This is a genomic window from Bradyrhizobium sp. USDA 4503 (assembly GCF_054055815.1).
Genome location: NZ_JBSRXS010000001.1, coordinates 8,330,371 through 8,388,041, shown reverse-complemented (window position 1 = coordinate 8,388,041; position 57,671 = coordinate 8,330,371). Strand labels below are relative to the sequence as shown.

The 57,671-nt window shown below is 59.8% G+C and carries 44 protein-coding genes and 3 pseudogenes (2 of these 47 only partly in view); 10 read left to right on the top strand and 37 right to left on the bottom strand.

The annotated features are described in order from the left end of the window. The 5 genes from ACVMIH_RS39455 to ACVMIH_RS39435 all read right to left on the bottom strand — a co-directional run. Positions 1-520 carry the start of a relaxase/mobilization nuclease domain-containing protein gene (locus ACVMIH_RS39455; RefSeq protein ID WP_456866011.1) on the bottom strand. The gene continues 1,244 nt to the left of window position 1, outside the view, so only the first 520 of its 1,764 coding nucleotides appear in the window; it begins with the start codon at positions 518-520; its stop codon lies off the left edge, out of view. Positions 521-1,056: 536 nt separating this feature from the next. Beyond that, entirely contained in the window at positions 1,057-1,500 is a 444-nt protein-coding gene (locus ACVMIH_RS39450; RefSeq protein WP_456866008.1) for a transposase, read from the bottom strand. Between the two features lie 424 nt (positions 1,501-1,924). Next, positions 1,925-2,452 (bottom strand): lytic transglycosylase domain-containing protein, encoded by a 528-nt coding sequence (locus ACVMIH_RS39445; RefSeq protein ID WP_456866005.1) that lies wholly within the window; start codon positions 2,450-2,452, stop codon positions 1,925-1,927. A 359-nt stretch (positions 2,453-2,811) separates the two neighbouring features. After that, a complete protein-coding gene (locus ACVMIH_RS39440) occupies positions 2,812-3,324 on the bottom strand; it encodes a S26 family signal peptidase (protein ID WP_456866002.1) in 513 nt (170 codons plus the stop codon). Further along, a complete protein-coding gene (locus ACVMIH_RS39435) occupies positions 3,321-3,785 on the bottom strand; it encodes a DUF2840 domain-containing protein (protein ID WP_456865999.1) in 465 nt (154 codons plus the stop codon). The genes ACVMIH_RS39440 and ACVMIH_RS39435 overlap by 4 nt, the downstream gene beginning before the upstream one ends. A gap of 158 nt (positions 3,786-3,943) precedes the next feature. On the opposite strand from ACVMIH_RS39435, the gene ACVMIH_RS39430 reads away from it, so the two are divergent. Next, entirely contained in the window at positions 3,944-4,300 is a 357-nt protein-coding gene (locus ACVMIH_RS39430) for a transposase (protein ID WP_456865996.1), read from the top strand. Positions 4,301-4,375: 75 nt separating this feature from the next. On the opposite strand, the gene ACVMIH_RS39425 is transcribed toward ACVMIH_RS39430, so the two are convergent. After that, a complete protein-coding gene (locus tag ACVMIH_RS39425; protein WP_083992262.1) occupies positions 4,376-4,654 on the bottom strand; it encodes a helix-turn-helix transcriptional regulator in 279 nt (92 codons plus the stop codon). 166 nt (positions 4,655-4,820) lie between these two features. Beyond that, positions 4,821-4,967 (bottom strand): hypothetical protein, encoded by a 147-nt coding sequence (locus ACVMIH_RS39420; RefSeq protein ID WP_456865994.1) that lies wholly within the window; start codon positions 4,965-4,967, stop codon positions 4,821-4,823. A 599-nt stretch (positions 4,968-5,566) separates the two neighbouring features. Between ACVMIH_RS39420 and ACVMIH_RS39415 the strand changes: the two genes are divergently transcribed. The 3 genes and pseudogenes from ACVMIH_RS39415 to ACVMIH_RS39405 all read left to right on the top strand — a co-directional run. Next, positions 5,567-5,902, top strand: coding sequence for a helix-turn-helix domain-containing protein (locus tag ACVMIH_RS39415; RefSeq protein WP_456828429.1), 336 nt, complete (start codon positions 5,567-5,569; stop codon positions 5,900-5,902). Beyond that, on the top strand, positions 5,895-7,142 hold the full coding sequence (locus ACVMIH_RS39410; protein ID WP_456865991.1) for a type II toxin-antitoxin system HipA family toxin: 1,248 nt from the start codon (positions 5,895-5,897) through the stop codon (positions 7,140-7,142). Before ACVMIH_RS39415 ends, ACVMIH_RS39410 begins: the two co-directional genes overlap by 8 nt. A 489-nt stretch (positions 7,143-7,631) precedes the next feature. Continuing rightward, a pseudogene (locus tag ACVMIH_RS39405) lies at positions 7,632-8,039 on the top strand (IS701 family transposase); the annotation flags it as partial. Between the two features lie 690 nt (positions 8,040-8,729). Here the strand turns inward: ACVMIH_RS39405 and ACVMIH_RS39400 are convergent. From ACVMIH_RS39400 to ACVMIH_RS39390, 3 genes are all read right to left on the bottom strand, one after another. Then, a complete protein-coding gene (locus ACVMIH_RS39400; protein WP_456865989.1) occupies positions 8,730-10,691 on the bottom strand; it encodes a putative bifunctional diguanylate cyclase/phosphodiesterase in 1,962 nt (653 codons plus the stop codon). Between the two features lie 770 nt (positions 10,692-11,461). Continuing rightward, positions 11,462-11,728, bottom strand: coding sequence for a DUF3551 domain-containing protein (locus ACVMIH_RS39395; protein WP_456865986.1), 267 nt, complete (start codon positions 11,726-11,728; stop codon positions 11,462-11,464). 225 nt (positions 11,729-11,953) lie between these two features. After that, positions 11,954-12,154 (bottom strand): hypothetical protein, encoded by a 201-nt coding sequence (locus ACVMIH_RS39390; protein ID WP_456828428.1) that lies wholly within the window; start codon positions 12,152-12,154, stop codon positions 11,954-11,956. 573 nt (positions 12,155-12,727) lie between these two features. Here ACVMIH_RS39390 and ACVMIH_RS39385 point away from each other — a divergent pair. Next, positions 12,728-13,390, top strand: coding sequence for an effector protein NopP (locus ACVMIH_RS39385; RefSeq protein WP_456865984.1), 663 nt, complete (start codon positions 12,728-12,730; stop codon positions 13,388-13,390). Between the two features lie 1,689 nt (positions 13,391-15,079). Beyond that, positions 15,080-16,399: a DUF3422 family protein gene (locus ACVMIH_RS39380; protein ID WP_456865982.1), complete on the top strand. Its 1,320-nt coding sequence runs from the start codon at positions 15,080-15,082 to the stop codon at positions 16,397-16,399. A gap of 143 nt (positions 16,400-16,542) precedes the next feature. On the opposite strand, the gene ACVMIH_RS39375 is transcribed toward ACVMIH_RS39380, so the two are convergent. The 5 genes from ACVMIH_RS39375 to ACVMIH_RS39355 all read right to left on the bottom strand — a co-directional run bounded on the left by ACVMIH_RS39375 (position 16,543) and on the right by ACVMIH_RS39355 (position 22,047). Then, a complete protein-coding gene (locus ACVMIH_RS39375) occupies positions 16,543-16,866 on the bottom strand; it encodes a DUF736 domain-containing protein (protein ID WP_050421550.1) in 324 nt (107 codons plus the stop codon). A gap of 932 nt (positions 16,867-17,798) precedes the next feature. Then, entirely contained in the window at positions 17,799-18,722 is a 924-nt protein-coding gene (locus tag ACVMIH_RS39370) for a DUF2493 domain-containing protein (protein WP_456866686.1), read from the bottom strand. Positions 18,723-19,099: 377 nt separating this feature from the next. Further along, a complete protein-coding gene (locus ACVMIH_RS39365; protein ID WP_456865980.1) occupies positions 19,100-20,161 on the bottom strand; it encodes a DUF7146 domain-containing protein in 1,062 nt (353 codons plus the stop codon). Then, complete coding sequence (locus tag ACVMIH_RS39360) at positions 20,161-20,355, bottom strand: hypothetical protein (RefSeq protein ID WP_456865978.1); 195 nt, start codon at positions 20,353-20,355, stop codon at positions 20,161-20,163. Before ACVMIH_RS39360 ends, ACVMIH_RS39365 begins: the two co-directional genes overlap by 1 nt. 498 nt (positions 20,356-20,853) lie before the next feature. Beyond that, positions 20,854-22,047: a DUF932 domain-containing protein gene (locus ACVMIH_RS39355; RefSeq protein WP_456865975.1), complete on the bottom strand. Its 1,194-nt coding sequence runs from the start codon at positions 22,045-22,047 to the stop codon at positions 20,854-20,856. A 1,705-nt stretch (positions 22,048-23,752) separates the two neighbouring features. Here ACVMIH_RS39355 and ACVMIH_RS39350 point away from each other — a divergent pair. Beyond that, a complete protein-coding gene (locus ACVMIH_RS39350) occupies positions 23,753-24,052 on the top strand; it encodes a hypothetical protein (RefSeq protein WP_456865973.1) in 300 nt (99 codons plus the stop codon). A 182-nt stretch (positions 24,053-24,234) separates the two neighbouring features. Here the strand turns inward: ACVMIH_RS39350 and ACVMIH_RS39345 are convergent, their stop codons facing one another. The 7 genes from ACVMIH_RS39345 to ACVMIH_RS39315 form a co-directional block, all read right to left on the bottom strand. After that, a complete protein-coding gene (locus ACVMIH_RS39345; protein WP_456865970.1) occupies positions 24,235-25,569 on the bottom strand; it encodes a glutamine synthetase family protein in 1,335 nt (444 codons plus the stop codon). Then, entirely contained in the window at positions 25,566-26,855 is a 1,290-nt protein-coding gene (locus tag ACVMIH_RS39340; protein WP_456865967.1) for an ATP-grasp domain-containing protein, read from the bottom strand. The genes ACVMIH_RS39345 and ACVMIH_RS39340 overlap by 4 nt, the downstream gene beginning before the upstream one ends. Next, complete coding sequence (locus ACVMIH_RS39335; protein WP_456865965.1) at positions 26,852-27,874, bottom strand: EamA family transporter; 1,023 nt, start codon at positions 27,872-27,874, stop codon at positions 26,852-26,854. The genes ACVMIH_RS39340 and ACVMIH_RS39335 overlap by 4 nt, the downstream gene beginning before the upstream one ends. Beyond that, positions 27,871-28,353: a gamma-glutamyl-gamma-aminobutyrate hydrolase family protein gene (locus ACVMIH_RS39330; protein WP_456866683.1), complete on the bottom strand. Its 483-nt coding sequence runs from the start codon at positions 28,351-28,353 to the stop codon at positions 27,871-27,873. The genes ACVMIH_RS39335 and ACVMIH_RS39330 overlap by 4 nt, the downstream gene beginning before the upstream one ends. After that, entirely contained in the window at positions 28,253-28,630 is a 378-nt protein-coding gene (locus ACVMIH_RS39325) for a gamma-glutamyl-gamma-aminobutyrate hydrolase family protein (RefSeq protein WP_456866680.1), read from the bottom strand. Before ACVMIH_RS39325 ends, ACVMIH_RS39330 begins: the two co-directional genes overlap by 101 nt. A gap of 68 nt (positions 28,631-28,698) precedes the next feature. Continuing rightward, positions 28,699-29,757 (bottom strand): dhydrorhizobitoxine desaturase, encoded by a 1,059-nt coding sequence (gene rtxC, locus ACVMIH_RS39320; protein WP_456865962.1) that lies wholly within the window; start codon positions 29,755-29,757, stop codon positions 28,699-28,701. Between the two features lie 31 nt (positions 29,758-29,788). Beyond that, complete coding sequence (locus ACVMIH_RS39315) at positions 29,789-32,200, bottom strand: 2-aminoethylphosphonate--pyruvate transaminase (protein ID WP_456865959.1); 2,412 nt, start codon at positions 32,198-32,200, stop codon at positions 29,789-29,791. A 1,032-nt stretch (positions 32,201-33,232) separates the two neighbouring features. Between ACVMIH_RS39315 and ACVMIH_RS39310 the strand changes: the two genes are divergently transcribed. Then, a complete protein-coding gene (locus ACVMIH_RS39310) occupies positions 33,233-33,424 on the top strand; it encodes a hypothetical protein (protein ID WP_456865957.1) in 192 nt (63 codons plus the stop codon). 509 nt (positions 33,425-33,933) lie between these two features. On the opposite strand, the gene ACVMIH_RS39305 is transcribed toward ACVMIH_RS39310, so the two are convergent. The 11 genes from ACVMIH_RS39305 to noeE all read right to left on the bottom strand — a co-directional run bounded on the left by ACVMIH_RS39305 (position 33,934) and on the right by noeE (position 48,267). Beyond that, positions 33,934-34,227, bottom strand: coding sequence for a hypothetical protein (locus ACVMIH_RS39305; protein ID WP_456865955.1), 294 nt, complete (start codon positions 34,225-34,227; stop codon positions 33,934-33,936). A 665-nt stretch (positions 34,228-34,892) separates the two neighbouring features. Then, entirely contained in the window at positions 34,893-36,422 is a 1,530-nt protein-coding gene (locus ACVMIH_RS39300) for a S10 family peptidase (protein ID WP_456865952.1), read from the bottom strand. A gap of 664 nt (positions 36,423-37,086) precedes the next feature. Next, on the bottom strand, positions 37,087-37,479 hold the full coding sequence (gene queD / locus ACVMIH_RS39295) for a 6-carboxytetrahydropterin synthase QueD (protein ID WP_456865949.1): 393 nt from the start codon (positions 37,477-37,479) through the stop codon (positions 37,087-37,089). Continuing rightward, on the bottom strand, positions 37,466-38,737 hold the full coding sequence (locus tag ACVMIH_RS39290) for an MFS transporter (RefSeq protein ID WP_456865946.1): 1,272 nt from the start codon (positions 38,735-38,737) through the stop codon (positions 37,466-37,468). The genes queD and ACVMIH_RS39290 overlap by 14 nt, the downstream gene beginning before the upstream one ends. A gap of 63 nt (positions 38,738-38,800) precedes the next feature. Then, positions 38,801-39,124: a hypothetical protein gene (locus ACVMIH_RS39285; RefSeq protein WP_456827161.1), complete on the bottom strand. Its 324-nt coding sequence runs from the start codon at positions 39,122-39,124 to the stop codon at positions 38,801-38,803. Continuing rightward, positions 39,124-40,713, bottom strand: a complete 1,590-nt coding sequence (locus tag ACVMIH_RS39280; protein WP_456865944.1) for an FAD-dependent oxidoreductase — start codon at positions 40,711-40,713, stop codon at positions 39,124-39,126. Before ACVMIH_RS39280 ends, ACVMIH_RS39285 begins: the two co-directional genes overlap by 1 nt. A 1,398-nt stretch (positions 40,714-42,111) precedes the next feature. Next, on the bottom strand, positions 42,112-43,167 hold the full coding sequence (locus tag ACVMIH_RS39275) for a HoxN/HupN/NixA family nickel/cobalt transporter (protein WP_456865941.1): 1,056 nt from the start codon (positions 43,165-43,167) through the stop codon (positions 42,112-42,114). Positions 43,168-43,644: 477 nt separating this feature from the next. After that, the gene (locus tag ACVMIH_RS39270) at positions 43,645-43,842 is read right to left on the bottom strand and encodes a hypothetical protein (protein ID WP_076829230.1); all 198 of its coding nucleotides are present in this window, start codon (positions 43,840-43,842) and stop codon (positions 43,645-43,647) included. A gap of 119 nt (positions 43,843-43,961) precedes the next feature. After that, complete coding sequence (gene cysN, locus ACVMIH_RS39265; protein WP_456865938.1) at positions 43,962-45,836, bottom strand: sulfate adenylyltransferase subunit CysN; 1,875 nt, start codon at positions 45,834-45,836, stop codon at positions 43,962-43,964. Beyond that, entirely contained in the window at positions 45,836-46,735 is a 900-nt protein-coding gene (gene cysD / locus ACVMIH_RS39260) for a sulfate adenylyltransferase subunit CysD (RefSeq protein ID WP_456865935.1), read from the bottom strand. The genes cysN and cysD overlap by 1 nt, the downstream gene beginning before the upstream one ends. A gap of 272 nt (positions 46,736-47,007) precedes the next feature. Then, entirely contained in the window at positions 47,008-48,267 is a 1,260-nt protein-coding gene (gene noeE, locus ACVMIH_RS39255; protein WP_456865933.1) for a nodulation protein NoeE, read from the bottom strand. A gap of 701 nt (positions 48,268-48,968) precedes the next feature. On the opposite strand from noeE, the gene ACVMIH_RS39250 reads away from it, so the two are divergent. Continuing rightward, positions 48,969-49,502 carry a MarR family winged helix-turn-helix transcriptional regulator gene (locus ACVMIH_RS39250; protein WP_456865930.1) on the top strand — a complete coding sequence of 178 codons (534 nt, stop codon included), beginning with the start codon at positions 48,969-48,971 and terminating at the stop codon, positions 49,500-49,502. 664 nt (positions 49,503-50,166) lie between these two features. On the opposite strand, the gene ACVMIH_RS39245 is transcribed toward ACVMIH_RS39250, so the two are convergent. Both ACVMIH_RS39245 and ACVMIH_RS39240 read right to left on the bottom strand, forming a co-directional pair. Beyond that, positions 50,167-50,352: a hypothetical protein gene (locus ACVMIH_RS39245; RefSeq protein ID WP_456827154.1), complete on the bottom strand. Its 186-nt coding sequence runs from the start codon at positions 50,350-50,352 to the stop codon at positions 50,167-50,169. Positions 50,353-51,420: 1,068 nt separating this feature from the next. Beyond that, positions 51,421-54,324, bottom strand: coding sequence for a Ulp1 family isopeptidase (locus ACVMIH_RS39240; RefSeq protein ID WP_456865927.1), 2,904 nt, complete (start codon positions 54,322-54,324; stop codon positions 51,421-51,423). A 601-nt stretch (positions 54,325-54,925) separates the two neighbouring features. On the opposite strand from ACVMIH_RS39240, the pseudogene ACVMIH_RS39235 reads away from it, so the two are divergent. Continuing rightward, positions 54,926-55,233 (top strand): annotated as a pseudogene (locus ACVMIH_RS39235) (IS66 family transposase); the annotation flags it as partial. A 114-nt stretch (positions 55,234-55,347) separates the two neighbouring features. Here ACVMIH_RS39235 and ccoS read toward each other — a convergent pair. Beyond that, positions 55,348-55,506 (bottom strand): annotated as a pseudogene (ccoS, locus tag ACVMIH_RS39230) (cbb3-type cytochrome oxidase assembly protein CcoS); the annotation flags it as partial. Then, on the bottom strand, positions 55,506-57,671 hold the 3' portion of the coding sequence (locus ACVMIH_RS39225; protein ID WP_456866677.1) for a heavy metal translocating P-type ATPase. 21 nt of this gene lie beyond the right edge of the window; the window shows 2,166 of its 2,187 coding nt (coding positions 22-2,187); its start codon lies off the right edge, out of view; the stop codon is at positions 55,506-55,508. The pseudogene ccoS and the gene ACVMIH_RS39225, both read right to left, overlap by 1 nt.

Genomic DNA, 57,671 nt, shown 5'->3' with positions numbered 1-57,671 from the left:
GCGTGCCGAGATCGGTCTCCATCTGCCTGGCGAGATCGCGGGCAAAGGCCTTCAGGTCGGTCATCTCGCCGGCATCCTCTGGCGAGACGATGAACCTGAAATGATGCCGGTCGTCTTTGCACCGTCCTGCGAAAGCAGGGCCATCAGCACGGTCGCTGCCGGCATCGAACATCTCGGCCCGCTCACCACTCCGGGTCACGCCGTCGCGCTTCAGATACGAGAGGTGGGCGGTCAGTGGTGCTGAGCGGAAGGCTAGGCCTTTGTGCCGAACCACGCGCGCTTTCACCACAACGCGCCGCGTCGAGCTGAACAATCTGGCGCGGCTAAAGGCGAGGCGACCACGGCCAAACGTCGAGCGTCCATGGGCCGCCGAACGCCTGCCGGCTACGGTCTGACCCGAGGTGTGTCCGGCTTTCTTCGCCGCCCGCAGCACCTGGTTGATGAAGCTCTTGGGCTTTGGCGCGCGTGTACTGCGAATGCGCCCAGGCCGAATTCGCAGGTCGCTGTCGCCTGCGGTCATGACCGGGCCTCGAAGAACGCAGCGACACCTACAGTGCCGAAGACATGTTTGAATGTTCTGGGGAAAGTCTTAGGCGCGGCACGCGCCCCGACCGACCGGCACGCCGGAACCCAAGCCATGTCAATGGCTTGTGGTTCGACCGGCGAGCCCCTTTTATCTCGCCTTCCTAATCGGGCGTTCAAAGTCAACTCATTCCCACGCTTTTCTTCGACTCTTCGCACTTCAGCCATGACAGACTCTCTCCATCGACAACGCACAAACGTCACCACGCCGCGCTTGTGGTTACAGTCACCAGGCGGGGTCCATGCGTTCCTTCGCGTTCAGCACTTCGGCCGTCGCATGCTCTTCATCAGGTTCATAAACAGGGCTGTCCAAGCAGTGCGGCTCCCGTCCCGAAGGGCGGCAGCAGGATAGCGGACATTCCCCGTTTCGCGGCCCCGCCAGGGGACGCTCACCGCGCGCGGATCTCTAGTTTCGTTCCTCCTCAACATGCCGGGCGCAAACCCAACGCTAATCCGTCATCATCTGCACCGCGGCTACCGTGCAGGCTTCAACGGCAGCCGTTGCGTGATCTTGGCGCCGAACCCGACGTGGAAGTCGGTCACACTGACCCACATCCGAGGCAGAATGCTCGCAAGCTCGCGCGCGACCGCGGTGATCGCGCACAGCATGCTCGACCGTTTGGCGATCTGCAGGCCCCACGCCGGCAGTGCCGACCATTTCCTGACCCGCAGCAGCAGGCTTGCGGCCGCCTCGCGCACTGCGACATCACCCCGTTTGCTGATGCGCCCTTCGTAATCGATCGGCGTGCCGGACTGTTGCCGACTCGGCGCCAAACAAAAATGCTCGCCTACCGTTCTGGCGAAACGCCGGGGATCATCGACGCCGACCTTGAACGACAGGGCCGCAACGGGACCGACGCCGGGAACCGTCATCAGGCGCCGCCACACATCATCACGCAGGACGACCTGGAGCAGCACACGGTGCAGCCAATCGTACCCTCTAGGATGGCGCGACGCACATCCAACATGGCGGTGACGCGGTCGTCCCGCGATGAGTTGAATGCCAAGCTGCTCTCCGAAGCTATTGCAGTGCTTCGCGAGTTGGTCTCACGCGCGCAAGACGTCACAGACGAGTCGTGCGATGACGGCCATTCGGTTGATACTTGGAAGAGCGGGGAATTCCGCGCCGCGATAGAGCGAGCCAAAGCAGTGATCGCGAAGGCGGCAGCTGCCATGGCAGGGCCCCGCACAGAGTAGGAGCTGGCCGAGTCGACGCATTGCCGGCCGAGGCCGCTAGTCTCGTCAAGACATGACATCCTGTGCAGCCCCCGGACGCAAATGTCGTGCCTGCCCACTGTTCTCGCTCCTCCGCCGATTGTTTGCTGAAGCAAGCCATTGCTGGTCATCGTAATGCCCTCGAGTCCGATCGAGCTACAAAAACGCCAGTACGCCTGGGGGCCATCTGCGTAACATCGCGCGGCGAGATTGCGATCGTTGCGTAGCGCGAGAGCACGAGCGCTGTCGGCCTACCGCGCGCTTCCATCTGGTCAGCTCGCTCAACGAACAGCGTCGCAGCTGCTGATGACATCCAGCTCGCGGCACACGACGGCGGCGGTTGGACGCTAAGCAAATTTGCAAGCTTTGCCACATATGCTCGCGTCTCGTCTGGCAAAGGGGCTCCCGCGAGATGTTCTTCGTAGCGAGTTGGTCCCGCGTTGTACGCAGCAAAAACGCCGCGCGAACCGTAGCGGTCGAGCAGTTCACGGAGATACGCCGTGCCGGCCAGAATGTTGTCACGCGGATCGTACGGATCGCTCCCTAGATCATAGCGTTGGCGCAGTTCCGCCCAAGTCGCCGGCATGATCTGCATCAATCCCATTGCGCCCTTGGGCGACCTAGCATGCATGTCCCCAGCAGTTTCGATGCTCAATACCGAGCATATCCACCGCGCCGGGATCGCAAAGCGTCGTGAGGCTTCTTCGATGAAGGCCGGAAGCGTGTGGTTGGTTCGACAGATCGCTGGGAGCGCAGCGGACCCGTTTTGGGCCAGAGCGGTAGTGTCCGATGCGGTCAGAGCAAGCAGCAGCGACACGACCACCCAAACAGGCACACCTGACCGAGCCAAGTCTGCTATCGTGCTCGCGCCCGTGCAGCGTAAAGCCGCTTCGCGCCGATCATTTGGACCACCGCTGCGCCCGCCAGGCTTGCGCGCGCTGGCTGGGACGGAGGAATGGTCCCGCAACCGATCCAACCGAGGAATAGCGGGATAAACACGTAGAACACGCACGGTCACTCCTCCCAGGTCCACACCGGGCGCGCACAGCCAATCACCGCCGACGCCGGAAGAAAGCCAAAATATCGGCCGTCCATAGAGTCGTCCGACTGCCAATTCATGAGAAAGAGCTCGCCCTCGCCGACGACGCGGCAGCCCTGCCATTTGGGCAGCGGCCGGCCGCGTCCGTCGCGGTCCTTCGCCTCGCCCACCGCAACATCGTCCACCGAAATCGTGAGCCCGCTTCTGCAGACCGTCTGCCCGGGCAGTGCCAAGACCCGCTTTAGCATGGGGACGCCGACCGGAAGATAGCCGTTCAAATCGAGGAGGGTCGCAAGCGGCTCCGGCGGCTGAACGGCGACCAGCTCGGTGACATGGAAGCGCTTCGTCGGTCGTATGCTGTAGAGACCGATTGGCACGCTTGCCGATGCATTCCAAATGTAGAGTGGAAGTGGCTCCAGAACGATCGTCGCGATGAGCGCGGCAGCGGCCGCAAGCGTCGTGGTCAGCGTCATCAGGCGGCTCGTCATCGCATCACTCTGCGACGATGGAGCCAGGCCTGGTGGCGCGTTCTCGTGTATGGACGCGGGTTTTCGTTGACGGACAGACGGTTATGAACGTGATGCCAATGATCGGGAGCGACGTCAGCCGGATCGATTTCAAGCGCCTCGACGGCATCGATCATCTGCAACACGCGCTCGACCTTCGGCCAGCCAGACAGCCGCAGCACGATCTCTCCGCCGGGCCTCACATAGGGTACGGTCGAGCAGCGCTGTCCCGGTGCGACCGCGCGCAAGATGTCAATCCGCGAGATGATCGTGCCAAAGTCGTTGGATGTCCAACGGACGAAGGCAAAGATGCTGCCCGGTGCAAATGACAGGACACGCCGGTGACGATCAAGCTTTCGTTCCTTGACAACATGACCGAACCGAATGCGGTTTTCGATACGCTTCTCGAGCCACAAGACTTCCACTTCCGTGAGATCGTTCATGCCGCCGCTCCCTGACGCTCGAGTCGCGAACGGTATGCTTTGGGCTGAGCGAAGCGCGTGTGCCTCTTCTGAAGGTGAGCAGGCCTGGCGGCCTGACGTTGCCAGTCAGTTCCCATGAAAGTTGAAGCCTGGTCCGCCAGAAAGAAGCCCAAGTATTTATGGCTAGCAGCAGTACTGGGCTGTGCCCCCTTGCATGCCGCGCTACGGCGACGATGCCGCGCAACGATTCGCGGCTGGAGCGCAACGCGCATTCCAGCCGTCGGCAACGAAGTCGAACGATGGACTTGCACGCAGGGTTCGACGTGTCGCTGGATCCGAGACGATTTAGGAGGTCGACCAATGTCCGGGCCCATTTCGGATTGGCGCCAGGGCGCCATCAATCCGGGCAAACCGGTCGCATCGGGAGCGTCACCAAATGCGGCGACGAACTGACGCGGGCGATGCCGCACAAGGCGGCCATCACGATCCTGACGAGCATTCCCGACAATTTCAAGCCGCGTCTCGGAAGCCCGTAGCTCGCCGGGAAAAAAGATCTGAGGTGCGCCGCGACACCGGCGGCGGTGCGCTGAGGATTTGCCAACGGACATGGCCTAGCGCCGCTCTTTGCCCGCATAGGGAATTGGCGCACGCCGTTTTGCGGGCAGTACGGTGCCGACACCAGGATCCGAGGTCGACTTCTTCTTGCCGAGTTTGGCCCACGCTGTCAGGTCAGCTACTGAATAGACCACACGCCCGCCAATCTTGTGATACTCGGGGCCGGTTCCGTAGGTTCGGTGTTTCTCCAACGTACGGCCGGACAAACTCAAGAAGCGCGCGGCTTCGGACGTGCGTAAGTAACGCGGCGGCTTATCCGTGTTCGGATCGGACATTTAAAAAGCTCCGTGCTCCTTTGGAGCGCGTACGAGGTTCGCCGCGCGTCGACTGCCACGATCGCGGAGTAGAGGTGCTTAGGGGGATGCCGAAGATGATGCGGTGATTTTCGATACCCCCATTGAAGGCGCTCGCCGCAGAGGCCTTGCAATAGCCGCCGATCTATCAGAGCGAGGCTCCGTCCCTCGGATCGTTCAATTGCGAGGGCCGGTGTCTTCTAAGCTCGGTCGGAATGCATTTTTTGCCGAGCAGCGCTCCGGCGATGATTCGATAGACGCCATCGGCAGCAATGCGCGGCGGGCGCTCGGACATCCGCAACTCGTTGCGGAGGGCGAGCTGCCGCTATGGGAGCGTCGGCTATTTGACACGCTATGTCGGCGAAGTGGGCCTCGACGTCGGTCACGCTTCCATAATCGCCGGATATCCGAAAGCTTGCGTTCCGCAGCATCCTTGATGCGATGCGCAGAAGCTGGAGCGAAATTCTCACGGTCCACAGAAGCGCTCCGGCGGTGCCCGAGATGATCGAGCAATATCTTCCGCGGAACCGTGGCACGGTCATCCTCGGAATCAAGAGTGAGGCTCCGCCTGCGGTGACGCTCGGCTGCTATGTCTTGCTCAAAACTGAAATGATCCGCTCGGATCGAGGCCGTGCCCTGGCACCGGCTTGCCAATCGATCGAATCCTGACGGAAGCAAATGGCCCTTCACTCAGATTGACAGACACTTCAGCGAGTCTGCCGGTGTGAAAGCCAGAGCGCGGGCGGCTGCACAGGTCCGAAACTCCAGGCCGACACCGGCGTGAACTGAGGTAATATAGCACCTCCTCTCGTTCAACTCATGGGTCTATCGCATAGGAAAATTGGAGCCTTCGTGCTACATATTTCCCGAATTTGAAGCATGAAGACGTCAACAATGCCTACTCCACACAACCCTCCCGCTGCGGTACGACGCGCGCTACGCAAGCTTGGGGCGGACATCCACGACGCCCGTCGACGCCGACGGCTGCCGATGGCGGTCGTGGCCCAGCGCGCATTCACGTCCCGGTCGACACTGCAAAGAGTCGAAGCCGGTGACACCAGCGTCAGCATCGGCATCTACGCAGGCGTGCTGCAGGCACTCGGCCTGCTCGACGGCCTGGGTCAGGTCGCCGACATCAGCAACGACAGCGTCGGCCAGGCCCTCGCCAGCGCGGATCTTCCCAAGCACGTCCACCTCAAGCGGCCAACCGGACCATCCCGCGATGGCTGACTTCGAGGTGCACATCGATCTGGACGGCCGCACGCGCCCGATAGGGTTGGCGAGGAGCAATCGCGTCAGAGGCGCGGAGACCATCCTCTTCGAGTACGACGCTGCATGGCTTGAGGATCCGGACCGCTTCTCGCTGGAGCCGGCACTTGCACTGACACGCGGCGCATTCGCTCCTCCTGCCCGATTGGCCATCTTTGGCTCCATCGGCGACTCGGCGCCGGACACCTGGGGCCGCCGTCTTATGCAGCGCGCCGAGCGCCGCCTCGCCGAACACGAGGGCCGTGCTGTTCGCACCCTCGCGGAAAGCGACTATCTGCTGGGCGTCGCTGACGAGAGCCGGCTAGGCGCGCTCCGTTTCCGCTGGATCGGCGACGACGTTTTCCAGGCACCGACCCGGGCCGGCGTTCCTGCCCTGATCGAACTCGGCCGGTTGCTCCAAATCACCGAGCGGATTCTCCGGGATGAAGAAACAGATGAGGATCTCCAACTCATCTTTGCCCCCGGCTCTTCCCTCGGCGGTGGGCGCCCGAAGGCCTCAGTCATTGACCAACATGGTCGCCTCTCCATCGCGAAATTCCCGAAGGAGACCGACGACTATAGCATGGAGACCTGGGAAGAGATCGCACTGCAGCTGGCTGGCCAGGCAGGTATCGCCACTCCGCAACACGAACTGATCGACGTCGCCGGCAAGCCGGTCATGCTGTCGCGGCGCTTCGATCGCGACGGTGCGATCCGCATCCCGTTCCTGTCGGCGATGGCGATGATGGGCGCCAAGGACGGTGAGCGCGGCAGCTATCCGGAGATCGTCGATGCCCTTGCTCAACACGGTGCACAAGGGAAAACGGATGCCCATGCCCTTTATCGGCGTGTCGTCTTCAACGTGCTGATCTCCAATGTCGACGATCACCTCCGCAACCACGGTTTCCTGTGGCTGGGAAAGGCAGGATGGTCTCTCTCGCCGGCATACGACCTCAATCCCGTTCCGACTGATCTCAAGGCCCGGGTGTTATCGACGAACATCGATCTCGACGAGGGCACTTGCTCGCTCGATCTGCTGGAGGCCGCATCGGAGTTCTTCGCGCTCACGCTGCCGCAGGCCCGCGCGATTATCAAAGAAGTCGCCGTCGTGACGGCAACCTGGCGCGAAACCGCTAAGATGGTCGGCGCCCGCACGGCCGAAATCAACCGCATGGCCAGCGCCTTCGAGCACGAGGATCTAAAGCGGGCGCTGGCGCAATGACGAGAACGTTCCTTCACAACTTCGAGGCAGCCGACATCAAGCGCTCGTCGCGACCTGCAAGGGCGATGCGGCGACCGCCTCGTTCGAGGCGAGCCATGTCAGGGACCCGGAAGCCGGCCACGCCATCCCTCGCCTCGGCGCCCTTCGCAGCCTGTCCCATGTCAACGTGCTGGCGCCGGGTGAGCGCCTCTCGACAAATGCAGTCGCCGGCTGCTCGTATATCCGATCTGAAGGGTGCTTCGATCATCGCCTTCAGCTGCGATCGACACATCGTCCCTTTGCAAGAACATGGCTTGCTCTCCCGCCGACAACTCCGCCCAAAACCCGTCGATTCCCGCAACAAATGATTTGCCTGACTCTGCTGTGATTTTGTTTACCTCAGCCGGAATGAATTCCCTCCCTCGGAAGCTTCGTGTCAGTCGGTTCCGGGCAGGACTCCTGACGATTTCGTCAAACGGAACGTCACCTATCGGATTGGCCAGCGTATGGGACAAGGGTCAACAGCATCTGCCAGGCGACGAAGCTTGGCTCATCGACGAGCAACGCGCGTCCGGGGAGAAAAAATACTATCGCGCCAACCTGCCCGCCGCGACAGATCTGCGGACACTAGCCGCCACCATCAAGGCACGATGGATTTGCGCCATCAGCAGCTGAAAGAAGAACTCAAACTTGATCACTTCGAGGGACGGTCCTGGCAAGGTCTTCATCGCCACGCGCTGATGACCATGATCGCCTAGGCCTTCTTGCAACATCGTTGCCTCACACAAGTGGGGGCGAAAAACGAATCAACGGACCGCCGCCTCAGCCTAGTCTGCCAGGCGTACGCCACGCGATCCTCGATCTTATTCTTCGATGGCTATCTCAGTAATGCCCACGCTGCAGAAGACGGATCCGTGAAAAACTATGGCATCCGTAAATCTGCCAACGTAGTGCTAGAACCTGTTCGTGCGAGAATGCTCCGACAAACACCGTACGTGAAGTACGAACAATCTCGCCTCGCCCCAGACTATAAACATCCCCGCTTCAGGTTTGATCGTTTCGTACAAAGTTCCGGCACGCTTCGCCTGCGAAATAAGTGCCTCTTTGAGGTTCTGTTAACATGCGTTGGGCAAGCTCCGGGTGCGTGAGGAGTCCTGCCCGGATACTTCGCAAGAGAGGCTGCAACTGAATAGACTCAATTGCAGCCTCTTTTTTATGTCCAATCAGCCCTCAAGGGCGAGCCGTGCTCCGGCTTATTCGGCTATCTGCATGGAATCCATCGTTGACCTTCGACGAAGTTGACTTGAAACGGCTGGCGAGTTCATCAAGTCCGATGGCTTGCGAATGATCAGGTTGTCTGCAACGACCTCTGCACCGGAAGGGTCGACCGCCGTGATGTTCGTGGCCTCGCTCTAATCAGACAATACTAATCCACAGTCAAAATGGGGGAGCCTTGGTCAGCGCTGCTTGCACAGCAATTCGCGGAGTGATGCAGCCGGTGCTGCAGTGCTTCGCAAATCTTCGAGAATACTACAGCAGGCCAAGCGTCTACTCCACCTCGGGATGCGGATGTTCACCACTATCGGCATAACGCAGCGACCACGTCATTCAAGCGGCGGGCGTCGACCATTGCTTGTCTTGATGGAGCAGAGCGAAAATGTGATCCTCCGCGACCGGTCGACCGATGAGATATCCTTGCACTTCATCACAATTGGTTTGACGCAAATAGTCGAGTTGCTCGGTTGTTTCGACGCCTTCGGCGACCACGCCGATCCGCAGGTCCCGCGTCAGTGCGATGATCGATTTTACGATCGCCGCATTATCCGGTCGCCTCAGCATGTCCCGTATGAAAGACTGATCGATCTTGATGCGAGTGTAAGGCAGTTTCAGCAAATAAGTCAGCGACGAATATCCCGTTCCGAAATCGTCAAGTGCCACCGTCACTCCCAATTGCAGGAGGGACGTCAGGATCGATGACGCCGGCGCGTACTTCGAGATCAGCATCGACTCGGTTATTTCGATTTCGAGCCGATGAGGAGCAACTCTGGCTTCGGAGAGAGCCTGCACGATTGTCTGCAGGATGCTGGTGTTATGGAATTGAGCCGCCGAGAAATTCACGGCGACCCTGAGGTCCGACGGCCAGTTCGATAGCGTCGCGCAGGCGCGTCGGACCACCCACTCACCGATTCCGTGGATCAGTCCGGTTTCTTCGGCGATTGGGATGAACTCGGTCGGGGAAATTATTCCACGGACGGGATGCCGCCAGCGCAGCAACGCCTCAAAGCCGGTGATTCGGTTCGCGTGAATATCAAAGAACGGTTGGTAGAGGAGGAACAGTTCGTCTCTGTCAATCGCGAGCTCCAGATCCCGCTGCAGCGCCCTGCGCTCGTGCGCTGATTTGTCGTCGTTGATCTCAAAGAAGCAGATCGTTCCCGGCCCCGCTTGCTTGGCACGATAGAGCGCAATGTCGGCATTCCTCAGGAGCACATGAGGTACGTCGCCGTCGCGCGGGGCCACTGCGATTCCGACGCTGGTCGCCCCCGCGATCTCGCATTTTTCGATCGCGAATGGTTCGGCGAAGGCGCCGACAAACCGCTCGGCGACCTCCAAGACGTCCTCCACCTTGGTCAGATTGGTCATAACAAGCGCAAATTCATCGCCACCGATGCGCGCAACGGTATCGGTCTGGCGTACGCATCGCTGTAGTCTCACCGCCGCCTGCACAAGAAATTCATCGCCAGTGAGGTGGCCGAATTTGTCGTTCACGTCCTTGAAGCGATCGAGGTCGAGAAGAAGAACCGCGAATTCCTCGCCCGTGCGGGCGAGCCTGTTGAGGGCACCTTCTAGGCTCTCATTGAAGGCAAAACGGTTCGGAAGTTGGGTCAGGGTATCCCGTCGGCCCCTCCTTTCGGCCTCCAGTTGAGCAATGGCGCGTCTGGTAAATTCGAAGGAATGGGCGAAAACGCCGCGCAGGAGCACGAAGCCATAGGCCACGACCAGGATAGCGACGAGCAGATAGGCGAAATCGTCGTTTCTGCCGAGGCAAATTGCCGTACCCACAAAGATCGGAGCCGTGAACGCAACTGCCGCCACCGGAATCGTGGCGAAGGCGAATGCGCCACCTGCAAGCATTCCAGAGCAGAGACATGTAATGACGAGCTGCCCGCCATTGGAGGCGTTCGCGAAGAAAGCCACCGGCACAATTGCCCAGGCGGTTCCGAGAACCAGCGCATTCCGTACCAGCCGGTGCATGGCCTGGCGCGACACGAACTGGGGCTTCGTCATCAGTCGTGATGAACGCGCTTTCAGGCCTATCGATAGCGCGCCGCAGACGACAGTCGCCGCCCAGATCAGGGCAAAGTTTCTGTCGGGCGAATGCCAAAGCGCAATTGCGAGCACGGTCGCATTGCAGGCGTTGGCCAGCATGATGCCCAGCGAATAGCCAAGCACGAGGGAGATCTGCTCGGCACGAATGTATCCTGCAACCGCTTCATCGGTGGCCGGCCCACCAAATGCCGCCAAATCTCCGGCCAGGAGCTTCGAGAGCCAGGAGTTCAGATATGTCCTCATTCCGGGACCCTGCAGGAGTGGTTGTAGCGTTGGCGCCAGCTCTGGAAGGTCGCGGCAAATCTTTGACAAAAGATAAACTCTTGATTGTACCAGCCGCCTCGCGACACCTCACGGCGCCGGATTCATTGTTGAGGCTTGGACCGGTTAAAATTGAAGACGAACTCCGTTCGTTTCGTACAGAACCATTGCTTTATCGGATCGCAAATCAGACCTTACTCGCATGCGGAGAGCCTCAGCACCGCCGAATAGAACGGCGGGGTGCGAGATCGATCGGGCCTGACGAAGGGATGGCGGCTGCGCGCATTCCGCGGTTGGGGCGCGTGCTCCGACGACTTTCTCTTTGCGTGCCCTCGCGGTTCGCTGTCCTGCTGCACGGCACGCCAGCCACCAAAAAGGGGCGATCTTTCGGCAAAGGGTGCCAACGATTTTCAGCGGGTCAAAATCGCACTGCAGCTCTCTTACCCTGGGGCCAACCTGCCGGCGGACCGCAATCTGCGTTGATTGCCGTGCTGGTGTTTGGCGGGCCTCACGACTGGCATGCCAAGCAATAGGATGATTTTGCCGCCAGCACGCGAGACCTCAGCCCTCTCTATGGCCGTGTGGCGATCAATCCTCCGGCTGCTGGTCGGATCGCAGCCGTAGGAAGCGGCGCAAGATATTGTTGATGACATTCTTTCCGCGCTCGGCACAATGCGCGCTGCAATCGAGCAGCCGACGACCGTCGCGCCCTTGGCGCGGCTGAGTTGACGCAGATTGGAAAAGGACCGCCATCAGCGCGGGCGCCACCCATGCTCGAAAGCATAGGTGGGATTGATACCGCAATGTGCGTACGTGCCCGATGCAGTGGCCTGGCACTGTCTATAGGTTGAGAACTGGCAATTGCCTGGATAGCCCCAGCTGCGCCCTTGCAGACAGTAAAGGTCCGGCGCGGGCGGCGCTATGTGCTTCGCGCGGTTTCGTGTGGCTGCGGTCGCTCCCGATGCGAGGCCGACCAGGACGGAAAAGGTGACAACAACTATGAACGGAAGGAAAGGCATACGGTCTTTTGACCCCCGCCATAGATTCTTTCCGATAGCACGATCAACCTCAGAACAACCTGTTTGCGTGAACAGACCGCGCAGCTAACTATGTAGTCTAGCCCGACGGGCAATGAGTCAAAGCGCGATGTCTGCACGAAACGTACGAACCGCACCTGTGATCGCTTACCCGCCGAGCGGACGCCTTCATAGAACTCTGCGCAAGTCTCCCCAGCCGATTGCGTCCTAACGCCACATCGTAGGTGCACTGGCCAATGCCGCTCGGCCAATTTTCCTGAGAGCATCGACCGACGTCTCTCCGCGGCTGGCGGCTTCCAGGAGTTTGCAGGCGACATGAGTTCGAGCGCCATTCTCGTGACGCGATACATCTTCGCACACTTCGTCCAGAACCGCTCGCAATAGGGCAGCCAATTCGGAATCAACCATACGAAATGCCCTCAATCCCTCGACAATGATCATGTGTCAGCGTGTAGCGGGATAGACATCAGGTTGAGTGAACCTCAGGACCGGTCTACGCTTTCGTTCACTCCTGTAGGGCTTAGCGCAATAGTATAACGAGTATAGGACGAGCACCGACGCAAGTCACCGGGCTTCCACTTGCACCGCTGATGCCGCCGACGGTTTGCGCGGCAGCGCGGACCAGTCGCCCGGCGCCCGCGCGTCAGCTTTTTGACAGCTTGGCTGTCTAACATTCTTCAGCCTGAACTCCATGCGACAAAAACGTCGCCGACAGGAGTACGACTTGCGATGCATAACCGGACTATCAGCACGTCGAGTATCGAATCCCTCTCGCATACACAGGATGTTGATGAAATCAGGCACTCAGCAAACAGTGACATGCAACCTGATACAGATACCCAGAGGTTTGCGGACGTGCTTGCAGGCATTCAGTCGACACCGAATTCGAACGCTAGTTCGTCTTCGGCGGTAGCACCGTCGTACTCCCTAGTGCGCCGAACTCCTGTGATTGAGATCACAAGGTTTCAATACAAGAAAAAAATGAAGGATTTTCATGGCGCTGAAATCAAGCATATCGCAGCGAACTCACAAGAGTACTCGCCTTTCGTGTCCTCAAAAGCTGCGCGCACAGCAAGTCTGGCTGAGGGCACCGGTACGGCCAGAAGACATACCGACGACGCCCGATATTTTAGCTATGAATTGGGCAACGAAAGCGTCGGGCTTCTAAGAACAGAATCCGGATTTCGCATGAACGAGGTGTTCGAAGGCGAAAAGTGGCGGGAACTGTTTCCCGGGCGAACTGACATCACGTCCACCACAGTTCTTCGGGTTACTCATCCGCTCGTCGACAACGCAGGTGATATTCTGCTGGAACATCAGCTTCGGCTCGATGGCGAACGACCATTGATCAATTCCACTCCAGTCAGCCTAGAAGCGAAATCCCGCCTCGCGGCAATGGGTTTTGTTGAGGTGGATCAAGCGAACATGGTTCTTGACCCTGCCCAGCATCCCGAAAAGTGGACTAAGAATGGTGACGGTGAATGGCAGCGCGCAGATAAACCTGCACTGTATCTTTCTAAAGCTCGGGACACCAAGGACAGCGATGCCGAGAGTGTAACAAGCATCTCGACCGATTCGTGCGACGATGACGTTGATGTAGACAAACTCACTCATGCACTCGACGAGCTCCTCGCCGAACAATAGGCGGTTTGTCCAATGCTCCCGGCAGCAGCCATTCTGCTTCTGCTTCCAGAGGTGGCTGCCATAGACCCATTGCTGAAGGCAATTGGCTTCCTGCGAACTTTGACGAACGCCGACCCAAATTGTGGGCGCGGCTGCAGAGAAGCCAACGTGTATCAGACTTCGTCGGGACTCTTCCTCCGGAGTCGACTTTTTTGCCGAACGCATAGTCCGGCAAGGTGCTGTCTCTTACGAACGTTTCAACTCGCAGTCTGAGTTCCCGCCGCCGGGCGAGCCAGTCGTTCTTGATTACGAAACGGTCTCGGTCGGCCGCTTAGCCGGCTAACCTCCAGCAACCGGTTGTAGGCTGATGACTTCGCATTGGTCGGTCGAGGCGCAGCCGTTCTTCGGGCAGATCCATCCATCGAAGAGGCCGTTGCGGGCGCTCGATCCAAACAGAGCTGACATCAAGGACAACGCGGCGACGCCGAGTCCCGCCGAGAAGCCGGCCCAACGAATTCAGTGGTGACTGGCTCTTTGTGCTGCCAGGTGCAGATTTCCGATTCCGCGATCACTGCCACGGCCCTACGCCCCGCTCACAATAGTCGCCGGCCGCATCTGTGGTCCGCCGCGATTTGGTCGAACAACAGTCGCCACGTATCGACCTCCCCGCGACAATCGGTCAAGCCGCGACGCCTGGGCTGCTCTGAGTGACGCATCAAAGACGAGGACGGCGAAAGCTCCAGCTGCGTGATCCAGTCAACCTCACTCGATGTGACGTTATCAGCCCATCGCCGAGCCCTTGTCCCGCGGGTCCGGGCGCGGTCACTCGCAGGGCTCTGCATCGACAAATCCAGCCAGAGCGTGGCCGCTCAGACAATGGCAGCGGCCGGGCGAGCGATCGCCTTGCCGAAACCACGCAATTCCCTGTGGCCTGTGCCACGTGCGCATTCTGTCAGAATACAAGCGCGCTTCATGTCTGAAACCCGCCTCCGACTGTCTTCGAAAGCCACATTGCGTAAAAACGACGCAAGAGTTCCCCTTCTATAGTGCTGGCCCAAATCCTGCACCAGCTCTCAGCGCCAGGAAGTTTGACGACGGCAACAAGATGGGAGTCGCGTTTGGGCCTCGATCCGTCAATCGACAATGCGGTTGCCGCACCCGAGCTCGTTTGTCTGCACCACGTTGGGAGAACGGAAGACGTTCCTGCTTGCCATGACCTCGCGCGGCATCGGTCATGCGACCGGAAAACTGCCTTCAGAAGAGGGCCGGCGCATCTTCACTTGCACGCGGCACCCCTTCGGTGGCGCGCGATGTTGGTGGGATTCGGAAACAGCCAACCCTGTCCGCGTAAATCTAGGCATTGGTCGGACGGTGCCGCGCGCCACCGTCAAGGTCGCGGAACGGCTTGCTGGCGCACCGCTACACCTATGGAGCCGCGACGGCGGCATTTCGCCATAAACACCGGACCATACCCGGCAGATGTCGTTGATGGCGTCATTCGAAAGCTGGATGAGGCTGCTCAATCTCAATCTGCCTGGCCTAACCCTCCTCCCGCAAGACCTCTTTCCCGAGTTCAAGGCGGCCTCGGTAATGATCGTCGACATGACTTGATCAGCAACCTGGCCGCGCGCAACCGTTTCCCAGCACCGCCATTGCCTCCCGCGTCAAGGCTGATGGTTGCCTGCTCACCCTGAAGCAAGGCGTCAATACATGATCGATGAACTGGATCTGCGAACCTTCACGCCACATCCGCAACGCGACGCTGTGCTCGGCGAAGTGCACGCGCGCCCTTTCACGCGCCTTGTTTCGCCCTTCAGCGTGATCCACTTCGCTTTTCTTGCACAGGGCGAGGCGGCCACGAGCGATCGCTGTCGTTTTATCGATTTTTGCCTCGAGCGCAATCTTACGCCGCCTGAGCAATCGGCGAAACTTCATCAGATTGTCATCGGGCCCGCTACGCTACGCTGGGAGCAGCATTCGGAATTTACAACATTCACCTGGATCTGGACTAACGCAAATTGTTCTGCCGCAGACCAATTTGACAAAGTTGATGGTACCGTCCGATCGCTGATCCGCGCATTGCGTCAAACCGGACAATTGCTGGTCGCGATCAGGCTGGAAGTGGAGCAGGACGCCTCGCCGACCAGGCGAGCCGAGCAGATTTTTGACAAGAACAGCCTGGCCATGGTTGCCACAAAGAGCGGCGCAGGCGTTGCGGCCTCAGACTTCCGCGTAGACGAAAAAGGCTTCACGAAAATCCTCGTCTGCGACCTCGGGTTGACGTCACACGATCTCGGCGCGCTGGTGCAACGGCTCCTGGAAATCGAGACCTACCGTCCATTGGCACTTCTTGGCCTGTCGGCGGCCCTTGAGCTTGCACCATCTGTTGATCGCATCGACCGCCGTCTTGTTGAGGCACTCGAGAAAATGCAAAGCGGTGAAGGGCTGCAGTTCAACAACCATCTGCTTGCCGAGCTGACGGCGCTGGCCGCATCTTTCGAAAGAGGCGCGACCGCCAGCCTGTTTCGCTTCGGCGCCAGCAGGGCCTATAACGAGCTGGTCCAATCGCGACTGTCCATCATTGAAGGCAACGATGTCTCGGGCTATCCAACCTGGTCGTCGTTTCTGGCGCGCCGCATGGCGCCGGCGATGCGAACCTGCGCGACTGTGGAGGATCGTCAGGCGAAGCTGTCGGTCAAGCTCGCGCGCGCCGCCGATCTGTTGCGAACTCGGGTCGACGTCGAAATCGAACGACAGAATCGTGACCTGTTACAGGCCATCAACGAGCGCGCAAGACAGCAACTTCGGCTGCAGTGCACGGTCGAAGGATTGTCGGTCGGGGCGATAGGATATTATGTGGTCAGCCTGTTTAGCTATCTTGCCAAGGGCGCGCACGATGTCGGACTGCGAGTAGAGCCCTCGTTCCTGACCGCAGCCTTCGTGCCGATCGCGGTCGGCGTCATCTGGCTGGTGAGTTACAATATCCGAAAGCGACACCTCAAGCACGACGACACGCCTTCGGTCAGTTGAGACTAGAGCTCCTTGAGGGAATCGGTGCGTCCGTCCTGCGAAGCTTGCATGGTCGTGGTGCGACGCTGCCGCAAGATCGCAGCCGGCTCCTGCGCAGGGTAATGCCCCGCCCGGACCAGCCGGGCGAGGCATTGTGGATCGGGTCAGTCGCCGTTGCGACGGCTGGGACGCGACCAGATCAGGCTGAAGCCCTCGCCTTCCTCGTCAGCGAACAGGTTGGCGAAGATCGGAGCGGTGAAGCTCGGATCATCGAGCTTGAGGCTCAGATAGTCGCGACCCTCGTTGGAGCGCTTGGACCAGCCGGCCCCGATCTCGGCTCGGCCCACGTAGATGCGGTGGCTCGGAGCGTTGTCGTTGGAGCGGTTGGTCTCGGCGACGATACGGACGCCCTTGGCTTGCAGGCTCAGCGTGACAATCTCGCCCTGGAAATCGTTGCCGACCTTCTTGAAAGAACCGATGTTAGCCATGTCACTTCTCCTGTTGTGTTTCGAGCCCGCGACCACCGCGGCCTCGATGGCGATCTAAAGGCCGAGGACGATCGGCGACGCACCCCTTGCGGGCCGGAGCGCAGCGGAGGACGCCGTTGTGGCGACTTTCTTGCCTCGCGAGGAATGGGCGAAGCCCAGGGGAAGAAAGTCGCATCAACGGCGTTGCGGCTCAGACGATCGAGGCGGAGCCGGTCTTCGGCCAGATCAAGCCATCTAAGAGGCCACGTGCGTCCGCGGGCTGGGTCGCAAGCTCGGGAGAAGACTTGGCAAATCTCGGTTGGGCTGCACAAGAAGCTGGAACGGCTCGGCGAACAAAGAGAAACAACCTGCCGCAAAGGGCGGTGTCGTCATGAGAGAACAATCGAGAACGGTTCAACGTGCCAGGCGACGAGGTGGGCCGGGCCGAAATCGGGGCCGGCTGGTCGTAGCGTTCCGAAGAGGGCCGCGATACCTCTCGCTCCAGTCACTTGTCCCCCGTTCAAGATGGCGATCCTGCGCAACCTGTTCGATGAGGAAGGTGACGAGGGATCATTCTTCGCATCGCGGCCATGAGAATGGTTGAGACTGTTGCTCCACCAGTTCAGCCGGCTCAAACAGGCGGGTCTTCGCAAGCAGGAACAGTCACCTGCCGCCAACGCAAAGCGCGTCAGCAGCCCGATCTGCGCAAGCGTGAGCACCGGGTGCGACGAAAAGGGCCACGCCAGCACTGGCCGCCCGACGGCCGCCCGATAGAACAAACCAATGCGTGGTGTGGTAACGACAAGGTCAGGCGTGAGCACGGTGGCGGCTTCATTCAGATGGATTACGATCGCATCTCCACCGCCGTCACAAGCCGCAACTTTGGATATAGAGCTGGACGCGGCGGAGTGCCGGGCGTCCAACTCCGCTCGATGGTTTGAAAAAAACGGCGCTCACGCGCCGCCGAACTTCCAGACGGGAATGCCGAAACGCCTCGCCTTGTCGGCGAGGTTGTCCTGGATTCCCGTACCCGGAAAATGCATGACGCCGATCGGCAAGAGCTCGAGCATGGCATCATTGCGCTTGAAGGGTGCAGCTTTGGCGTGCTTCGTCCAGTCGGGCTTGAAGGCGATCTGGGGTACCTTGCGGGTCGTCGCCCATTTGGAAGCGATCAGTTCGGCCCCCTTGGGTGAGCCGCCATGGAGCAGGACCATGTCGGGATGCTTGGCGTAAACCTTGTCGAGGCGATCCCAGATCAGGTGGTGGTCGTTGAAGTCGAGCCCGCCGGTGAGTGCGATCTTCGGTCCTGCCGGCAACATGACCTCGGTCTGGGAACGGCGCTTGGCGGCGATGAAGTCCCGGGAGTCGATCATGGCTGCCGTGAGCGTGCGGTGGCTCACCAGCGAGCCCGACCGAGGACGCCAGGACGAGCCGGTGTAAACCTCAAATTGCTCCATCGCCTGATCACGGAACAGTTCCAGGCAATTTCGGCGCTCGATCAAGGTGATGCCCTCCGCCGTCAGGCGCTCGAGCTCGACCGATCGCACCTCTGAGCCATTCTGCTCCCGCTGGCTCTTGTGCTGCGCTTGTTCATTGTCGTCGAGCTGGCGTTCGATGCGATCGACGGCCCGATGGAACAGGTTGACGGTTGACCAGAGGAGTTCGCTGAGATCCGGTTCAAGCCGCGTATTGCTTAGCGCGGCAACCAGGATGTCGAACATATCGACGACGGTACCGGCGATCATCTGGCTCTCGGGGAGAGGTCTTGGATCTGGCTGATCGTCGAAGGGGCGATAGCCGAAGAGCTGCAATTCGCTGAGGACGTGTCCGGTCGGAGACAGGGCGTGCGTCGGTTCGATGTCGTCGTGATCGGTCATCGCAAGAGATCCTTTTGGTGGAGCGGCTGCGCCCATCGCGGCCTTCGTGGCGATCACCCAGACGGCGGGCGGAACGGGCCAGAACCCGGAGCGGCTTGTCCGCCCAGGCCCGCAGGGCGTGGGCGGAAGCGGAGGGCCGAAGCGGCAGCGGAGGATGGCGAAGACCGGCTATTTTGCTTCGCGATGCAAAGCGCGCTCGGCAAATCGCGATCGTGTCATCTCATTGCCTGCGCGCGGCGGAAAATAGCCGGACGCAGCCATTGCCGGCCCGCACCCGCTTGCCGTCCGATCGCCCGCCAGAAGGCCGAAGGTCGCGTCCTCTCCGCCAATTGGCGTCGGCCATGACCGATCTTTCGCCATCGGTCGAACTACCGCGACTACCCGGTCTCGATCGTGGACGAGCGCAGGAAGCGGGCGGCATCGTCAGGAACGAGTTGAAGCCACAACGCTGCCCGGAGGGCCTCAAGGCCGAAGATGTGCAGATCTTCATTGAAGTCGCCGAGCCGAGGCGACAGCGAGATCGCTTCAACGCCGGCCTCCTCCGCGCGCCGGGTCAGGATGGCCTGTACGGCGTCCCCGGCGGCATCGGCGTCGCGGGCGATATAGAGCCGACGCAAGCCAGGCGGCAGCAACATGGCTGAGAGATGATTGGCCGAAAGCGCTGCAGCCATCGGCAAGGTTGGCAGGACGCAGCGCAGCGACAGCATCGTCTCGATGCCCTCGCCGGCAGCAAGCACGCCATCCACCAGACCGAAACGAACAGCGTTACCGAGCAGGTCGCCCATGGCCCGCCGTGGGGTGTCAATGGGAGCCTTGCCGAGCCGAATGCGATCAAAGCCGTCCGGATCGAGCCAGGTGCGATGCACGCCGCAGATCCGCCCATTAAGATTCGTGACGCTGGCTATCATCGCTGGCCACGTTTCCATAGGCAAATGCTCGTCCGGTCGATAATAGCAACGTGGATGGAAGCGCAAGCTGCCGCCATGGTGGATACTGACTATTCCGCGACGCCGCAAATAAGCTTCAACCACCGTACCGTCGATGGGGCTGGACATTGCAAACAGACGACGGGCGGCCTGCTGCGATCCGGCTCGCGCTGCTGGACTGACGGCGTTCGGGGTGGGTTGCTGCTCGCAACGAGGTAGCGTTAGAAAGCGTCTCGCCTCCTCGGCCACTTTGCGAAAATCGCGTAAAGCCATACTTCCGCGGATGATGTCGAGCAGGTCTCCATGTTCTCCGGTGGCGGCATCGGTCCACTTTCCGGCAGGCCCCTTCGTCGATTCCTGGAGCCGCACGAACAACGAGCGTCCTGGCGTGTTGCGAACATCGCCAACCATCCAGTACCGCCCCACCCGCTTGCCATTGGACAGATAGTGTCGGCATACGTCCTCGGCCTCGCGTGCGAGGCGGCGTGCCAATTCTGAGGCATCAAAGACCATCACGCGCCCTCCCGCTCAACGAGGTGCGCAGCCGGGCAGCCACCGAGCACCTTGGCCACGACGGCGACACTGCTTGCGTCGGTGAAAATGCCGGCTTTGACCGAGCTTGCATTCTTCCAGCTCAAGACAAGTTTACTGAAGAGCATGTCGCGCGACGGCGACAGCTTGATCATCTTCTGAACGGCGCTTGACATGTCAGTTTCTCCGAACCGGGCGGCCGGGAGCCTCTCTCTCGGCCTCCAACCCGTTCGCGGACAAGCCCGTCCCGCTCTCGCTCTGGCTTTCGGCGGCAAATGGCGTTCGTTGGCGGCTGCCGTGCTATCGGAAAAACCAGGACGCGCCGTTCACATCCCGGATCGGATAAAGCTTAAAATGGCAGCCGGCGGCGGCAGAGGCGGCTATGTCGACTGCCCCTGAGCCAATAGGTTTTCGTGGACGCAAAGCTGAACGCACGAACGCGGGTTGGTGGCGGCGATTGTATGAATCAGCCGATCGTGTTGACGCGAGAAGCCAGATGTTCCGGATGTCGTCGTCGCAATCCCATTCGCAGGTCTCAATCGCGGAAGAATCCGAAACCGCCAGGACCTGTCGGCCCGCGATGGACATGACGGCGAGAAAGCTGCGCCCATCACCTGTGAGTCGAAAGGGTAGACGTACCAGGCCGGAGACCTGGATCTCCGGCCTGGCTGACATTACGCCGCCCGGTCGAGCAACTTCTTGGCCTTGGCCTCCATGTCCAGGCGGACATCTTGATGCGGCTTGTCACGCGCGACGGCGGTGATGCCCTGCACGAAGTCGAAGATGCTTTCAGGCGGGCGGCCCTCCTCCGCCAGCACTGCGTCTATCACCTTGCCCGTCTCGGCCTTGGAGAAGCCGCGGCGGCGCAAAAACTCGGTGCGATCCTCGTCACTGCGTGCCACGATCCGCTCGCGGGCGGCCTTGATGCCGTTGACGAAAGGCATAGGTGAGGAGTTGGCGAAGTTCGACAGCGCCGGGGCGGCCTCGTGAGCAAAGCGTGCGGCTGCGTATTTGGAATGGCGGATGGTGATCTCCTCGAAATCTTCCACGCCCCACAGATTGCGATTCTGGCAAACCGCACGAAGATAGAAGCTCGCCATGCCGAGCGTCTTCGCACCGACTTCCGAGTTCCAGCAGTAGAACCCCCGGAAATAGAGGTCGGGCGAGCCGTCGCGAAGACGACCAGCTTCGATCGGATTCAAGTCATCGACCAGAAAGAGGAAAACGTCCCTGTCTGATGCATACAGGGTCGTCGTGGCCTTGGAAATGTCGACGCAGGGATTGTAGATGCCGCTCGACCAGTCGAGCACACCGGGCACCTTCCACCGTGTATCGCCTGTGCCGTTGCCGGCTATGCGCTGTACGGCCTCGACCAGTTCGTGGTCGTAGATCCGGCCATAGTCGGGACCGGTGACGGCGCGAAGCTCGACACGGCTATCCTCGGTCTCGAGCGTTTTGATCTGCTCGAGGCGATGGGCGTTCAAGCCATATTGCAGGTTGATGGCTGCGAGTGACGCAGGGAGCTGCCGCAGGTAAGCGGCCGGAGCGCCGACCTGGCTTGCAAGCTGACCGAAGCTCCAATGCGTAGGCGCAACCGGTGTGTCGGAGCCGGGCAACATCAAGGCCAGCCGCTCAGGGTCGGCACGGCTTGCGTTGACCTGGATGAGCGCGCTTTCGACCACGCGTGTCCGGCTGCGGTTCGCGCGATCGTGCACCGTGCGCGCCAGTGCGTCGAGCGACAGGTAACGCTCATCCGCCGGGCGGGAAAACCACTCCGAGGACACCCGACCGACGCGCTCGCCGCGACTCACATCCACTCTGTATCCGCCGCTCGCAATGCGGCCGGCATCAACATTCTGCGTATTCATGGCAGCAACCTCCATGACGGGCGCCGGAAGACTCTCCTCCGACCTTCAACCCGTCATGGCCAAGGCCACTCCACTCTGCCTCTCCCTTTTCATCGGCCGCCGAGGCCCATGACATTCTGCGCCGCCACAGCTACCGTCAGGGATGGAAGCCCGAAGGGTGAAAACCCGGCGCAAGCCGGGGTTTCAGCGCAGCCGACAGCCCGCTCCCGCAGGGAGACGGCAATGAACCCAACAGCCGGTCCGCACGCATCGACGTCGCCGGATGCAATCAAGTTCGAAGGACCAGCGGCCGTGAAGACGCGTGGCTCAATGTATCCAGCAGCCAGACATTTGAATCGCCCTAAACTCTATTTCGATGGCGGCTCGCAGGTCGATGTCCGTCAGCAGCGACAGATTAGGGCTAGCGTGCGAGGCGTTGCCCGCACGGGCTGCTCACGGCGCGGCCCTGCCAGATTGCCGCGGTGGAACATAGCGGTTACGGAAGAGGCGAATGTCCCATGGTCCTCCCGGACCCCGCACGACTGTATACGGCACACTATTGATCTCGATGGTCGTCTGTCGCTGGTTTGAACCCGGCAGCAAGCCGTGCTGACGTAACTGAAGAACCAGGGGAACAGGCGCCGGTTGATCGCGATGGACCCAGTTCCGGCCGACAACAGGCCCGAAGTCCGGATGCCCGGCGTCATTCATTGGCGCCGTTGCTGCGCTCTCGGCGGAAGACGAGGGTCCGGCGGCTTCTTGATTCTGAAAGCCGAGTTCGCGGAACTGACCCACGACAGACGGCCCGGCTTGCTGGCCGCGCTGAATTGCGAATGCGTAGGCGACTTCGCGTACCGTTGAGTCGTCGCTGCGTACTCTGTCTCGGGGCGGGACCGGTCGAGTCAACTCAAGGAGGGCGCGCTGGCGACGCAGGTTCTCCTCTGAGCAGTGAAACCCGCGCTGTCGCTGGTATCGTCTTGGCTTTCGATGAAGTTATCGAAAGTGTCGACGCCCCAGAGCCTGGGCCCCTTGATGAGGCACAGGCTCGATGGGAAATGACGAGGCGGCTTGCTGACCCGGAGTGGTCGGTTCACGGGCACCATCCTGCCACACCGCGCGAAACTCCTGCGACATACTGCCCAGCGAATTGTCGCCCGCGTTGGATGATCCGACGCTTCCCAGCGCGACTGGTTGCTGGCGAGAATCCGTTGGATCGGCTGATGGAGAGGCTTCCATACCCGGGTGCTGGATTTCTTCATCTTCGATAATTGTTGACATAGCGCACGCAGACAAAGCTCGCTCGATAGAATCCATACCTGGTCTCCCGCTGAGAACCGCCAAAGCCGGCTTTCGGATTGCGGTAGACTGCGGAGCTTAGCTTACAGGATGCTGACAAGCTCGACGACAAAAGCGGTGCCTGCCTTGAGATGACTGCAGAGGTGAGAACTTCAAAGCCGCCAGACGCGCGCATCTTCCCCCCGCCGGGGACTCCGTCGACTTCAGCAGCGCAGATCCTGGACTCCTCCCGACGATACGGATGTCGTATCGCCACAGGTAAGACAACAACTTCGCGAATTTACCCCAAATCTCCTAAACGATGACCACACAAGAGAGACTAGATGAAGCCACGCTGCTCGTGCGCTTGACGCGATGCACGCGGTGCAGGCGGACGGCGCGGCGTTGAGCCGAATCGTTCGTTGCAAGCAAATCGATCCAGGAGACACGAATGAAATTGGTGAAGACCTCTGTACTCGCATGCGGCCTTGCAGCTTTCCTTGCGTACCCAGTCATTGCGCAGAGCCTTGCCGCGGACGCCAAGGCTCGCAAAGGCGTACAAGGAACAAGCATACAGAGCGGGATAAGCGATGATGAGGACTCCTCGCCTAAGCTCAGGACTGCGGGCGCAAAAGCGGGCAGGAAGTCGACCAGGGGCGCAAAGAATGCAGCCGACGGCAACGCATCCGACAATGAGGCAGTCGACGACCCTGCGACCAACAGCACGCCGATAAGCGGCAAGCGGCACTGACGCGAAGCCCTGTTGGGGTAAACCTCCGGTCGCGCCCTGCGGCCGGAGGTCCAGCTGAAGCGCAGCAAGATGGGTAGCAAGATTGTGATGGTCGGGCGCGAACTTGCGCGGCTGTCCCGGACGGACGCCCTCGCCCTGATCAACTGCGGCGCAACGGCCGCAATGCTCAATAGGGCGAACAGCTAGATGATCTCGAAGTACCGCCGGCGTTCAAAGTCAGTGACCCGATGTTGAACGGCCTCCCACTCCCAGCGGCGGGAGCAGGAAAAGGCCTCAACAAACCTTTCTCCGAACACATCATTGGCCGCCGGGGACTGTGCAAACCGAGATGTTGCCTCTGACAGGCTTTGAGGCAGCCTCCCGGAGCGAGAACACATCTCCATGCTTGCATCACCGACGATCGAAGCCGGCAAGACCGCATCTGTCTCGACGCCCAGCATGCCCGAACCGACGGCACATGAGAGAGCGAGATACGGGTTCATGTCTGCGCCGGCCAGTCTGTACTCAAGGCGATGTGCAGACGGCTCTCCCGGAATGGCCCGCACCGCGCATGAGCGGTTGTCAATTCCCCAGCTTGGGCAGACCGGCGCCCAGTAGCCGGGGACCAATCTCTTGTAGCTATTGAAGTTCGGCGCGGCGAGGACACAGAACTCATTCATGTAGTTCAGTTGTCCGCCAATAAATTGCCTCATGATCTTTGAGACATTGCGAAACGCGTTACTGTCGTAAAACGCATTCTGGCCGTCCGAGGACATCGAGATGTGAATATGGCCCGACTGGCCGGGCCAATCCTCACAAACTTTGGCCATGAATGTTGCCATCATGCCTTTCGTCTGCGCCCAGGCTTTTATCATTGCCTTGAAGATGATCGCGCGATCCGCAGCTTCCAGGGCATCACAATGATGAAGTGATGCTTCAATCACGCCCGGCCCTGTCTCGAAGTGCAAGCCGCTGAGAGGTATTCTGGCCTTCTCACAAAGCGCCAGGATCTCGCCGAACAGTTCCTGGTGCGCGACAGAGCGGGCAATCGAGTAACCGAAGGGACCTCGCGTGAACGGAGCCCATTGGCCGAACGGCTTGTCCTCAATTGTGTCGGCGTTCTCGTTGAACAGCATGAACTCGAACTCAAACCCGGCCGTGCAGCCGTATCCGTGGTCAGCTGCCCTTTTCAGGACTTTACGCAGGATACCGCGCGGGCAGATGTCCTCATGTGCGCCGATAAACTCGGCAAGGTAGAGATCCTGATCGCCGAGATAAGACACCAAACGGCCGGTGCCAGACAGAACACGTAGATCGGCATCTCCGAATGCTGAGAGTGGCTTTTGGGTGAATCCTGCGGGAATGACCCGGTCCGCACAATCCCACGCCAGCACCGCTTCAGAGAACTTGACGACCTTATCTCCATCCGAGAGATCTTCACCCAGGACGTGCTTACCTCGAAGGATACCGTCAAAGTCACTTACGCCAATCATCGCCGCACGAGCTGAGTTCGTGCGAGCCACACGGATGTCGGTCATTGGCCGACTTCCTGCGCCATGAGATCGAACACCTGGTTCATCCGCAGCGCACGCAACTGGCGATAATCATCCTCAAGCTGGACCAAGTCGTTGTTGACGAGATACACGATGCCTGGTGTCGACGCCAGGTCGATCGTCGGGACCAGCTTCTGGCCTATGGGAACGAATGCAATGGCATCCGCGAAGCTCGAGAGGTTGCGGATTGCATCTAATCCCGAGTAACCCGCAACGACGCCGCTCATATCGGAAATCAACGAGACGCACAGTGCATGAGCCTGTCGCTTGTAGGCTCCACGCAACCTCATACACTCACCAAAGCCCTTGGGATCCGCGTACCGCCAGGCCGTTAGCGACATATGATTGTCACCCAATGCCATGGTCCGGGCTTTTGCCGACATGGTTCCTTGCAGTCTCGCTCCGAAGTCGACCAAAACTGGTCCGCGATCATCGACGATGATCTCGGCATGCGCGGGTCCGTTGACGATCTGAAGGGCCTGCAACGCACGCACAAGATAATCGGACAGCTCCAGAACAATTGGCTCCTTGGCTCCCAGCAACCACTCGCGGGAGCAGACCGATGACGCGCCCTCGACTGGAACGGTCTCATAGGTCCAGGCCTCGGTGACGAACGCTTCTCCATCGATCGAGACGGCATTTACGGTATACTGCTGACCGTTTATTTTCTCCTGTGCGAGCGCCAGTTCATTGAACGCTCCGACCCGGTTCGTCTTTCCGACGATGGCAGCCAGAGCGCGCTCAACATCTGCATCAGTCGAGCAAAAGAACACGTCCTCCGTGCCTGTGCTGTTCAGCGGCTTGATCACGATCTCATCGAAGTTCTCTTGATGCTTCCAGCTTGCGATCTCAACGGCATTGTCGGACACGACTTGCCTGATCGATCGCACGCCTGCCGCGGCCAACGCTTCGGACATCCGTGATTTGTCACGCCGGGCGGCTGACAGAGCCGTCCCATTCGAAGGCAAGCCCAGCCGCTCCGAGATGGAATCGGCGAGCTCAACTCCGGTCTCGGACCCCGCTATAACGAACTCCAGCTCCCTGCCGCGGAGAGCCTGAAGATGAAATTCAACGAGCTCGTCGTGTGTCATGCATTCGCGCGGACGGATGACTTCGTCATACAGGTCCGCATTGAAATGCGACTGGAAGATAGATGGAATCTGTGCAGCCGACATCACGTGCACCGTTCCAATTCCGTACCGCCTGAACTCTTCAGGTAGAAATCGGCCAGTCGAATATGCGTCGACGATTACACATTTGCGTTCGTTCATGCGGTCCTCCGATACTGCGAGTAGACGTTGCCGACAGCGACAATCGTGATGAGAACATTTCCAACGAACGTATGCAGCGAAGGCACGATACGAGAATCGAAGTACTGGAACAGGAACGTGATGACAGGGGCGGTGGACAGCACCATGTTGACGGTGAAGGGCTCGACGCGGCGGATACCCTCCTGGATCAAGAGCAGCGGGACAATGATCGTGGAGAGCCCAATCGCTGCGATCGCTGGCCAATGCTGCGAGACCTCAAGCACCGTGGAGGAATAGTCGACCAGTCCCAGCAGCAGGAGAATCGTTCCGTAGAACCGATGCGCCAATACCTGTCGACCAGAAAACCCGTATTCGAATAGCAGTTTGACAAGTATATTCGTAAGCGCCAGCGATAGGCCGGCCACGATTGCGAGGACGATGCCCAAAGACGATCGAGGCCCCCACTGCACGCCCGCATTGCCGCTGACCGAAATCCAGATCATGTAGCCGCCAATCATCGCAATCGTGGCGCTCACGACGATGTCGGTTACCGGAGGGATGCCCTTCCGCCTGATCAGCGCGTTCAACCACACTGTTGCGGCGGGTCCCAGCGCCACCATGAACGCGACGACGATCGCAGGTTCGGCGTATTTCAGGCCGACAAACAATCCGATCCAGCTGATCGCGGTCACGAGATTGAGCGACACAAAAGCCACGAGCGCTGGCTTCGTTGCTCGTGCCTTGCCCGTCCCGTGACCAGCCAGCAGATTGAACGACAGACATACCGCAGCAAAGGACACCAACAGAGCGACGAACAGGTCTGCCTGCTGAAAATACGATGCCGCATACACCTCGCCTGCCGCGCTCAGGACGACGTAAAGCGCCACAAAGAGAACACCCAGAGCGAAGCGGCTTGTCGATCGTCCGCCGTTCGTTCGAGGCTGTCGCGGCGCAGCGCGCCCCCCGAACCATGCCGGCGCGTCGGTTCCGGTGAGCTCCCCTTTTGATCTGGGCGGACCGCGTTTGGTTTGAAATGTCACTGTCCGCCTCTCGTGCTTCTTTGTTCGGCGTACGAAAGGCACGCCTCTCCGAATGCCGTGAATAGCCGCCTGCTCAGCAGATCGGTTGAGGCGTGCCATTCGGGGTGCCATTGCACAGCGATCTGCAGCGTCGGCGCGCCCACGACCGAGACCGCTTCGACCAGACCGTCAGGCGCCCACGCCTCCCGTCTCAGCGCAGTGGCCAGCACCTCTATGCCTTGATTGTGCAGGGAGTTGACCTGTGCTTCGACAGCGCGCGCGATCGGAAAGAGCGCACCGTCGGGACATATCCTGATGCTATGCGCGACATCGTACTGGCGATCTCTCGGGCGGTCCGGCTTCTCGGCATGCATCTGGCCACTCCCCAGACTCCACTCGCTAAGGGATGAGCGAAGCGTGCCGCCGAAATAGACGTTGAGCTCCTGCAGCCCGCGGCAGATGCCCAGGATCGGCATTCCCTGCGCAATGGCGTTCTTGATCGCTACCGCGGATAGCCTGTCCCGCGCGGCGATCACGGATTCCATTCTCAATGTCCTGCTGATCAGCTCCCGGACAGGACGCAGGCGCCGTCAAAACCGCAGGATCGATATTGGATTCGTCTCCCGTCAACACGAGTCCGTCGAGAGCCTGCATGATCGCCGGAGCGGTTTCAACCGACGCATCTTCAGCGTCGATCGTCGGCAATATGACGCACGCCACTCCCGCCTGATGAAGCAGGGCCTTGACGTACTTGCGCCGCAACCAATCGCGATGCACGCCATCGACCAACAGACGGTTCGAGGTGATGCCGACCACGGCACGGGCTTTGTCTGGCCGTCGCAATGTCACGCGAGTTGTCCGCTCGGGTTGGTACCGCGCACAGACTGCTCATACAGACGCCGGTTTCGCTCCTTCAACTGAGTGATGACGCTTGGCTGACCTTGCGGCCCCTTGACGAAGAGCCCTCCCCAGCTTGCGGCAACCTTTGCGTAAGCTGGATCCTGCATCCTGATTTTCTGGGCTTTGTGCAGCAGCCAGAATGGGATGCCGGGCGAGAGGTGGTGCTCGAGGTGATATTCATCCAGGTTTTGCCCCAGGATGGCCCGCTCCAGGAAATTCCCTTTCCGATTTCTGGTCAGATAGACGTTCTGCGTCTCGGTCTCGCACATGGGCGAGTGCTCGGCGAGTTCGACAAACCAGCCAAGGACCTGGAACGTGGTGAGATAGGGCACGACCCAGAACAGAATCACGATGTGGAGCAGCCCAAGGGCATATGACACGCCCAGGATGCAGATCCAGAAGAGATAGAAGCCATATTTGTCGATAAGTATGCCTGAGCGGCTCTCGTCCTCGGCATCTCTGATCGAAAAACGGTTGGTCCAGAGATACTTCAGGTACGCCACTGTCGCACCGCCAAATATCGGCTTCCAGATCAGGTTGAACGCGTACCGCTCAGGCGGCTGCACGTCGTAAACACCGTTGGCCAGGAAGAACTTCAGATCGGGGTCCTTGTCAGGATCGCCGAGATAGGGATGATGCAAATAGACGTGTGAGATCCGGTAGGCCCAGTGGCGCTGGAACAGCGGATAGGCAGCGAATAGAATCCCGAGGACGTAGTTCCAGGTGGTGTTCTTCGCGAGCGTGCGGTGAGCCGCATCATGGGCGATAGTCGTCAATCCGCGCTGGTAGGCGCCGATCAGAAGAACTGCGAGTGGATACAACCACCATGAGACCGACACGGTCGCGAGCGTGCACGCTGCGATCACGGCGTAATCTTTCGCGATATAGGCCGCTCCCGTTATGTTATCGGGCCTCAGCTCGGAGAGCTGCTTATTGATCTCGCGGCTGAATGGAACGGCCTCATAGCGTGACGACTTCAGTTTCCAGGCTTCTGGCTGATTCATGAGAATTCCTTCCTGATGACCTTCCAGGTTGTCAGATTGCGGAGAGCGCCTTGTGCAGGTCGCGGACAATGTCGTTGACGTCCTCGATGCCGACGCAAAGCCGGATCGAACCGCCAAATATGCCAGCGGCCTCGCGCTTTTCCCGTGGAACGGTTGTGTGTGTCGTGGAGACAGGATGCGTCACCAGTGTGCGGGCATCTCCGACATTCGAAACGTGATACATTAAGTCGACGTTCTGGATGAACTTGCGTCCGGCCAGCTCGTCCTCCACTTCGAACATGACCATTGCGCCGTGCCCGTATGCCGGGTTGAGCGTCTGGTCGACGGTTTCCCGATCCGCTCCTTCGAAAAGCCCCGGATAGAAGACACGGCGTACCTTTGGATGCTCCTTGAGAGCGTCTGCGACGACCCTGGCGTTGGCGCAGTGCTGCTTCATGCGAAGCGGCAGCGTCTCAAGCCCCTGGATCAGTTGGAAGCTCGCAAACGGAGCGATCGCAGCCCCCGTATCGCGCAACCAAGTCATGCGGGCCTTCAGCAGAAACTCGCTTTTTCCAAGATCGTCGACATCTTGCAGCGCGCTGCGCCAGATAATCCCGCCATGCGCCTCGTCAGGACCGTTGAACAACGGAAAGCGGGAGGCCCCGCGGTAGCTGAACTTGCCGTTGTCCACAATCAGTCCGCCCAGTGTGGTGCCATGGCCGCATATGTATTTTGTCGCGGAGTACGTCGTGATCGCAGCACCGAGATCTGACGGCCGGCATACCAGTGGCGTCGTCGTATTATCCACCACCAGGGGAACGCCGTACTTCCGACCTATCTCCGCCAGCTGCTTGACCGGGAGCGGAATCAGACAGGGGTTCGAAATCACCTCTCCGAACAGGCATATCGTGCGATCATCGATGGCACGTTCGAACGTCTCGGGCCTTCGAGGATCCGCCGTCCTGACGCTGATGCCAAGACGCTTCAGCGTGTTATGGAGCAGGTTCCAGGTATTGCCATACAGATATGGCGAGGCGACGACATTATCCCCGACCTGCCCGCTTGCGAGGTTGACGATGGCAAGGAAGGTTGCCGCTTGCCCTGATGCGACGGCGAGCGAATCCCTTCCCGTATCGACCGCCGCATACCTTCTTTCCAGCGCGCGCGTCGTCGGATTGATGATCCTTGTATAGGTGAACCCATCAGCCTTTACGTTGTAGACATCGGCAATGTGGTTCAGATCGCCATCGAGTTCATAAGCCGTGTTCTGATATATCGGCACGGCTACAGCTTTCGTCACCGGGTCGCGACGGTAACCCGCGTGCAGAACGGCAGTCTCGGGGGACCATGGCACCTGCGCGCCCGCTGCCACGCGAGGCGGCACCTTGACGAGGGCCTGGGATGTCTCCTGGGCGGATATTGGTCGCGCTGCCGCACCCTGACCAGGGCGGAAGTATGTCCGGAAGGCGCAACCCAACTGCTGAATCCAACCGGGTTGAATTTCCCCGATGCAGCCGATCCGGAAACTCCGCGTCGCAATGTGCAGCTTGGCGTAGATGTAAAGGTTGTGGCTCGCCAGGTGGCGATACAGCCCGTCAAACGCTGCCTGATCCGCCATCCCCGACGGCGCAACGAACGCAACGCAGACCGGCGACTGCACGTTGGCGGTTAGCAGCGGCGAGACCACTCCCTCGAGCTCCTTGAGGAGATCGTCCCTGACCTTCTCATACCTGCGGCGACGGACAGGAATGCTCTCTTCCTCCAGGATCTCCAGTGCCCTGGTCGTTGCCTGAACGATATGGGTGGGAGGTGTCGAGCGCCATTCACCTGTGCGCTCCAGCGAGAGCCATTGGTCTCTCACGTCAAGCACAAATGACCTCGGCTCTTGAACCGCTTTCTCCAACAGTTCGCGAGAGGCGATGACAAACGCTACTCCCGGAGGCCCCTCTATGCACTTGTTGCTCGACGTGACCAGCACGTCAGGCCCCCCCTTGCTCAGGTCAATATCGATGCCGCCAAAAGAACTCATCCCGTCGACGATCGTCTTCACGCCACGCCGCCTCGCCTCCTCCACGATTGCATCCAGCGGATTGACGATGCCGGTCGTGGTCTCGCAATGAACGAAACACAGGTGCGTAACGCCGGGATTTCGGTTCAGATGCTCGCCGATCTCCTGAGGATCCAAAGGGTCGGTCGCCCGCTTGGCAAGCGTCTGCGCTTCGACACCCCATAGCCGCAGCATCTTGTATATGCGCTCGCCATAGATGCCGTTTATGCAAACGAGTGGTTTGTGGGCTGACGACACGAATGTTGACAGAGCGGCTTCCATCGCAAAAGAGCCGCCTCCCTGAATCGGGACCGCCGAATAGTCGTCGGCATTTGCCAGCAAATTGAGGATCAGCCGCCGCATGCGGGCGGTCACTTCCTTGAACTCGCAATCGCGCGATGCAAGGTCAAGCTGCATTTGGCTCCTGACATCCAGCGATAACGACAATGGACCAGGCGTCAGCAAAGAACGCTGTCTTGTCACACTATTCCCCCTCAGTTGTATTCATCGATGCATCTGGAGCAAAACCGCCCCAGCAAAGAGACGGCGAGCGCCGTTCAAGAGCTTTGAGCCCTGCGCGATAGAGCCCGGGTGCGCTTCGGATCGGCAGTCGAAGAAGCTGCCCAGGGACAACCTGCACATCCAGTCGCGGATGCGAAGTGATGTCTCGCAAGGCTCTTGAGCAAGGTCATTCAGATCTCCCAACAGTTCGCATTATGACCGCCCCTCGAACCCCACTTGGCGCGACGCGCCACTCTGATCCGGCCATACGCATCCCGCAGATTTGAGCGCGAGTGTCGGCTTGTCGCCGCGCATCGACAGTCCAACCCGACGGCTTACGCCCGCCACTCCGGCAATATTGAAATCGGATTAGCAGTGCGCGTCGGACCGTGGCGGCCGGCCCGGATCCCGGCACGGCGCATTTGATGCTTGCCGCTTCCTGCGTGAGCCTAAGACTTGAGACATTCGCACACTGTCGCTCGTTGAAGGTTTTTGTACGCTGACGACCCTCGCCGTCCATTTTTCAGATCGTACAACTTGACGTTAGGTGCGTTTCAACCCTCTCCGCAATTTTCTCGTGTGAATTTTTCCTGACGTGCGCCTCCACCTTCGGGAGACAAGACGACGTGTGCTGGAGATTCTCCGATGAGCTCCGTAGTCGCCTGGAGTCCAATGACGCTGTCGGAATTCACCTGAGCTCGATGGCCACGGACAGGTCAGCTGACCTGCTCCGCCCGCGTTGCGTGCGCGGCGCTTTGCCACATCGGCAAACAGATACACGGGGCCTGTTTGCGCTGGGTGTCCGTTAGACAGGTCGCGCCCACTTCTGCAGTTCTTTGACCTTGAGCTCGATCACATAATTCAACCTCTGCCCGGCCGACGCGCTGGGAAGCTTCCGCTCAGGGCTGTGGCGGTCCAGCCGGTCCTTTTGCAGGCTGCGGACAAACAATGAAGCGGCTGGAAGACAATGGAGGACGACTGCTGCTTTCTGGCGTCGCTCCTCCCGATCAGATGATCGCTCATGCTCCGATGCTCGTTGGCATGCGCAACCGGCAGCCAGCAAGCCAGGGTGACTCTATCGAGCAACTTGCAGCTCTTTGCGTCAGCTTGGGGTGGCCCTCGCAGGTGACCTATCATTGACGACGCGGTATTTGCGAGCTCCTGAGACCATTGGATTGTCTTCGCGAAACTCCGGCTGCGGTACCGTCATCTAGTGCAATGTTGCGCGGATTATGCCACCCGCGTGGTGAAAGCTCGCCCTTTTTCCGGTCGAGACACTTGCCGCTGGGATCGGGTTTCCAGGACTCTCGAAGGAGCGTGCGGAAACCAGACTTTGGAACGGAACGATGAGCGCATGTCCAACAAAGAGTAATCAGCTCGCTCGGGTTCGACGGCAGGCTTTTCTGACAGAACGATGATGGTCCAGAACGCGGGTTGCTGAGGACGTCGCTTGTTGATTAAACCTCCTGAGTGCCGCACGTTTGGATCGCAAGTCGTGCGCGGTCTGTCAGCAACCGGCCGCACGATTTTCTGTCGTGTCTGCCTGGCCGCTGCGCTCTGTCGAGTACCGCCTGTTTGTGTCTACGCTTGCATCGTGACCCGCTTGGCACATGAATTGCTGAGAACCTCATCGGCTTGGCTGTTTATCTTCACGCCCCCCAAGGCGGCCAAGCTGGCGAAGCAAACTTGGCGCGGGTGGCTCCTCCAAACACCCGCGCCTTCTTTCCGAAGCGTCGTAAACCGGGGGATTTCGGCACCAGATTCTCTGAGAAGATCGACTCATGGCCCGTAAGAGCCATTAAAGAATGCATGCCGGTTTTGGGTGGTCGAAAGGACAAATCGAAGCTCGCCTGGTAGTTGCGGCGAATAAAGGCTTGCTTCATGAGCCAGCCCCTCACGATCACTTCACTGAAGTGTGCCGCAAGGCACGGGCTCAAATTCATTTCGGCTCTCCAGGGAGTGCTTCGCTCTACCAATTCCGAGAAGCGCGTCTCACTGGGAAAGCGATTCGCGCGCCTTGAGGCCTACCAAAATTCGCGATGATATGTTCTTGTTACTCACCAACGCACCTCAAGAAGATTGATTGGTTCGCTTAAGCCGGTTTCCAACTGTTTCCCTGGGCCTGTGGCAACGAAACTGTCGACAAGTGGTTCGGATCATCGTTGACGACCCTGGTGATAACATCGATGATGCAGGTCCGCCGTCGGTATAATTCAGCACTTACAGGTTTTGGCCAAGGAGGCGATGACTGCGCAGTGTTGGGCATCGCCATCAGGACCTGCGAACGATGCGTTCTCCGTGAGCGTGATCGGGCAGATCGCGCGCGGGCAGCGTTATTGTCGAGCTCGATTCGGCCATCTTCGACGAAGCGCATCACCCCTGCCCAGCGTGAGAGCGCGCATCAGATGGCGTCCGCAAGCTTGTTCCTTGGCTGATCAAGCCGAGTTTTTGTTCGCAGCCATTTTTGGACTGCGTCGTCTAGCGGCCGGACGAGGCCAGTCCACGCCTTGATCGGCGAGAGACAGGCCCTTGTGCTCTGTCCCGTCGCATCAGCGACATCGTGTTTGTGCGAAGGCGGTCTTGCTCCTGACCAGGCCTGGTGTCGGCCTTATTTCATCAGCACTTCGACCTCTGCTCGAAAAGCGTGGCGGGAGGCATCTCGTGAATAAAACATGTGGCCGCCCGGAAACACAACAAGTTTGACGCGCGGTGCGGAGGCAAATGGCGGCAGTTGATCGAGCACGATCTGTGATCCGAAATATGGCGTGGCGAGATCGAACAGCCCGTGCGCGACCAGCAATTTCATGTTCCGGTCCGTCGCCAAGATCTTGCGCAGCTCCGAAACTGACTCCGGAGGGCTGCGGCCGAAATCCCAGGCCTCCCTGACCTTGCGATTGGCCAGTTCATAGGATCCCTCCGGCCGCCAGCCAAGCTTGCGCGTAAGGAGATCGACAGTGGCGCTGGTCAGAGGCGCCACCAGCGTATCGCTAGAGGGATCGCCTGAAAGCTGGAAATCGGACTCCGGATATGGATCGAGGCCACGCACAGAGGCATCATACCTGCCGATTAACTTGCCATTCTTGCGGTCGAACTCACGGCGGAACTCGGCGACTTCGAAACGGCCGGCGAGCCGACGGCTGACCGCTTGCTCGATGCCGATCAGCACTGCGACCTTGTCGGCCAGACGCGTAGTTGCTTCCTTGTCGGCCTGGCCTTTGATGAGATCGACCAGAAACTCGCCGCGCGCATAAGCTTCCACGTCGGCGAGATCGGCTCGGTTTACCGAACCTTCGGCTTCACGCAGGGTCGCGACATAGCTGGGCAGCGTGGCGACGTACTGCAGCACGCTCCTGCCGGCGCTGTAGTCGAACACTGGCGAGACCATGATCAGGCCCCTGACGCCTATGCCCTGCCGCATCTGCAACTGGTCGACGACCTTTGGTCCACGAATGCCGCCATAACTTTCACCCGCGATGTACTTCGGCGACAACAGCCGGTCATGCTTTTCGAGCCAGCGACGGATCACCAGCGCGAGCGCGGTGACGTCGCCCTCAACGGAATAGAGCCACTTGCGCGCGTCATCGCCGGTCGCCACGAAACGGCTATAGCCGGTGCCTACAGGATCGAGAAACACCAGATCAGTGAAATCGAGCCACGTTTCCGCGTTTGGCCTCACCTGCGGAAATGTCGATGGCGTGACCTCGTCAGCATTGATCGGCAGCCGCCACGGTCCGGCATTGCCAAGCTGCAGCCAAGCCGATGATGAGCCTGGTCCGCCGTTGAAGAAGAATGTCACCGGGCGCGTGCCGAGATCAGCGCCTTCAAGCTGATAGGAGGTATAGACGATATCGGCCTGCGGCTCACCCTTATCGTCGAACAGGCGGATGGAACCGACGGTCGCGACGAAAGAAAGCGTCCGCCCAGGCAGCTCAAGCGTGTGCCTGGTGCTGGAGTCCGGCGGCAGGCGATGCTGCTCGGTCAGCGACGACATACTCGGGGTTTGACCGCCACCACCCTTCTGGCCGGCCGGTATTGTGACCTGGGCGGGGGCCGGATTGTTGGCCCGAGCGCTCTCCGTTGCCCCGCAGGCGAACAGGATCAGCGCAAGAGAGGTGAGACCCGGAGCGGTCAATTTCATCGCGTTTCCCCTGCCCGGCGCGGCCCTTGGTGCGCGAGGCGTGTCTGTCAAACGGCCCTAACGAGTAGCTCATGCTGCCGAACAACAAAGCTACCGGATCGAGTAGTCGTCACCGTCGCCTGAGACGCAAAACCGTCATTCCACACACTTCCAAGACGTGCCCGTCACGGTTTCAGCAAAGCGCCCCCAAGGGGGCGCATGGTCGTGCGTGTGGACTTTACGCACAAAGCGAGGCTGTGGCTGTCAGGCAAGTCGTGATCGACGACAGGCGGAGCAACTGCTTCGAGAGTAGTTCGAGAGCCAGGCCACATCAGTGAAGCGCATTATCGATCTGTGTGCTCAAGAGCAATCGCGGTATTCGGCCCTTGGATGCCAATCAGCTCGCTGATTTACGAGTAGAATGTCGGCGCCGCGTTACGCCACCGGGGCAATGTGGCACGGCCGGCGACGATGCCAGACAAGTCTGCAGCGACCTGGACTACCTGCATCTCGACCGGATGAGCGGCCCGATGACTGGGCGCGGGAACTCTTCCACCGTGGCAGGCCAATAGGGATCAGCAGCACGGCTGATGAATATCGGTCGAGTTCTATACCGGACGCCGCCGAGCACCGGCCACATTGCCCGGCATCCATAGCAGTCGCATTGGCGTTTCACCGCCCTCGACTAACTCGGCGTGCATTTTTGACTGCCGCCATAAGCCGCCACCTCCGCCCAACAGTCGGCGGTCTCATAAATCCGCACACTCGCGCAATTGGGAATGCGATCAAAGAACCAACGGGCGATGATCTCGGCGGTTGGGTTCTCCAGTCCGTCGACATCGTTGAGCAGTCGGTGATCGACGAGCTTCAGCAGCGGCTCCAGCTCGGCATCCATTTCAGCGAAGTCCCTCACGAAGCCCCTCGCGTCCACCCCTCCGCGCATCACCACTTCCATACGGTAGTTGTGGCCGTGTAGGTTCTTACATTTGTGGCCATCGGGGAGATTGGGAAGGCGATGAGCTGATTCAAAACTATAGGTGCGACCAATCAGCGTGACCACTCCATCATCGCCGTTCATTCCGTAAGTCCCTCGCGCCAACAACTTGCTCCGCAGAAAAGGGCCTGCTAACTCTCGCCGGCCCTTCCTTATCAGATTGACGGAGCAATGCCAGGCCGAGCAAGGCCGAGAGAGCAGAGCCGAGGCCCGGCAGTATCAGCGTGACCGCGTAACCTAATCTTGCCACGGCAAACCCACTCGCCGCGAAGCCCACCAACGCTGACGCCGACATTACCGAAGTCAGAAACGTGACATCTGTGCCCGCCTTGCCTGGTCGGGCGAGCCCGAGAAACCAGTTCGTGAATGTAACATGCTGAACAGCGAGTGCCGCGAACACGATGCCGACGCTCACAACGGCGCTCACGCGAACGCTGATGTAGCGATCAACCATCGCAAGCGCACCGAAACTTATCGCCATGACTGCGCAGCCCCAGATCAAGCCTCGCTGCGGTGCCATTCGACCGATGATGGCGCTGGTCAGCGGCGCTACCAGCGTATACGTCAATACGTTCGAAAGCGCCCCGATCCATCCAATGTCTGCCGCGGCGAAGCCGAGGTCAACAAGCCGTAACTGAACCGTCGCGAACGCCACAGCGATCCCGATAACCGCCGGCGCGATCAATGCGGCCGTCGTCCACAGGCCAGGGTAGCGAAAGATCGCGGAGATCGAGGGGCGCTGCGTCGAGCTCCATCGGTCGCCGCGTTGCAGCGGTTCAGAAATAGCGAATACCCAACCAGCGAAAACGGCTAGCAGCATCGCCAAACCCAACAAAGCTGGACGCCAACCGACCATCTCGATCAATTGGAGGCAGACGGCGCCGCCGATTACATGGCCGATGGCCCGGCCCCAACCCAGCAGCGCTGCGCCGAGCGGCCGATCGCTGGAATCGAGAGCTTCGGCTATATAGCCCAAAGTTGCGATCCGCTGCGTGGCGGCAATGGTCGCAAGTACCAGGGAGACAAGAAAAAGCGACACAAAATCGGTCTTCGGGTTCAAGAATGCCATTGCTGCCAGCACAATGGTACTGGCGACTTGGGTCAACAGGATCCACGAACGTCTCAGCCCGAGACGATTGAGGCTCCATCGATCCACCACCGGGGCCCAAAGGAAGTTAACGGTGAATGCAAAGAAAGCGGTGCCATACAGGCCGACCAGTTCCAGGCTGGCACCGTTGCCCCGAAGGATCACGGGAATGGCCGAATAGATAAACGCGATCGCCAGATACTGCTGACTAGCCAACGCGACCATCCCAATGTGTGGCACGTAACGATTTCCCATGTCCAATTCCTCCCGAAATCGATTTCGCACGTGCCTTAAGAGAACGGTTTGATAAGACAGCGGCTAGCCGTTATCAGTTCGGATCAGGCCACACTCGATGAATGCACCCCGCGCCTGCCCTTCATCTTGTTGAGCCCAGTTGCCTTCCCAATAGACGGCGCTGTCGACGTCACATTGGCAAGCAAGGCTCCCTGACGGACGCCGGTCGTAGCCATCGCCGACCCAGCGCGTCTCCAGGTCCGCAGGCAGGTCGACAGCGTCATCGCTGGTTAGAAATCCACGGTCCGAGGAGAAGGTGCACTTGCCCGTGGCGTTGTCCTCTCCAAGGGTCGCGCTTGCCGGCAGCAACGCCAGCGCAGCGGCGACAGCTGTGCCTGCCCGCATCATCACGTCTTCACCACGCGCTCGTGCAATCGGGTAATGGCGTCGAGCGCCGACAGGATCGCTCCCTCCTGCCATGGCAGCTGCGAGGCGTGCTCGCCTGCCAGCGCGATGCGGCCGTCGATCTGGCACAGATTGCGGTAGTGCTGCGCGCGGGCGGCCTCGGTCCACTGGCCGGCGCAGCCGAGTGTGAACGGCACGCGATGCCAGGCCACCGCGACGCCGTGCTCGAATTCCGTTCTGTATTGCGGATGGATTGCGGCACCGAACTCGACCGCGCTGGCGACCCGCTCGGCCGGTGTCATGGCGGTGAACTCGAACGAATTGGCGCCCCCATGCATGTAAGCGCCGAGCAGGACGCCGCGGCCGCCGCGGTTGAAGCCAGTGTTCGGATAGGCGATCTGTCGGATCGGCAGGTCGGTGTAGCTGATGCCGCCATAGATCGCCTCGTCCTCTTCCCAGAACCGGCGCTTGAACTGCAGCCCGATCTTCACCGAGGCGGCATAGGGCACGGAATCGATCGCATTTTTCATCGGCCCACTGACGTCGACGGGCAGCTGGCTCAGGATCGACAGCGGAATGGTGCAGATGCACCAATCGGCAGTCGCCTGCTGCACGACGGATGGACTGGTCGTGTCGAGATAGCTCACAGTGACGCGGGAGCTGCTCTGCTGGATCTGCGTCACCTTGGCATTATAGCGGATGAGATCGCCGACCTCGCGCGCGAACGCCTTGCCGATCATGTCCATGCCGCCGACCGGCTGGAACATGGTGGTCTGAAACTCGTAGCGCGCAAAGGTCTGCAAATAGCGCCACATCCGCGACCGCAACAGCTCCTGCAGGGAGATCGGGTCGCTGGGCAGCGGATCGGGCATCAAGCCGCCGCCGGGATCGCGGGCATAACCGCGGAATTCGGCGGCGACGAGGTTGGCATTGTACTTGTAGTCGCGATCCAGCGCGCCCCAGTCGCGCAGCGCCTGCAGCAGAATCTCTTGATCTTCCTTGGTGACGAAATCGTCGAGCCTGCTCTGCTGCGTGACCTTTGCGAGCAGTTCCGACACTTGCCCCTGGAAATCCGCTTTGATGCTGCGACAGCGCTGCGGCTTGCCGTCGAAGGCGCGTGTCGCGTGCAGATAGGCATTATGGTTGAGCTGGATGAAGGGTTCCAGCGTCACATTGAGCCGGCAGCAATAATCGAGCAGCGCCCGGTGGTGACCAGGAATCCGCCACGGACCGGGATTGAGATAGAGCCCCTGCTCGAACTGGCAGGTCTGCTTGAAGCCGCCGAGCTCGGTAAAGCTGTCCCCGCCACGGATCGACCAGTTGCGGCCGCCGGCGCGGCTGTTGAATTCGAGGATCTGGACCTTGTAGCCGGCCTTGCGCAGTTCCAGCGCCGCCGTCATCCCGGCAAGACCAGCGCCAAGAATCAGCACGGAAGCGCCCTTAACATCGCCCGCGAGCTTGAGCGGCCCCTTGTAGGCGGACTCGGATGCGAAGCCGAGGCTCGTCATCGCGTGATACATCGCCGAACTGCCGGCGATGGTGCCGATCAGCGCCAGCAGATCCCGCCGCCTGATCACAGATTCATTCTGCACCGGCGTTCACCCCTCCGGCTCGTGCGATCAGTTTCGAGAAAGTGCGCACGCTGCAGTACAGACTGGTGGCGCTGCCGCGATGCGCCTCCGAGATCGCTTTCGATTGTCGCATTCCCACATTGGTCGTGTACCGCGTCGATCGTCGTCGATAAAACAATCATAGCTATCTATCCGCAGTCCTGAGGTAGGCAGGCCGATCCGCGGTCGCTTCAAATGCAGGAGCTGGTCAGTACACCTGAGTTGATGAACCAACGTCCGGTCACCTCTGGCGACGACTAGCGAGCCGTCGATCAGAGCTCGACGCGTCGAAGCCGCGGACGTTTCGTTCCCCGAGGCGCTTGCCGGACATGTATAGCCGTTCGACGGAAAACGAAGCAGTTGATCACGCGGCACGAGCCCCTTGAGCGACTTCTTAAGCATTCGACTGAGTCTGTTGTGCACCAGCAAGAGCGATGCCAACATTTCACGACATCGAGAGGCGGAGAAGCAGACGAGCCCAGATGTGCGGTAGGGCAGACGATGACTGATGTCCTCAGAGGTGTTGGCGCTCTTTCATTGCCGACCCTCGAGCGCAATATCGAAAGTTTCTGGTTCTAGTCCCACGACCAAGCCACTCCGCCGGCGATTGCGGACACAGCGACCAGTGGAGCGTCGGGACTAACCGCGCTCGGCCATGGAGCGCAAATGCAGTTTTGAACGCCTGCAATCGGCCATTTCGACGTCGCTTTCGGGCCGGTGGTATTGAACCCGACATTGTTCGATGTCTGACGCATGGAGTTAATGACGCCGAAGACGCGCGATAATTAGCTCGATCTTGTCCATCATGTGCAACGATAGTCGCGTCGGCCGAACGCGGACCGTCGCAGTTGCCCCTCTTGCATCGGACAGCTGAAGATTGCGGCATTGGCATGCCCGCCTTCTTCAGCCACGGCTTCGGTCGCGCCGGCGACACCAGTCACGCAGCTCGTGTGCTTGAAGCCGATTGTCGTAGCCATTTTTCTTGATGGCGACCGTCACGATCCAACCGTCCACCTTGCTGTGCATTGGAACGCGCATCCGCCAGATGTCGTTTGTACCGATGCCCCTGCAGCTCGGGAGCCGCCAGATATCTCGGGAGCCGCCAGATATAATGTCTGCTATCAACGATGCGGGACAGCTATGGCATTCGCCAAGCCAAATGGCCACCGCCGGACCTGGCGTGGCTCAGTTCAGCCGCTTGTGGCGACAATCCTATTCCCACAAAACTGTCAAGTCTGAGACTAGAGGGATGAATCATGCAGGAGCTCCCCATGCCGCATCACAACGAGCGGGGACTCGTCGACCGAGATGCTTTCGCGCATCGGGTCGCGCATAAGCCTGGAGGCTTCCGCGCCCCGAAGCTCATCTGGTTATATGAGTTCACCCCGGCTTGAGCGGCTTTTCGAGTCCTTGCCAGCGATAGATTGCAAATGACAGCGCCCAACTGACCAGGAAGATGCCGACCACGAGATAGCCGAAATTGGCCAAGCTCCCGTTGAGATCGTCCACCGCGCTCCAGAAGGTGCCTTCAAGCGCCAATTTGTTGGCGAGCAGGCCGAGTGCCTCGATGCCGCCGATCAGCAGCGCCACGACGACTGAGATGGCCGTAATGGTCAGATTGTACCAGATCTTGCGGATCGGGTTGAGGAAAGCCCAACCATAAGCGCCGACCATCAAGACGCTGTCGGTCGTATCGACGAGCATCATGCCGGCGGTGAAGAGAGCCGGAAATATCATCACCGTGCTGAAGTCCAGCCCTCCCGAAGCTTGCCCGGCGGCGACGGTGAAAAGGCTGATTTCCGTCGCGGTATCGAATCCGAGGCCGAACAACAGACCGATCGCGAACATCTGCCAGCTCGCCGTCACCATGCGAAACAGCGGGCGCAAGAGCCGAGACAGCAAGCCGCGACCGGACAGAAGCAGATCGAACTCATGCTCTTTGATGTGTTCGCCACGCCGCGCACGCTGAAAGCTCCGCCAGACATCCCGTAGGATCACAAGGTTGATGGCGGCAATCGTCAGCAAGAAGAAGGCCGATGCACCGGTACCGATGATGCTGCCAACCGCCCGGAACTCGTGGAAACCGCTTTGCAGCGCGAGCGCCGCAGCTGCGATCGCGGCGACCGCCACTGCAACCGACAAGGAATGACCAAGGGCGAAGAAAAGTCCGACCGCGAGGGGGTGTCTGCCATCCTGCATCAGCTTGCGAACGACATTGTCGATGGTCGCGATATGATCGGCATCGACGGCGTGCCGAAGGCCGAGCACATAGGCCAGCAACGCTGTCGCCAGCAGCGTCGGCCGCTCTGACAGCGCCACGATGGCCCAAGTCCAGGCGAAGCAATTGATGGCCAACAAGAAGGCATAGAGCGCGATGATTCGACTACGCGAGGCGGCCGATGCGTCGTCTATGGCAAGCTTTAGATACGCGAACATGATCTTGCCTCGGCAGCGCATCCAAGGATGAGTTCGACCACGAACGTCCCTCGCTTCATAAGTGCCAAGCGCGTCAAAGCCGGTTCGTTCAGGCTGAAGACGAACCGGCGGGTACAGCATCCGATGATCGTGACCATTCGCAGCACGAGATGGACAATCGCGCTGGTCGCAACGGCAGTGGAGTTGAGTGGCATTTCCTACTTCTCAGGGCTGGTGCCCCCTCGCGATGTAGGTTTTGTGCCGCTCTGCTGGGCTAACGTGCTGGGCCGCTTCGTGCGGCTTCTATCCCGCCGTCAGCCGGCGTCGCGCGACTCGTTGGCGAAGATCGTGAGACACAGTGGCTCAGGAAAAAGAGGTCGCTTTGCCCCTCAATCCCGGATTGCGGACGAGATCGAGGCGCCGGGACACTGCGGCTCTGCTGCACGAGAACCTGGCGCGGCGCTAGCCGCGCACGCAGAAAAAAGGTCGGTTAAACACTCAGGCGACTGGAAGGCTGACTTCCTCTCTGTCCTTCGTCATGGCGTCATAGACTCTGACCTGGAGCATGGGACGGCGCTTCTTGAGCTCTTGCGCTCCTGCCCAGGCGCCGTCTCTTGTCGCGAATTCGGTTTTCAATTGACCGTCGACTTCGAGCACATAGCCGGAAGCGGGCAATCGACGAGTGGATGCAACCATCTTAATCCTTCAGCATCGACGAATCCGATCGATGTTCCCAGTTAACCCGAGTCGCCTTTGCCAGACCAGTAGGCTGGTGAGCGGCATCCGCGACGACGAAGCGACAGGTTTATCGCTGCTCATCGCAGAGGAGTGCGCGCCATCACGGCGTCGACGACGACTTCCGCTGCTTGCTCTGGGGCCTGCTCCATCGTCCTGAGATGAATTTCCGGCCTTATCGGCGCTTCGTAGGACGCATCGATGCCTGTGAAGTTCTTGATCTCACCGGCTTTTGCCTTTGAGTAGAGACCCTTTGGATCCCGCCTTGCGCATTCCTCGATTGGCGTATCGACAAAGACTTCGATGAACTCGTCCTTGCCGATCAGGCTGCGAACCATGTCTCGTTCGGACCTGTAGGGGGAGATGAACGAGCAGATCACGATCAATCCGCTGTCCAGCATCAACTTGGCGACGTGTCCAACGCGCCGAATGTTCTCCACCCGCTCAACCTTCGAGAAGCCCAGGTCCGCGTTCAATCCGTTCCGGAGGTCGTCACCATCCAGCAGCATGGCATGCCGCGACATTGCGAGCAGCTTCTGATCAACCATGTTGGCGATCGTCGACTTTCCCGCGCCAGACAGACCGGTGAACCAGACGACGCAAGGCTTCTGATCCTTGAGCGCGGCCCGCTCACTCCTGCCCACCGAAAGCGCCTGCCGGGGAACATTGCTGGCCCTCCGCAGCGGAAACGCAATCATGCCGGCGCCGACCGTACGATTGGTGTAACGATCAATGACGATAAACGATCCGGTTTTCCGGTTGACGTCGTAAGGATCGAATGCGGCGGGCAGTGCAGTCGCAACATTGCAGAACGCGATCTCGTTGAGAGAAAGCGTTTCGGCAGCCAGGTGCTCACATGTGTTGACATCGATCCGATGCCTGATTGTGGTAATGCTGCCGGCAACCGTCTGCGAGCCAATCCGCAGGATGTAGTTTCGTCCGGGAGCGAGCGGCTCGTTGTCCATCCAGATCAGATAAGCGGCGAATTGGTCGGCGACGCAGGGTCGTTCGGTTGGCCGCGACAGAAGATCGCCACGGCCGACATCGATCTCGTCTTCCAGCGTAATGGTGACGGCATCGCCGGCTTCGGCGTCGACAAGGTCGCCGTCCTGGGTCACGATCCGCTTGATGCGGGTGGTCCGTCCGGACGCGGCGACAAGGATCTCGTTGCCTGCCGAGATCCTGCCGGAAGCCACCGATCCGGCGTAGCCGCGAAAATCCGCGTCGGGCCGGTTCACCCATTGGACCGGAAAGCGGAAGGCCTGGCTTGCAGTGTCGGACTGGATATCGATGCTCTCCAAATGCTCCATCAGGCATGGTCCATGATACCACTTGGTATGAGCGGACCGGTCAACGACGTTGTCGCCGTGGCGGGCAGAGATCGGGATCGGAACAATCGAGCTAAAGCCAAGGCCGGTGGCAAAGGCCAGATAGCTGGCGACGATTCGATCGAAAGCAACCTTGCTGTATGCGACAAGGTCGATCTTGTTCACTGCCAGCACAACATGGCGAATGCCAAGCAGCGAACAGATAAAGGAGTGGCGGCGGGTCTGAACCAACACACCCTTGCGGGCATCGATCAGGATGATTGCGAGCTGCGCATTCGAGGCGCCGGTTGCCATGTTGCGGGTGTACTGCTCGTGACCGGGAGTGTCAGCCACCATGAAAGAGCGCCGCGGCGTCGTGAAAAAGCGGTGGGCGACGTCGATCGTGATGCCCTGCTCCCGTTCGGCCTCGAGCCCATCCACGAGCAGCGCGAAGTCGATGTCAGCGCTGCCGTGCCTGATGCTGTCGCGTTTCACTGCCGCAAGCTGATCTTGGTAGATCATCTTGCTGTCGTGCAGCAACCGGCCGATCAGGGTCGATTTTCCATCGTCCACCGAGCCGCATGTTATGAATCGCAGTTGGTCCCTTGCAGCAGTGTGAACGGGTTTCGACATTGTTATGGAAGTCATCAGAAGTAACCTTCCCGCTTCTTCTTCTCCATCGAAGCGGCTTCATCGGTATCAATCAGGCGTCCCTGACGCTCCGACACCGACGCAGTCTGCATTTCTGCGACGACGTCTTCGATCGTCGTCGCATCGGATTCAATGGCCCCGCTCAAGGGATAACATCCCAGCGTGCGAAAGCGGATCATGCGCATTTGCGGCGTCTCATCGCAGCTAAGCGGCAATCGCTTGTCGTCGACCATGATCGTCGCGCCATTTCGGCGCACCGTCGGTCTTTGCTTTGCGAAGTAGAGCGGGACGACCGGGATTTTTTCGAGCATGATATATTCCCATACGTCGAGCTCGGTCCAGTTTGACATCGCGAAAACGCGCATGCTTTCGCCCTGGCGTATGCGCGTGTTGAACAGGCTCCAGAGCTCCGGCCGCTGGTCGCGGGGGTCCCATACGTGTCCGGCCGAACGGAACGACAGTATCCGTTCCTTGGCGCGGCTCTTTTCCTCGTCACGCCTGGCTCCGCCAAGCGCGGCATCGAATCCGTAAAGCTCGAGCGCCTGCTTCAGGGCGTCGGTCTTCATCACCCGGGTATGAAGCGCCGAGCCGGAGTCGATCGGATTGATCCCGCGCGCAATGCCCTCCTCATTCACATGGACGATCAGCTCGACGCCGAGCCGGCTGGCCATCGCGTCCCGGAAGCTGATCATCTCACGGAACTTCCAGGTCGTGTCGACGTGAAGCAGCGGGAAAGGCAATTTTGCCGGATAGAACGCCTTGATTGCGATGTGCAGCAAAACGCTCGAGTCTTTTCCGATCGAGTAAAGCATGACCGGCCTTTTGAACTCGGCGGCCACCTCACGCATGATTTCGATCGATTCAGCTTCAAGCCGGCGCAGATGTTTTGGCAGCATATATGTTCTTTTCGATGCAGGATCTCGGTTCTGCAGCCCCGGCCCAGAGGAGGAATGTCGGGTGTGGAACGAGCTCGCCGGTGCGCGTGGCTATCCAAGCGATCAAATGCCGGTTGGGCAGCGGACTGACTGACACTCTCGGGGCATGTCGCATTCCACCGTGGTGCCGCCGGCGCCTGCCTCACACGTTATAGGCGCAGATCAACTCGTTGAGTCGTAGGGAGTCTGGCTAAATCAGCCAGCGTGTCTTGATCGCAAGCATTTAGATCACCCTAAGCCATATTGACGATCTGCTCAAGCCGCGCGACCTCGCCTCGCAAAATCTCAATAGCCGTGTCGCGAGTCCGAATAGCATCCAGCCCTGCAGCTCGATCAGCTTCTGACGCCAACAGTGCCTGCTGCAGCTGCGCTTTCATCGGATCGGCCAGCCGCAAATTTTCGGCAACGCTGGCGGCGGACAGATCTTGCGCCTGCACCACGGACATGTCGCACGTGGGATGAAAGTTCTCTGGAACCTGCGGAGCAGCGTGGACTTGCTCGGATTGAGATGGCCCGGACAATGCTCCCGCCCTGCCAGTTCGCAAATCCCACCAGGTTCGGAATATCTGGCGATAGAGTTCAGTTAGCTGAGGTCCCCTATCCACAACTCCGGCTTGCTGTGCATGCAGCAGTTCCGCCTCATATCCGAGTTCTGTCAAAAGCTCGGTGCCGACCAGATCGGTCACAGTTTGCATTTCTTCGACGCTTAGTTGGGATTGCCATGTCTTGACAGAGCTTTGATCGACTGCGTTTCGTTCCAGGATTTTTCGATCCCCAAAGCTGCTGCACCGAAGATAATCTACTTGTCCCATGCTCGCCGATGGGGCCGCCGCGGAATCACAGCCGAGCCCGCTTAGCAGGCGCCGAATCTCTTCGTCTGGATGCGTCACGAGCAGCTCATATCGCACCAGCTGTGTGCGCGGGCGCGTGCGGTGTGCGGCAAGCCTCGGAAGGCCCAGAACCAAATCGGCAAGTGAAGATATTAAGGCATCGGGCAGACGAAGCATGAGATCGGCGAGACTAGATGCGCTGAGCGAGTAGGAGCTTTCGGCTCGAAACGGGATGCCCCACGCGGATTTCAATGAAGCCGCGATGGCATAAGGATTGCGCATCAGAAGGATGTGTGACGCTTCTGGATAGACACGTTCAAGGAATTCGAGCGCTGTCCAATAGCGTGGCGTTTTGTCTATGATGATCCGCTTGCCCGCTGCTGTCAGGTACTGACCGTATGCTGCATCGGCAAAAGCCCGGATGGCAATCGTCCGATCGATGCGCCCCAGGAATTCGGAGGTTGCGCTCTCAATCAGCAAAGATCCTGCCGGGTGGCGCTGATCCACCCTGCCAAATGCCTCGAGCGCCAGCATCAACCAGGGTTCAGGCGGCGCTACAATATCTGGATGTTGCTGGAGCAGGTGCGCCAGGAGTGTCGTCCCGGCTCGTGGAAGTCCGAGGAGAAAGCAGACCGCAGGCGAACGGCCAGAAGCACAACTCATAATTCAGGTCCCACTTGAAGAGCGAGCCGCGTTCGATTGAGCGAAATAAAGCCGGCCGTAGCCTCAGTTGAGGCGTCCGCTCGCATACCAAGCGTTACTGCTACGAGGATTTCGCCTGCCACTCATGATTTGAGAGCCGTTAAGTTCAATCGGTTGGGCGGGGATCGCCGAAGCGTTTGACAGCTGCGATCGCCCCCGATTGCTCGACAGTTAAGGCGAAGTCAAGGACCAGCGCAACTGCACGAAGATTTGCTGCGCATATGGGAAAGATGGAATGAACTATACGGAAGTTTACCGGGCAACGACCGCGTGGCATGGGGCGATATCAGATACAGTCGACGCGATTCTGCTTGCCAGCCCATTGAAGACGTAAATGCAACATGCACCTCCCTGGTGCTCGGCGTACACCGGAGAAGTTCGACAAATAGAGCGGACAGGCCGGCGAGCGGGACAAAGAACGAGGGCATCTCAAATGGCAGGTCGGATCAAATCTTTTCAGCGCGCGATATCGGTCCCGGCGCAACTGCCTGCCGCTGCTCGGCCAACACAATGAGCGTTTTGCACGTCTACCAACCTGCCCGTCGCAAGTCCCACATCTGTCCAAACTGTACCAACTATCTGACTTGCTTGTTCTTGCGGCGTTGTCCCGATTTCTAATCCGCGCTAATGGAAGTCTGTAAAGGATGGAACCCTGGCCCACGATGCCGCCGGATTTACCTAGTCCAGCAACCGCGCCTTATCGTATCTCCACTGACGGACAGGAGATATTCCGGCCGTTCATCTGGGAGATCAGATCGATCTGTGCCTGCCTCGAAGAACTCGCCAAATTCCGTGCTAATGTGCTTGGCATCACTGGGCCACAGTGGATGATCCTGATGGCAGTGGACTATCTGGGCAGAGAAAAAGGTGTGCCCGTCAACCTGGTGTCACGGTTGATGCACGTCGATCCTTCTTTCGTCACGACCCACTCAAAGCTCCTGGAGAAAAAGGGATTCTTGCGGCGCAAGCCCTCCACAGCCGATGCGCGAGTAGTTCAGATGTCGCTGACCGCCAAAACGCGCAAGCATCTCGCAAGGTTGACGCCTCGAGAGGAAGCGCAGGATGTGCAGGCTTTTGACGAATTCGGCCCTGACGGATCAAGCGAGTTCATTACCGGGCTGGCCGCAGTGAGGCACCGCTTGGAGAAGGCCCGCTCTGGCATCCGGAAGACCAAAACGAGCAATCGTCAGAAATGAAGCTGGCTAACCATCCGACTCTGCCGGCCTTCGAATATTTCTTGAGGCGTCGCGGTCGAAGGTGGTTATGGTCCGTTCACACCGCAGAAGGCGCGCAGGTGATGACGGGTTCAGGACCTAACCGCTCCACCGCCGTCTATCAAGCCAACCGAGCGCTTTTTCAGTTGCTGCTGAGCGCGCCTTATCGCTTGGGAGCTCAAGTTCACCAGCAAGCTCTGCGGCCACCCTTTACGCCAAAGCTTTAGCCTAGCATAAGCTTCGACTGCGGCGGCGGGGTGCCAAGACTTGCAGCGATGCGGTTTGCTAATTGGAGTGCTCTGGCTCGCCGTCACCGAGAACAATCGTGGCCCTTGAAAGCGATCCGCAGCATTCTACGACCCTTAACGGGAACGAGCGACCATAGAAACTGGAAAAATTCGAAGAGGACCGGTCGTAAGATTGTCTCGTCGCTCTCGATCGTAAAGAGCAAAGCGGCCTTCGCGGCCGTACTCCTTTAACCTCAAAGATGACGAAGCACTGGAGCCCGTTCCACGAGAGTGACAAACCAAGCGCGTGAAAAGCTCTTTCCACAGCAATTGGCAGGCCCTGCAAAACCATTCCAACGGCCGTAAAGGGCGGCCTGCGAGCCGCCCTACTGTGCCGGCTACCAGCGCTGCTAAGTAAGCTACCGCTGATGTCCGAGCCCTATTCCGAGATTTAACGCCTTCTGGCGCAACGCACCGACGCTGCGTTTGGTCATTTTTGCAATTTTTATGACGGGAGTCCGAGCCTTCGAATGGATTTTGAGCTCTTTGATATCTGCCTTGGTCCACTCGCGCCGCTTAACGCGTTTCTTGGTTGCTTTTTTCACAGTGAATGCTCCTTTTGAGAGGAGCGGCTTGTAACATAGTTTTTTCGGAGCGACGACCGTAAAAAAGAGGCGATCATAGGAACTCGCGCCATCATATGTGTTCAGAAGACAAAGCACCTCGACTATTGTAAACTTAGTACAGATGCCGCCTTGAGAGGCTTCGCCTGGTTATTCGAAGCTATGCCCGCAGACCAACATGTTGCTGGAAGGAAGTGAGCAAGCAGGGCATGGTAAGCTTGAACAAACTCCGAATCAGGTATGTTCGTGATTTGTATTGAGCGTGCAGGCTCAACGCTTGAGGACCGTGAGACATCGTAGCAATCTCTGCCACGGTCGGCCTACTAGGCTTGGCGCGTTGCCCTGTCTAGACTGTCGGAGCCTCCTTGCTGGCGAGAACACCAGATCGAAGCTCCTCTTCGTACCCGTCGTCCGGTCTCGGCTCAAGGTTGGACGGACGAGTCTGTTGCTATGAACGGCCAGCTTTCACCGCGCTTGACGCGATAGCGGGTCGAGAACCGCAAACGCTGCGATTGACTGCCCGCGATGATCTCTCATGGAGAGGCTTCGGCTGACATGAAGATGAGTGGCCACCGCTTCAGCCTTGATGGCGCGATCTTCCTCCAAATCTCGCCGCGAAAAATGCGGCCGCCTTATTGGGCCAAGGCGCGATAAGATGGCTTAACCTGACCGATCCAAAGCTGGCCGGCCGGCGTTATTGATCGACTTTTTCCTCGCCGCGAGGCCGGCCTCAAGCTTGCCGGACAAAATGCGACCTCGCGGTGTCTCGGTAGCCAGGGGTGCTGCCGAGCATTTGTTGCTGATCATGGCGCATTGCTGCCCTGGAAATGGAAGCTCCTGCGCCGAGCCGACAGGCCCGCCGATCAGCAAGTCGCCTGACCTTCACGCAATGCCATCCATGGAGCTCGCCGTGCCCGCGTTCATGCGTCGATCAGGTGGTCTCGTCGTCTGCGTACTCAGCTCCTCACGTGACACACTATGATGCTTTGCGAACACACCGATTGCGGATTTTCGATCGGCGAGAAGCGCATTTACAGGCGCGCGCCCTGTTCAGCTGAAGGCGACACCAGCGCCTAGTCGGTCCCGCAGTGCCGGTCGACTGATGACAAGATTGTTGAGGTTCAGGTCCGGCCGTCTTGCTGCCAATCGCCTAACAAGTTCCCGGGTGCCGTCCACGACAAAGACGCCGCAGTCATAACCGTTCTGCTGCTGTCTTATCGGGGCCTGTTGCGGGTTAGCGTCGAACCGTCCTGCGAGTTCCGCTGCGGGCCTGTCATTGTATCCCTGGGTGGAGTCATAATGATAGGCGACCGGCCGGCCCCAATTGCGGCGATCAACCAGCAGCAGCGACCAGTGACTGCCGCGCTGATGTCTATCCGTATTGCTGGCATCGCTTACCGGCAGGAACAGGAAGTCGGCTGTATCATGGCGAACCCACCCTAATGCTCGTTCGGCTACCTCCTTGGAGGGGGATCGCAACATTTGGGCTATCAGGGGATCCACGAACCGCGTCCGGGCGGCGAGATCCGGATTGTTCTGCATCAACTCCTGCGCCAGGAGCTCATAGTCCCGCTGGATATGCTCGTCACCCAGCCACTGCGTGGGGCCCAGCACGGCTCCGCGGCGCTGGCCGGAAGAGGCAACGGGAGCCGAGGGGCCGATCTGAGCACCCGAGACAGGAGACGGGCGAGGATGATGGATGAACTGCGCACCGGGGCTTCCTCGCGGCCCCAATGGGATCGAGCGGGTCTCACCATTGACGGAGACCTGGGTTGGGCCGCTGAACTGGGTCGGCAGGACCCCGATGTTATCCAGGACATCGCGTAAGAAATCCGGCACCGGCTGGCGGCCATCCTGCCAATCCGCGTCGACTCGGTATCCGATGTCCTCAAGCGCCTGAGGTACGCCCGACCGCCCGACGAAGAACGCGGGTTTACCGGCAGGGCTAAGCACCGGCGCTGACTTAGCATCGTCGCGCATCTGCTGCGGCGTGTACGGCAGATCAACGAAAGACTGAAGACCGCGGAAAATGTCTGGCGACTGAGCTGGCGCGTCCGATGGTCCGGTGAAGAGCGGTGGTTTGGCGACAGCCCCGCCCGCCGGCGCAGACTGAGCATCGTCAAGCATCTGCTGCGGCGTGTACGGCAGATCAACGAAAGACTGAAGACCGCGGAAAATGTCTGCCGACTGAGCTGGCGCGTCCGATGGTTTGGTGAAGAGCGGCGGTTTGGCGGCAGCCCCGCCCGCCGGCGCAGACTGAGCATCGTCAAGCATCTGCTGCGGCGTGTTCGGCAGATCAATGAAAGACTGAAGACCGCGGAAGGTGTCTGCCGACTGAGCCGGCGCGTCCGATGGTCTGGTGAAGAGCGGCGGTTTGGCGACAGCCCTACCCACCGGCGCTGACTGAGCATCGTCAAGCATCTGCTGCGGCGTGTTCGGCAGATCAACGAAAGACTGAAGACCGCGGAAGGTGTCTGCCGACTGAGCTGGCGCGTCCGATGGTCTAGTGAAGAGCGGCGGTTTGGCGACAGCCCTACCCACCGGCGCTGACTGAGCATCGTCAAGCATCTGCTGCGGCGTGTTCGGCAGATCAACGAAAGACTGAAGACCGCGGAAGGTGTCTGCCGACTGAGCTGGCGCGTCCGATGGTCCGGCGAAGAGCGGCGGTCTGGCGGCAGCCCTACCCAGCGGCGCTGACTGAGCATCGTCTCTCACTTCCTGCGAGGTGTACGGCAGGTCAACGAAAGAGTCGAGACCTCGGTGGATCGCCGACGACCCCTCTGGTATCGCTTCCGGCGTCGGCCACTCAAAATCGTGCGGCAGGTGCGGCGACCACGTTGAGCTCGACTCGTCACGCCTCGGCTCCCCACCCGCCTGCTCAGGGGAGACGCCCAGCGCAGCATTCGCCTCGACGAGCCATAGGTAGCTCCGAAGACGATCGAAGCCCATGTCAGCGTTTCGACTGGCTTTTTTAAAGTCCGTGTGATCGTCGTTCAACGACTTTTGCTGCTCACTGGTGCCGGTGAGCCGGCTCACTATGCTCCCTCGCCCGCTCCTTTGGAGCCAAGCACCGAATCTTCGTTGGTTGCCGGCCAAGTTTTGAACAACTTTTCTCCGGCTAGTATCCTCGGGTTTGAGCAGGCTCAGCTCTGCCTTTTCCAGGCTATCAATGATGCGGGCGTCATCGGGATAAAGATGCAATGTGGGCGACGGGACAGTATGACCGCGGGGTTTCCGAGACACACGCGCTCCGGAAACGTGCTTGGCATCGCCGACCTTGCTTAACGCGAACAATAGATGCTCGTCCTTCGGGAACAACTTCTGAGCAAATTCAATGCGCGCAGCGTGGTCTAGCCCGGATATCGAGTAGCCCGCAAGTTTAAGCGCATTAGAAAATCTGCGAAGACTACGATCATGACGAGCAGCGCTGCCCGACGTCATGCCGCTGGCATTAAGCCGCTCTGAGAGGGGCGCGTCTTCCGCTGAGGGGATCGTGCGCGGCCGCCCGCCAGAAGCTACATAGTTCGGATCATGATACGAACGAAGGATATTCAACCCCTTCTTCATGTCCTCGTCCTTTGGGAAGTAAGTCTTGACGTAACGGACCAAGGACTCGTGGTCCCCCAGAACAATCGTTTGGCGATGAGCGCCAAGATGATTTCCAAGTCGGCGAAGCGCCTGAGTATAGCGCCTAACCGTCTTCGGGTTTGGCTTTTTCTGATCCGCATATTGGGCAATCGCCTTATCGATAGTGCCCCGATGTTCTGCAGAGAGATGGGGATGGTGGTTGCGGCCGCCACCGGAGACAGGACCCGAATCGGGTGGGCGCGCCTCGGCCAAGTGCTGCTCAAAGCCCGCTTGCCCGGCATGGCCGCCCTGGTGCTCTTCCAAGACGGCGTGCTGCACCTGGGACCAAGCTGTTACATTGGATGGATCGGAATTGTACGGGTCCACGCTAGCCTCACGTCCAAGAAATCAATTGAGCTGATCCTGTCTGGATAGGCTTTCCAGAAGCTGACGAGGCCGTCGCTTGTGGAACAATGCATCGCCACACCCGCAAAATGGAACTCCCCCCGCGGCTCTCAATCGTCGCAGGCTTCATGAGTTTCAGGACCTATCTTTCTCGCGGCCAATGAAGCTTCCGGCGGCATGGGAGCCGAGGACTCGTCATTGCTCTGGTTGCAAAGCGGCATATGGCGCCGCCGCAGGTGCACGCATGGGTGCCAAGCCACAGTTGATCCGGATCGTTCTCGCAAATCCGCGACGAGCCTTCCGCGATTCGTTCCTTCTTCATTCGCTCTCTCATCGGTTATTCACGGAGAGGGTAATCCTCGTGACGCCGAGGGGCGCATTGCCTCACTAAAAATGTTACCGGACAACTTCCCTGTCGTGCCGTATCTCGACGCCGGTTATCCTCGCACGAATTTGGTTGAGACGTTCATCGGTAAGCGGATAACAACTGCGCATTGATCGGGGTGAGATAGTGGAAGTGCAGGGATTGAGCGAGGACAAGAAAGCGAACGAGGATGGCACGCGGCTGAGCGATTGTTGGAGAGCACGGCCCTCCGAGGTCCTGAAGCCTATGAATTACCTGCCCAGGCGCTGGGACGACTTCGCCCGTTTCCTCGACGATGGCAGGATCTGCTTGACCACAATTGTGCTGAGCGTGCATTGAGAGGCATCGTTTTGGGAAGGTGGAACTGGACCTTCGCCGGTAGCCAGCGCAGCGCCAACCGGGCCGCCATCATGTTGACGATGATCACGACCTGTCGCCTCAACGAGGTCAACGCCAAGGCTTGGCTCGCCAACGTCCTCGCCCGTATCGTCGATCTTCCCGCATCGCGTCTGCATGAATTGCCCTGATCAACAGGTTGCGACCGCGCGTCTCTCAGTTGCGCCGCGGGCCACGGGAACGGCCGAGCTAGCACTCTCCTCCCAGCGGGGAGCGTCGCAATCACGCTGGCCCATCTGCACTATTTGGACCGGCGCCTCGTCGGGCTCGTCATCGGCGAGGGCGCGCCAGGCCGCGCCATCGAGATCGTCATACTGACCACTGTTCAGCGACCACAGAAAGCCGAGCAGGCCAACGAAGCCCAGTGCAAGAGCAAGTGGAACCAGATAGAGCAGGACCTCCATCAGATTGCTTCGCTCCTTCGCGCCCGCAGCGCATTGAGCATGACCAGCACGGACGAACCTGACATCGCCGCGGCGGCAATCAGCGGCGTCACCAGGCCGGCGATCGCAACCGGCACCGCAAGGACATTGTAGACGACAGCGAGCCAAAGGTTCTGCCGCATCAGCCGCAGCGCCTCGCGCGAGGTCATAACTGCCGTTATCACGGGCCGAAGACGCGCACTGAGGAAGACCGCATCAGCGACCGCCTGGCTCATATGAGTGGCCGTAACAGGCGACATCGAGGCATGAGCCGTTGCGAGCGCGGGCGCGTCGTTCAAGCCATCGCCGACCATCAGCACCTTGTATCCCTCACCCGTCAGGCTTTCGACCCGGGCGACCTTATCCGCCGGTGAGACGCCGGCGCGCCAATTTTGAATGCCGAGCGTCGCGGCCGTGCGCCGAACTGCTGGCTCGCGATCTCCCGACACGATCTCTACCGCGATCCCAAGGCTCGTGAGGCCTGCGACGACCTCGGGTGCGTCTGGCCGCGCGCGTTGGCAGACGGCGAAGACGTGCTTGCTGTCGCCGTGGCTAAAGGCGACGATAGAAGCCTCTGGATCACGGCAAAGAGTCTCGTCAGCGAGGCTGTCAGCGCCGCAGAAGGACGGGCGGCCGAGCCGGATCTCCGCCCCTTGATAGTAACCCCTGACGCCCTGCCCCGGCTCCTCTTCGATATCGGCCAGCGGCTCGCTTGCGCCGGCAGCTCGCGCCAAGGCAGCGGCGACCGGATGGCGGCTCGATAATGCAAGCCGGCCCGCCAAGTTGACGATATCGTCGGGAATGCCGGCGAGATTGGCGACATCGAGCTCCGGCAACGTCAGCGTTCCGGTCTTGTCGAAGACTACCCGGTTCACCTCGGCCATGCGCTCGATCGCATCCCCGGCGTTGAGCAGCACGCCGGACCGGAACAGCATGCCGGACGCCACGGTCTGCACCGCCGGTATAGCCAGACCCAGCGCGCAAGGGCAGGTGATGATCAAGACCGCGATCGCCGTGACGATCGCATCATGGAAGGTTGCGCCAGAGGCAAGCCAGCCCAGCATCGTCAGGAAGGCAGTTGCGTGAACAATCGGTGCATAGAGCCGCGACGCCCGCTCGGCCAGGCGCAGATAGCGCGAGCGCGCCTGCAGGGCATGATCAAGTAGCCGAGAAATCTCGGCGAGCGTCGTGTCCTCCGAGGCCGCCACCGCGCGCACGCGCAAGGTACCCGATCGCACCAATGTACCGGCGAACACTGCGCTGCCGGGCGCCACGAGCGCGGGCAAGGTCTCACCCGTAATGAGGCTTTGATCGACCTCGGAGCGGCCCTCGATCACGTCGCCATCGACGGTACAGCATTCGCCGGGTCGCACCAGCACGACGTCCCCCGGTTTGATCGTTGATGCCGGAACGGTCCTGGTCTCCGTCGGGCTTATGAACTTCGCGGCGGTCTCCGCCTTGAGCGCGGCAAGATTGCCAGCAAAGGCGCGGGTGCGCCGTCTCATGTTCTGGTCGAGATAGCGGCCTGCGAGTAGGAAGGCGATCAACATGATCGCCGCGTCAAAATATGTATGTTCGGCATGAGCGATGGTCTCGATCAGCGAAGTCGCCAACGCGAGCAAGATGCCGATGCTGATCGGCACGTCCATATTGGCCCGGCGAGCCCGTAGCGCGCTAAAAGCTGAGGAGAGGAACGGCTGCGCCGAATAAGCCGCGGCCGGTAGCACGATCAGCGCGGAGAGCCAGTGAAAGAAGTCGCGCTGCTCCGGCAGCATGTCTGAGACATTGCCGGACCATACCGGAATCGAGAGCATCATAACGTTCATCGCGGCAAATGCAGCCACAGCCAGCCGCCGCAGAAAGTCCCGCGCCCGCTCCGATTCCAGTGTCTCCGCATTGTCCCGCTGAAAGGGATACGCCCGATAGCCCAGTTCAGCGAGCCGCCTGATGAATAGCGCTGGATCAAGCGCGCCTGCTTTCCATTCCAGCGCGAGCCGGTTATCGGTGAGGTTAACGCGCGCCGAGGTCACGTCCGGAATGCTCGATAGATTGCGCTCGATCTTGCCCATGCAGCCCGCGCAATTGATCCCTTCCACCGCGAGGTCGAGTTGGACGAAGCCCGTGCCTGTTCTCTTCAAATAGTGCGA

Excerpts from the sequence above, each read along its gene's own strand:
- ACVMIH_RS39440 (WP_456866002.1), bottom strand. The coding sequence starts at position 3,324 with ATGACGAGCCGCCTGATGACGCTGACCACGACGCTTGCGGCCGCTGCC.
- ACVMIH_RS39435 (WP_456865999.1), bottom strand. The coding sequence starts at position 3,785 with ATGAACGATCTCACGGAAGTGGAAGTCTTGTGGCTCGAGAAGCGTATC.
- ACVMIH_RS39430 (WP_456865996.1), top strand. The coding sequence starts at position 3,944 with ATGGCTAGCAGCAGTACTGGGCTGTGCCCCCTTGCATGCCGCGCTACG.
- ACVMIH_RS39425 (WP_083992262.1), bottom strand. The coding sequence starts at position 4,654 with ATGTCCGATCCGAACACGGATAAGCCGCCGCGTTACTTACGCACGTCC.
- ACVMIH_RS39420 (WP_456865994.1), bottom strand. The coding sequence starts at position 4,967 with ATGTCCGAGCGCCCGCCGCGCATTGCTGCCGATGGCGTCTATCGAATC.
- ACVMIH_RS39415 (WP_456828429.1), top strand. The coding sequence starts at position 5,567 with ATGCCTACTCCACACAACCCTCCCGCTGCGGTACGACGCGCGCTACGC.
- ACVMIH_RS39410 (WP_456865991.1), top strand. The coding sequence starts at position 5,895 with ATGGCTGACTTCGAGGTGCACATCGATCTGGACGGCCGCACGCGCCCG.
- ACVMIH_RS39400 (WP_456865989.1), bottom strand. The coding sequence starts at position 10,691 with ATGAGGACATATCTGAACTCCTGGCTCTCGAAGCTCCTGGCCGGAGAT.
- ACVMIH_RS39395 (WP_456865986.1), bottom strand. The coding sequence starts at position 11,728 with ATGCCTTTCCTTCCGTTCATAGTTGTTGTCACCTTTTCCGTCCTGGTC.
- ACVMIH_RS39390 (WP_456828428.1), bottom strand. The coding sequence starts at position 12,154 with ATGGTTGATTCCGAATTGGCTGCCCTATTGCGAGCGGTTCTGGACGAA.
- ACVMIH_RS39385 (WP_456865984.1), top strand. The coding sequence starts at position 12,728 with ATGAAGGATTTTCATGGCGCTGAAATCAAGCATATCGCAGCGAACTCA.
- ACVMIH_RS39380 (WP_456865982.1), top strand. The coding sequence starts at position 15,080 with ATGATCGATGAACTGGATCTGCGAACCTTCACGCCACATCCGCAACGC.
- ACVMIH_RS39375 (WP_050421550.1), bottom strand. The coding sequence starts at position 16,866 with ATGGCTAACATCGGTTCTTTCAAGAAGGTCGGCAACGATTTCCAGGGC.
- ACVMIH_RS39370 (WP_456866686.1), bottom strand. The coding sequence starts at position 18,722 with ATGACCGATCACGACGACATCGAACCGACGCACGCCCTGTCTCCGACC.
- ACVMIH_RS39365 (WP_456865980.1), bottom strand. The coding sequence starts at position 20,161 with ATGGTCTTTGATGCCTCAGAATTGGCACGCCGCCTCGCACGCGAGGCC.
- ACVMIH_RS39360 (WP_456865978.1), bottom strand. The coding sequence starts at position 20,355 with ATGTCAAGCGCCGTTCAGAAGATGATCAAGCTGTCGCCGTCGCGCGAC.
- ACVMIH_RS39355 (WP_456865975.1), bottom strand. The coding sequence starts at position 22,047 with ATGAATACGCAGAATGTTGATGCCGGCCGCATTGCGAGCGGCGGATAC.
- ACVMIH_RS39350 (WP_456865973.1), top strand. The coding sequence starts at position 23,753 with ATGAAATTGGTGAAGACCTCTGTACTCGCATGCGGCCTTGCAGCTTTC.
- ACVMIH_RS39345 (WP_456865970.1), bottom strand. The coding sequence starts at position 25,569 with ATGACCGACATCCGTGTGGCTCGCACGAACTCAGCTCGTGCGGCGATG.
- ACVMIH_RS39340 (WP_456865967.1), bottom strand. The coding sequence starts at position 26,855 with ATGAACGAACGCAAATGTGTAATCGTCGACGCATATTCGACTGGCCGA.
- rtxC (WP_456865962.1), bottom strand. The coding sequence starts at position 29,757 with ATGAATCAGCCAGAAGCCTGGAAACTGAAGTCGTCACGCTATGAGGCC.
- ACVMIH_RS39315 (WP_456865959.1), bottom strand. The coding sequence starts at position 32,200 with ATGCAGCTTGACCTTGCATCGCGCGATTGCGAGTTCAAGGAAGTGACC.
- ACVMIH_RS39310 (WP_456865957.1), top strand. The coding sequence starts at position 33,233 with ATGAAGCGGCTGGAAGACAATGGAGGACGACTGCTGCTTTCTGGCGTC.
- ACVMIH_RS39305 (WP_456865955.1), bottom strand. The coding sequence starts at position 34,227 with ATGAATTTGAGCCCGTGCCTTGCGGCACACTTCAGTGAAGTGATCGTG.
- ACVMIH_RS39300 (WP_456865952.1), bottom strand. The coding sequence starts at position 36,422 with ATGAAATTGACCGCTCCGGGTCTCACCTCTCTTGCGCTGATCCTGTTC.
- queD (WP_456865949.1), bottom strand. The coding sequence starts at position 37,479 with ATGAACGGCGATGATGGAGTGGTCACGCTGATTGGTCGCACCTATAGT.
- ACVMIH_RS39290 (WP_456865946.1), bottom strand. The coding sequence starts at position 38,737 with ATGGGAAATCGTTACGTGCCACACATTGGGATGGTCGCGTTGGCTAGT.
- ACVMIH_RS39285 (WP_456827161.1), bottom strand. The coding sequence starts at position 39,124 with ATGATGCGGGCAGGCACAGCTGTCGCCGCTGCGCTGGCGTTGCTGCCG.
- ACVMIH_RS39275 (WP_456865941.1), bottom strand. The coding sequence starts at position 43,167 with ATGTTCGCGTATCTAAAGCTTGCCATAGACGACGCATCGGCCGCCTCG.
- ACVMIH_RS39270 (WP_076829230.1), bottom strand. The coding sequence starts at position 43,842 with ATGGTTGCATCCACTCGTCGATTGCCCGCTTCCGGCTATGTGCTCGAA.
- cysN (WP_456865938.1), bottom strand. The coding sequence starts at position 45,836 with ATGACTTCCATAACAATGTCGAAACCCGTTCACACTGCTGCAAGGGAC.
- cysD (WP_456865935.1), bottom strand. The coding sequence starts at position 46,735 with ATGCTGCCAAAACATCTGCGCCGGCTTGAAGCTGAATCGATCGAAATC.
- noeE (WP_456865933.1), bottom strand. The coding sequence starts at position 48,267 with ATGAGTTGTGCTTCTGGCCGTTCGCCTGCGGTCTGCTTTCTCCTCGGA.
- ACVMIH_RS39250 (WP_456865930.1), top strand. The coding sequence starts at position 48,969 with ATGCCGCCGGATTTACCTAGTCCAGCAACCGCGCCTTATCGTATCTCC.